The sequence below is a fragment of the Paracoccus sp. IB05 genome (assembly GCF_016405985.1).
Taxonomy (GTDB): domain Bacteria; phylum Pseudomonadota; class Alphaproteobacteria; order Rhodobacterales; family Rhodobacteraceae; genus Pseudogemmobacter.
Genome location: NZ_JAEFCF010000049.1, coordinates 1 through 40820, shown reverse-complemented (window position 1 = coordinate 40820; position 40820 = coordinate 1). Strand labels below are relative to the sequence as shown.

The window sequence follows — 40820 nt, the reverse complement described above, 5'->3', positions numbered from 1 at the left end:
CCGCCGATTCGGTCGCCATCCGCGTATGGCCGATCCCGTGCCGGCCCGACATTTTGGAGACGCCAAAGCGCGCCGCCACATCCTTCGGCAACCCGGTCTCTTTGTAGATCTCGATCGAATCGCCTGCGCTCATCACCCGCACATCCGGCCGCAGAGCCGCAAGTGCCGCCCGCGCAGGCGCGATCTTATCCGCCGCAAGCGTCAGGATCGCATGGCTGTCCTTGCGCGAAAGCGAAACCTTCGCCCCGATCGCCGCCCCGAGATCCGCCTCAAGCGTCGCAAAATCGCGATCCGCAAAGGCAGACTGAACCGTCAGCTTGCCCCCTGCATCATCGCCGTAAATCGCGATCCCCGCAGAATCAGGACCGCGATCCGTCATCGTGATCAGCATATCCGTCAGCAAACGGCCCAGATCGGGCTCCAGCGAACGGTCCTTCAGAAAAAGTCCAACAATCCCGCACATCGAAGCGGCTCCCTTTTAGCTCTGGCGCAAACCAATCCTAACAACCAGACAAACAAACACACAAGAAATAAAGTTGAATGAGGGGAATATTTTTACAGGCAGGCAGCGATTCCCGGTTCCCTGCTGCGGTTCAGCCGTCTGAGGCATCTGGTACAGCGCCAAACCTGACCCTTTGGCATGGTCCGCCTGGCCGGCGGGGTCGGCCACCCGGCAGCGAAGCCGGCTCTTGGGCCAGGAATCAGCCGAAAAACCTGATATCTTCGCCTCTCCTATCCAGATTTTTTATCGCCCCATCAGTCAGTTAAACGGGACCTCACAGGGGCAGTCTTCCCTATGGGAATAGTTTTTTCCTGGATGGTTGATTTTCATTTCGCTTGCTCGCAATGTAGCCCTGCACACCAGACCAGATCGGCAAGCGGTATGATCTGGCGCGGCAAGTGGTCTGCCCTCTGGTCCATTGGAACGGTACTTTTCTCGGTTGGCGCTTTTCTGCTGCGGGAAACTCAGCCCTCACAGCATGAAAGAAAGCCGGGAAGACCGGCTGCAAGGACCGGCTGGCGGGCGGAATGATCCGGCGCTTCCGGGACGCAGCCCTGCTGCACGCGGAACTCCAAAAGACCGGAACGGCCGGCACCATGCCGGAGAGACCAGAAACCGGCCCCATGAGAGGAGCCGGACCCACAACAGGGAGTGCGTATATGGAAGAAACTGCCACGTTCTTCGCGGAACAGGTAACCCTCAGCCAGCTAGTCCAGAACCTCGTCTATGCGTCTGGCACGGTGGGGGCCCTGATGGTTGTCGCCGGGCTGTTGATGATCGACGCCGGCACAACGCGAAGTGCCAATCTCTACAACTCCACCATCGAGAAAATGGTGGGGTTTTTTATTGGATTCGCGACCTATTTCGCGGTCGGCTTCGGCTTCTGGGCCGGGCAATATTACATCATGGGCGGCGCCACGATGATGGATTCGCTGAAGGACTGGTGGTTCTTCGGTGCGCTGTCGAATGCGCATGCGCAAAATGTCGATCCGGCGGTCTTCCCCGGGCTGAACACATTCCAGATCTTCATCTTCTTCCTCGCCACCTTTGCGGGGATCGTGAACGTGCTGCTGCATTTCGCGGTGTCTGAACGGATGAAGGCCTCGGCCTTTTACATCACCTGCGTGGTGGCAACGGTCGTATCCTCGATCCTGAGCTGGGCGGTCTGGGGCTCGGTCGGGCCGCTGACCAATGCCGGCTTCCATGACTTCTTCGGGATCGGCTTCGTCTATATCTTCCCGACGGGGATCGCGATGGTGCTGGTGCCGCAGCTCGGCAAACGCCCCGGCATGTTCGCGCCCCATCCCAAAGTGCCCTCCTATCAGGCACCGTCGATCGGCCTCGCGGCCACCGGCATCATCACCATCTTCTCGGGCCTGCCGATGGTGATTCTCTCCTGCCTGTTCTTTGTCGACCCTGAAGCCCGCGCGATTTCGGTCACCATGGCCGATACCTCGCTGGGGATTGCCCTCAACAACTATGCGCTGGCCTGGGCCGGCGGCGCCATCACCGGCGCGGCGATCTCGTATAAGACGAAGAACTATATCTACCTCCTGTTCGGACCGCTCGGCGGCTATGTCGCGGGGGCGCCCGGATTTGACGTCTGGCTGCCCTGGCAGATGTTCTTCGTGGCACTTGGCGCCCCGCTGACCTGCTGGCTGGTCTATGATTTCACCTCGAAACGTCAGATCGACGAGCACAAGCTGTTCCCCCTCTTCATCGGCTGCGGCTTCTACGGCCTTGTGATGATTGGCCTCTTCAAGGCCGGCACGCCGCGCGGCGGGTATTGGGGCGTGACCGAAGGGCCCTTTGCCTATCAGCATGGCCATATCAGCCTGTTGATGCAGCTTGCGGGCTTTGCGCTTTGCCTTGGCGCCGGCATCATCACCGGGCTCATCCTGTCGGTGGTGCTCAAGGCGACCACTGGGCTGCGTGTGCCCGAAGAGGACCAGGCCGAAGGGCTCGACAAGCTTCGCTGGGGGCTCGACAACGGCAAATAAGCCGGGCCTTCGCGTCCCTGACTGCAAGCCGGCGGGAGATCCTCCCGCCGGCTTTGCCATGTCGCATCCAGGGATCGCACAAGGATCGGGCAGTTCCGCGCGCCGCGCCCGGAGACAGAATGAGGGCCAGGAAAATGTTCTCTGTCAGGAAACCTTTTTTAACATGAATGTTGCTTTTCCGATCCCGACCTTCCAGAATGAGTCGCAGCATTCATTAAGAAAACGACGGGAGGAATCATGACCAATTCCTGGAGATTCTCTGCACTCGGTGATCGCCACCGCGCGCTCGGCTCGGATATGGAAGACTGGAGCGGGATGGGCACGGCCTGGTCCTACAAGGTCGGTGACGCAGATGCCGAATATATGGCCATCCGCACCAAAGCCGGCCTGATGGACGTCTCGGGCCTGAAAAAGGTCTATCTGAACGGACCGGCCGCCAGCCACGTGATCGAACGCGCCACCACGCGCAACGTCGAAAAGATCATGCCGGGCCGCTCGTCCTACGCGACCATGCTGTCCGATGGCGGCAAATTCGTCGATGACTGCGTGATCTACCGCACCGGGCCGAACAATTTCATGGTCGTCCATGGCACCGGCAACGGCCATGAGCAGCTGGCCATGTACACCACCGGCCGCGATGTCGATATCCGCTTCGACGACAACCTGCATGACCTGTCGCTGCAGGGCCCGCTGGCGGTTGATTACCTGCAAAAGCACGTGCCCGGCATCCGTGACCTGAACTATTTCAGCCATATGCAGACCTCGCTTTTCGGCAAGCCCGTCATGATCTCGCGCACCGGCTATACCGGCGAGCGCGGCTATGAGATCTTCGTGCGCGGTCAGGATGCCGGCATGGTCTGGGACCGCATCCTCGAAGAAGGCGCTGACATGGGCATCATGCCCTGCCGCTTCACCACGCTCGATATGCTGCGGGTCGAAAGCTACCTGCTGTTCTACCCGTTCGACACGTCGGAGAATAACCCCTTCGACAACGAGCCGGGCGGCGACACGCTGTGGGAGCTTGGCCTCGATTTCACCGTCTCGCCGGGCAAGATCGGCTTCCGCGGTGCGGAAGAGCATTACCGCCTGAAGGGCAAAGAGCGCTTCAAGATCTGGGGCCTGAAGCTTGAGGGCAACAATGTCCCGGGCAATGGCGCGCCGGTCATGAAAGACGGCAAGAAAGTGGGTGTCGTGACCCAGGCGATGCATTCGCCGCTGAACAACTGGACCATCGCAATTGCGCGACTGCCGGTTGAATATGCCAATAACGACACCAAACTTGTGGTGAACTGCGCGACCCATGGCGAGATCGCGGCGACCAGCCATTCGATGCCGTTCTACGATGTCGAGAAAAAGCGCCGCACCGTCAAAGGCTGATACCGTCAAAGGCTGATCAGGTTCAGCCCTGTCTGTTCCCCTCCCCGCCATACATCTTTGTGGCGGGGAGGTTCATCACTCTCCAGGGAGGAAGGCCCGCCAGAGGCTTTGGGGTGAGGAAGAGACATGAAGCCGATGCGCCAGCCCTCGCGGGTGCATCATGCCAGAGCGAAAGAAGAAGAATGTCGCAAACGCAAGCAGATGACATCATGAGATCCCGGCCGCTCTATGGCCGCCTTGTTCCACGGCAGGGGTCCTCGCATTTCATTGTGGCCGATGGCGAAGGGGGCGAGGCTGTGGCCGCGCTTCTGACTGCCGCGCCGGATCTGAAATCCACGACCCATATTGTCTATATTCCCGGCACCAATGGCACCGATCTGACCACGATGGTCGCGGGGCTTGGGGCACAGGTCTTCCACGCCGCGCCCAGCTATGCCTCGGCCTCGCAGCGCATCCGCAAGGTGCTGGGCGACGCGCATATGGGCCTGCAGCTTTACGCCGCCGGCACCGAGGGGCTGATCGGCCAGGTCCAGCGCGACGCGATCGCCGCCGGCCTGCCGCATGATGCGCTCCAGACCGAGCAGCGCGGCTCGCTCGCGCGGCGCGTGCAATGCGTCCATTGCAAGGGCATCACCGAAAACGTGACGCTTGACCCGTTTGTCTGTTCGCATTGCGGGCTTAACCTCTTCGTGCGCGACCATTATTCGCGCCGCCTCGCTGCCTTCCAGGGCGTCTGTATCGACGCCGAAGACCCCGGCGAAGTGCCCGCCTCCGAGGAGCGTTTCAAATGAGCGGCTCGACCAGATTGCCCGTGATCGTGACCGAAGTGGTCGAGGTCAACAGCCTGATCAAACGCTTCCGTTTCGTGCGCGAAGATGGCGGGCTGATGCCGGGCTTTTCCGGCGGCGCCCATACCGTCGTCGAGATGGATGACAATGGCACCCGCCGTCTGAACGCCTATTCGCTGATGTCGGACCCGTCGGATACCTCGGGCTATGAGATTTCCGTGCGCCGCGACGAGACCGGGCGCGGCGGATCTTTGTTCATGCATTCTGGCGTGAAGCCTGGCATGAAGATGGTGATCTCGCAGCCGGTGAACCTCTTCGGGCTGGATCTGCGCGCGAAGAAACATCTGCTGATCGCAGGCGGTATCGGCATCACCCCCTTCATCGCGCAGATGGCGCAGCTTGATGCGCTTGGCCATAAGTTCGAGCTGCATTACGCCATGCGTGACCGCGAGCTGGGCGCCTATATGAAAGAGCTCTCCGCCCGTCATGGCGATCGGGTTCATCCCTATTACGACCTGGAAAAACAGGCGATCGACCTCGCGACCCTGTTGAAAACGCAGCCCCTTGGCACGCATCTCTATGTCTGCGGCCCCAAGGGGATGATCGGCTGGGTGCTTTCGACCGCTGAAAAGATGGGCTGGCCGAATGGCGCGCTCCATTCCGAAGAATTCCTGGCACCCCCGGTGGGCGAGGCGTTTGAGGTCGAGCTGTCAAAGTCAAACATCACCATCAATGTCGGCCCGACCCAGTCACTGCTCGAGGCGCTGGAAGCCGCCGGCGTCGATGCCCCCTATCTCTGCCGTGGCGGCGCCTGTGGCCAATGCGAATGCAAGGTCAACGCCGTCGAGGGCGAGATCCTGAATTATGATCACTGGCTTTCTGACGAACAGAAAGCCGCGAAATCCCATATCATGCCCTGCGTCTCGCGTTTCAAAGGCGAGCGCCTGGTGATCGAACTCTGAGGAGGATGCGATGAGCCTTGATGATGCGTTCAAAGACCCGTTCTTCCGCGACGAGAGCTTTTTCGGCGATTACACCTATCGCAATACGCCCCATGCGGTGAACCGTTTCCCCTTCCCCTTCCCCGAAGACGACTACATGTATTCGGTGAATATGGAGCCCCATGTCTCAGGTCGCCCCGGCTCGATCTTTGAACATTGCTTCGACGTGGACGAGCATTACGTCTCGGAAATGCGTGACCGCGCCCGGGTGCTGGAACAGGATCCGCTGCGCTGCCAGTCGCTGCCACATATGACCCTGGCGGGCTGGGATCTCCTTGAACTGATCATGGAGAAATTCTCGGAAGACTATCCGCAATGGTTCTCGCTGACGAAAGACGGGAACAAATGGCACTGGATCAACCGTCCGCTGGGGATCGACCAGAAGTTCACCTTCCTGGACGAATCGACCCTGCCGATGGGGCCGTTTGAATATATCACCCGCCAGGCCCAGGGCGATTTCACGCTGCAGGATCAGCGCGACGACAATCTCTGGATCGAAGCCGGCATGGTGACCAGCCAGGCCGACTGGAGCCTCGATTTCGACATCGGGATGAATTTCCACGAATGGCATGCGCCGGTGCCGCTGGCACATGAGATGGGGATTTTTGACCGGGCGCTGAAATTCCTGCTTGCGCTTCAGCATGGCGCGCCGGTGCGGCGGTTCAACTGGACGATGACGGTCGATCCGCTGCTGGATACCAGCCCCGAAAATTACCACAAATGGGGCCCGTCAAAGACCACGATGACGCCCGAGACCATCGGCAAACGCCAGCATCTGCGGGTGGAATTGCAGACGCTGATCCGGCTGCCGCGCTCGAATGCAATTGTTTTCCCGATCCGCTGCTACCTGATCAGCCTGGATGATCTGGTCACCAAGCCGAAATGGGCGCGTCGCTTCCACCGGGTGATCAAGACCGTGCCTGATGAGCTGGCGACCTATAAGGGCTTCATCCGCAACAAGCCGATGATCCTCGACTATCTGGCGAAATATGATGATGGCGCGCCAACCTCGCCCGGCTGGTGGCCAGAAGACTGAGCCGAAGACTGACCCGGAGACTGACCCGGAGACTGAGATGACCCGGCGCCGCCCCTCCCCCGGGCGGCGCTGGCTTATCCGCACCGGGCTTGCCATATAGCAGGCATGGAACAACTGCCCGTCACCGAGATTCTGCCTGACCTGCGCGCGGCGCTGGCCCGCGCGGGGCGTGCCGTTCTGCAGGCTCCGCCAGGGGCCGGCAAGACCACGCTTGTGCCGCTCGACCTGCTGAAATCAGGGCTGTTTCAGCAAAAAATCCTGATGCTGGAACCGCGCCGCCTCGCCGCCCGCGCCAGTGCCGAGCGCATGGCGGAAACCCTTGGCGAAAAGATCGGCGAAACCGTCGGCTACCGCATCCGGGGCGAGGCGAAGGTCTCGGGCGCGACCCGGATCGAGGTGGTGACCGAGGGCATTCTGACCCGGATGATCCAGTCCGATCCCGAACTGCCGGGGATTTCCTGCATCATCTTTGATGAATTCCACGAACGCTCGCTCCATGCTGATTTCGGCCTTGCGCTGGCGCTGGAAGTCCGTGCGGCATTGCGCCCCGATCTGGCGCTGCTGGTCATGTCGGCGACACTTGATGCGGGCCCGGTTGCGGCCCTGATGAGTGATGCGCCGATGATCACGGCAGAGGGCCGCGCCTGGCCTGTCGAGACCCGCTGGCTGCCCCGTCCGGTTGATGCCTCGATGCGGTTTGATGCCGCCATGGCCGGGCTGATCGCCCAGGCGCTGGAGGAAACCACCGAAGGCGGCCTGCTGGCCTTCCTGCCCGGTGAAGGCGAGATCCGGCGGGTTGAGACCCGGTTGAAAGACATCCCCGGGATCGCGCTGCGCCCGCTGTTTGGCGCAATGGATTTCCAGGCGCAGCGCGCAGCACTTGCGCCGGTCGAAGGTCTCAGGCGTGTGGTGCTGGCGACCTCGATTGCGGAAACCTCGCTGACTTTGCCCGACATCCGTGTGGTGGTCGATGGTGGCCGCGCGCGCCGCGCGCGCTTCGACCCGGCCTCGGGCATGTCGCGTCTGGTGACCGAACGCGTCACCCGCGCCGAGGCCGAACAACGCCGGGGCCGCGCCGGCCGTGTCGCGGCGGGCCTCTGTTACCGGCTCTGGACCAAAGGCGAGGAAGGCGGGCTCCTGGCCTTTCCGCCCCCCGAGATCGCCTCGGCCGATCTGACCGCGCTTGCGCTCGAACTGGCGGAATGGGGATCGGACGATCTGCCTTTCCTCACGCCGCCGCATCCCGCGACCCTGCGCGAGGCGCGCGATCTTCTGACCACATTGGGGGCGCTGGACGGGGCAGGCTCGATCACCGCTCACGGGCGCCGGCTCTCACGTCTGCCGCTGCATCCCCGCCTCAGCCATATGCTGATGATCGCCGGGCCCGATGCCGCGCGTCTCGCGGCGCTGGCGGAAGAGCGCGACCCGATGCGCGGCGCCGGGCCGGATCTGATGCTGCGCCTCAAGGCCATTGAACGCCCGCCCGAAACCGCCAGTCGCGCCGTGATCGAACGGATCCGCCAGGAGGCCAAGCGCCTCGCGCGCGCGGTGCCTGAGGGCGCGCGCCCCGGGCTTTCGGTCGCGCAATGGGCGGCGCTGGCCTGGCCTGACCGCATCGGGCTCCGGCGCAAAGGCGACGCGCCGCGCTACCTTCTCGCCAATGGCAAGGGCGCGGTGGTCGGGACCGGCACTGCGCTGGCCAAAGAACGGCTGATCATCGCCACCGACCTCGACGGCGATCTGCGCGAGGCCACGCTGCGCCTTGGGCTGGCCATCAGCGAGGAAGAGCTGCGCGGGATCCATGGCGCGGCGATCACCTGGTCCGATGAGGTGATCTGGAACAGCCGTGAAAACCGCGTCCAGGCGCTGAAACGCGAACGCTTTGGCGCGCTGGTGCTGGCTGAGCGCCCCTGGCCTGACGCACCCGCCGCAGCGCACGCCCGCGCGGCGCTGGACGGTCTGCGCGAAAACGGGCTGTTCTGGTCGCCCGCCGCCGCGCGGCTGCGCGCCCGTATCCGCCTGACCCGTGACGAGACCTGGTCCGAGGTCAGCGACGAGGCGCTGCTGGCCAGCGCCGAAGACTGGCTCCTGCCGCATCTGACCCGCGCCCGCAGCCTGTCCGACCTGAAGGCCCTGGATCTGATCGAGCCCCTGAAAGCCCATATCGGCTGGGACCACATGGCAGAGGTGAACCGCCTTGCGCCCGCCCATTTCACCACGCCGCTGGGGCGCGAAGTGCCGATCGATTATGACGGCGACCACCCCGCAATCGAGGTCCGTTTGCAGGAAATGTTCGGCGTCACCCGCCATCCGGTGGTCGGCCAGAACCGGCTGCCCTTGCGCATCACGCTTCTGTCGCCCGCGCGCCGTCCGGTGCAGGTGACGCTGGATCTGCCGGGTTTCTGGGCCTCGTCTTACGCCGATGTCAGGAAGGATATGCGCGGGCACTATCCGAAACATCCCTGGCCCGAAGACCCGCGCGAGGCCGAGCCGACCCTGCGCGCCAAACCCCGCAGCTGAGGCCCCTTCCCGCCGCACGCAGCCCAGGATAGGGATGCTGGCGCTAACGGAGGAGCGACAGCCATGAGCCTCACCATGACCCGCCAGGAAGCGACACGCGCCCGCTGGGCGCTGGCTGCGATGTTTGCCGCCGGCGGTATGCTGGTGGGCGCCTGGGCGCCCCAGATCCCGCTTTTGTTGCCAAAGCACGGCATCGACAAGGCGGTGCTCGGCCTGCTGATCCTGGGGCTTGGGGTGGGGGCTATGCTTGCGATGCTGGTCGCGGGCAAGGCGATCCCGAAATATGGCACGCTGCCTTTGCTCCGCCTCGCGGCGCTGGCCCAGGCACCGGTGCTGCCTTTGGTGGTTTACGCGCCCTCGCTGCCGCTGCTCGCGCTGGCGATGGTGATTTTTGGCCTGATGATGGGCTTTCTCGATGTGCTTGCGAATTCCAATGCGGTCGAGATCGAACGGCGGCTCGGGCGGGCGGTGATGTCGTCGCTGCACGGGTTCTGGAGCCTTGGCGGCTTTATCGCCGGCACGCTCGGGGCATGGATCATCTCGAAAACCTCGGGTGAGACGCAGTCTCTGGTGGCTGCGGTGGCGATTGCCGCGCTGGTGCTGATTGCGATGCCCTTCCTGCGCGGTGTCCCCCCCGAGGCCTCGCCCCAGCCGGGGACTGCCACTGCGGTGAAGGACAGTTTCCTGCCGAAAGATCCCGGCATCTGGATCCTTGGCCTGATGGCGCTGATGGCTTTCGTGCCGGAAGGGTCCGTGCTGGACTGGGGCGCGCTTTATCTCGGCGAAGCCTTTGGCGCCGATGAGTTCACCGCGGGCCTTGGATTTGCGTTTTTCGCGGCGACCATGGCGATCACCCGCTTTCTGGGCGACCGGCTCAGGAATATCTTTGGCGGCGTGCGGATCTTCTTTGTCTCGGGTCTGATTGCCGGGGCCGGGATGGCGCTGGCCGCCGCAGCGCCCGGGTCCTGGATTGCCATCTTCGGCTTTGCCATTTCGGGGCTGGGCTGTGCCAATCTGGTGCCGGTGATCTTTTCTGCCGCAGGCAATTATCCCGGCCAGCGCGCCGGGGCGGCTTTGTCGGTGGTCACGATGGTGGGCTATGCGGGCATCCTGATGGCGCCGGCCTCGATCGGCTGGCTGGCCGAGCATTTCGGCCATCGCGTCACCTTTGGCGGCCTCGCTGTGATGATCCTGGGGCTTGCGGCGCTGGCCGGGCGAACCGCCAGCGCCGATGATCGCCAGGTGGTCTGAACCGCCCGCAGACCGGAGGTTTCAGACCCCGAGGCACCAGCGCATCACGGCCTTTTGTGCGTGAAGCCGGTTCTCGGCCTCATCAAAGATCACCGAATGCGGCCCGTCCATCACGGCGCTGGTCGCCTCGTCATTCCGGTGCGCCGGCAGGCAATGCATGAAGAGCGCGTCGGGTTTGGCGCGGCTCATCAGCTGTTCATTGACCTGATAGGGGCGCAGCTGGTTGTGCCGGCGTTCGCGCGCGGATTCCGGGTCATGCATCGAAACCCAGGTGTCGGTGACCACCAGATCGGCGCCCTCAATCGCGGTGAAGGGATCGCGCTGGATGGTGACTTTAGAACCTTTCGAGCGCGCGAAATCCAGCCATTTCCCTTCGGGATCAAGCGTTTCCGGCCCGGTGAAGGTGAAGTCAAAGCCAAACTGCCCGGCCGCATGCAGAAAGCTGGCACAGACATTGTTGCCGTCGCCGGCCCAGACCACCTTGCGGCCTTTGATCGGCCCGCGATGTTCTTCATAGGTCTGGATATCAGCGAGGATCTGGCAGGGATGGGTGCGGTTTGTCAGCCCGTTGATCACCGGCACCGTGGCATGTTCGGCCATCTCGAGAAGCGTATCTTCCTCGAAGGTGCGGATCATGATCAGGTCGACATAGCGCGAGAGCACCTTGGCGGTATCGGCAATGGTCTCGCCATGGCCGAGCTGCATTTCCTTGCCGGACAAAACCATGGTCTCGGCCCCGAGCTGGCGGGCGCCGACATCAAACGAGACGCGGGTCCGGGTCGAGGGTTTTTCAAAGATCAGCGCGACCATGCGGCCTTTCAGCGGCTGGTCATCATCAGGCGTGCCTTTCGGGCGGTCCTTGCGGGCGGCCTTCATCGCATGAGCCTGGTCCATCATCGCCCGGAGATCATCGGTCGAAGTGGTGTGGATATCGAGGAAATGTTTCATTTCGGTTCGCTTTGTGACTTTGGCAGGCCGGGAGGAAAGCCGGGGGCCAGCCCCCGGACCCCCGGGATATTTAAGGACAGAAAATGATCAGGCGGCTTTGAGGCGGGTCGCGATCATGTCGAGGCGGGTGAGCGCCTCGGCGATGTCTTCATCGGGGATGTTGAGCGCGGGCAGCAGGCGCAACACATTGTCGGCGGCGGCGACTGTCAGGAGGCCGGCCTGGTAGCCGGCATTGACCACATCGCCTGGCGCGGGGATGCATTTCAGGCCCAGCATCAGGCCCTCACCGCGGACTTCGGTGAAGATATCCGCATGGCGCGCGACAAGGGATTCGAGCCCCTGACGCAAAAGCGCCGATTTGCGCGCGACCTCGGCAAGGAAGGCGGGGTCAGAGATGATTTCGGTGAGTTTTGCACCCACCGCACAGGCCAGCGGGTTGCCGCCATAGGTCGAGCCATGGGTGCCCGCCACCATGCCTTTGGCGGCGCGCTCGGTGGCCAGCACCGCGCCCAGCGGGAAGCCGCCGCCGATGCCTTTGGCGACCATCATGATATCAGGCGTGACGCCCTTCCATTCATGCGCGAAAAGCCGTCCGGTGCGGCCCATACCGCATTGCACCTCGTCGAGGATCAGAAGCGTGCCGGTCTTGTCGCAAAGCGCCCGGATGTCCTGCAAAAGCGCATCGGGAACCGGGCGGATGCCACCCTCGCCCTGGATCGGCTCGATGATCACGGCGCAGGTCTGGCCGGTGATGGCGGCGCGGATCGCATCTGCGTCATTCCAGGCCAGCTGCCGGAAACCCTCCATCAGCGGGCCATAGCCTTTGACCATCTTTTCCGCCCCTGAAAGCGCAATGGCACCGGTGGAGCGGCCGTGAAAGGCCCCCTCAAAAGCGATGAAGCCGGTCCGCTCCGGCTGGCCGTTCTCGGAATGGAATTTCCGCGCCATCTTGATCGCAAGCTCGGCTGCTTCCGTCCCGGAATTGGTGAAGAAGACGGTGTCGGCAAAGGTCCGGTCGACCAGCAGTTCTGCCAGTTTTTCCTGTTCCGGGATCGTATAGACATTCGAGACATGCCAGAGCCGCCCCGCCTGTTCCGTCAGCGCGGCCACCAGCTCGGGCGCGGCATGGCCGAGCGCATTCACCGCGATCCCAGCCCCAAGATCCAGATATCGGCGGCCGTCGCTCGCCTCCAGCCAGCTGCCCTGACCTTTGACAAAGGCAAGGGGCGCACGGTTATAGGTGGGCAGCACAGGCGTGATCATGGAGTTTCCCTCAGGAATGGAAGCCAAAGGCGTAAAGCCGGGGCAATGGGGGTGTCAACATGCGGATTCTATTCCTGCGTGGTGACGGGTCCGTGGACAGACAGATATATCTCTGCCGGGATATGCGGGGGATCGCCCTGAATGACCGGCGGGCAAGCCGGGACCAACGCCTCAGCGGCGTCGCGAATGGATAAGCTGTTTCGCATTCATGGTCATGCGCATCTGATAAAACGACGATGACGCTTTGTAAACGGGAATGCGGGGGATCTGCGCGCAGGCTTTTGCGCGGCGGAGATTTTGCACGGGGGGTCACGCCATGCGAGGATCGGCGGATGCGTGATCCCCTGATTCTGCCCCTGACCCTGACCGGCTGGCGCCACAGCATCCACACTGCCATCGTGCGGCTGACCCTTGCGGAAAAAGGCGTTGCGGCACGTTTCACCGAAGTTGACCCGTTCCGGACGCCTGATGCGGCGGGGCTTTCCCCCTTTGGCATGGTGCCGGTGCTGCGCCAGGGGGATTTCACACTTTATGAGACCGGGGCGATCTGCCGCTGGATTGATGAGGGTTTCCCGGGCCCTGCCCTGCAACCCGGGGATCCGAAGGCGCGGGCGCGGATGGTCCAGACCATCGCCATCATGGATGCGCATGGCTTTCGCCCGATGCTGCGCGACCATTACGGGGCCGGGGTCTTTGCGCTGGCCGAGGGCGAGCCGCCGGATCCGGCGCGGGTTTCGGCCGGGCTGCGCGCCGCGATGCCGGTTCTGGCCGCGCTTGAGGTTATCGCGGCTGAGGGTCTGGTGATGTCCGGTCCGCTGACCCTTGCCGATCTGCATCTGGCGCCGATGTTTGCAGGCTTTACCCGCAGCCCCGACGGAGCCGCTGCGGTGGCTGGCTTTCCGGCGCTGCACAGCTGGTGGCAAAGGCAGGCAAAACGCCCTCATCTCGCCACCTGCCTCGCCCCTTTGCCGGACCATAAACCCGGACCCGCGATCAGTAACGGGATTTGATTCGCTATCCCCTTGCGGCCCCCTGCCCCCTCCCCTTATTATGCAGCGGTTATCAGACAGGCGGAGAGGCATATGTCCTGGACGGACGAGCGGGTTGAAACCCTCAAGCGCATGTGGGGCGAGGGTCAGTCGGCCAGCCAGATCGCCAAGGAACTTGGCGGCGTCACCCGCAATGCAGTCATCGGCAAGGTCCACCGGCTGGGCCTTTCGAACCGCGTCGGCGGCAAGGATGACGAAGAGGCCGCGCCGGCTCCGGCAGCAGCGGCCCCGCCGCCACGCCCGGAACCCGTCGCCGAGGCGGCCCCGGCTCAGCCGGCGCCGCCGCGTGAAGAGCCCGCACCGGCCGCACCGCGCGCAGCCCCTGCGCCGTCTGCGGCTCCGGTGTCGAATGTCACGCCCCTGCCGCTCCGCAAGGCGATCGTGCCCGCAGGTCAGCCGCTGCCGCCGCAGCCCTCGCTCAACGAGATCAGCCCCGAGGCGCTGGCTTCGGTGCGCGAGGTCGAAAAGCGTGCCCGCAAGCTGTCATTGATGGAACTGACCGAGCGCACCTGCAAATGGCCGATCGGCGACCCGGCAACCGATGATTTCTGGTTTTGCGGCCTGCCCTCGCTGCCCGGCAAACCCTATTGCGAGGCCCATGTCGGCGTCGCCTTCCAGCCGATGAGCGCCCGCCGCGACCGCCGTCGCTGATGCCTGCGGGCGTTTTCGCCCGGGCCCCGGAATGACAAAAGCCCGCAGGAGAAATCCTGCGGGCTTTTTGCGTCGACCCGCTGAAACTGTCCGGCCTGCTGAGACCAGGCAGGCCAGAAAACCAAAGGGCCGGAAAATCAGAAAGCCGGGTTGAGTTTCGTCTCGAACGCCCCGGTGACCTCGCGGCAAAGTGCAGGATCCGGCTCTTCCTGGTCCCAGTCCGTGACCGAACAGACCCTGCCACTGAAGCTGCCGCTGATCGCCCCGGCCTGCCCGTCAAAGGCGTAGCGGGTGACCGTGACCTCCGGCGGGCTGGCCAAAAGACTGGCAAAGAAGGGCGGCTGCTGCCCGGAAGGATACCAGGTGATTTCGGGCTTCAGCACCGGCTCGGCGCCTTCGCCCGGCCAGCCGAACGCGAGGTGGAAGAACGGCCCGCTGCCATCCGGTTCCTGCCCGCCCGAAACCGTCACAATCGTTTCATTGCCCGTCTGCGTCCCATCAGCAACCGAAGCCGTGCCGACCCTGACCGCGTCGAACAGGAAGCTGACCGTCGTGAAGTCATGGCTTTCGCCATCGCTTTCCAGCCTGATCCAGCCATCGACCCGCTGGCCGGTGACCTGCTCCATCTCCTCCCCCTCTTCCTGGGCCAAAGCCGGGGTCGCGGAAAAGACCGCAGGAATGGCCGCATAAAGGATCACGGAAAGAAGGGCGGCAGAACAGACAAAGCGCATGGCGCGGATCCCCGGAGAGAGGTGAAAACTGCGGGTAAACTGGCGGCGCGGGGTCAGGATGTAAAGCCATGATCCGGATATGGAAAACCCGCCCATGGCACAGCCTGGGCGGGTTCGGTTCTGTCCCGGGCATAGATCTGTCCCGGGGATAGATCAGCCGCGCCGGATCGCCGCGCCGAGCCCGTTCATCAGCGCCTCGAAGACCGGGAAAGAGGTCACGATGGGCGAGCCGTCATCAACCGTGATCTCGCGTTTCGCGGCCATGCCGGCGACGAGGAAGCTCATGGCAATGCGGTGATCAAGATGGGTCTTGCAGGTGGCGCCGCCCGGCATCCCGCCCGCGCCCATGCCATGGACGATCAGCACGTCTTCCTCTTCCTCGATCTTCACACCACAGGCCTCAAGGCCGCGCGCCATGGCGTCGATCCGGTCGGATTCCTTGACACGGAGCTCTTTGACGCCGCGCATGGTGGTGACGCCTTCGGCGAAAGAAGCCACGACAGAGAGGATCGGATATTCGTCGATCATCGACGGCGCGCGCTCTTCCGGCACTTCGATGCCTTTGAGGTCGGGCGAGAAACGGACGCGCAGATCGGCCACCGGCTCGCCGCCCTCTTCGCGCGGGTTCTCAAAATCGATCAGGGCGCCCATCTCGACCAGGGTCAGGTAAAGCCCGTTGCGGGTGAGGTTCTGGCTGACGCCCGGCACGCGGATATCCGAGCCCTCGGTGATCAGCGCGGCACAGACCGGGAAAGCGGCCGAAGACGGGTCACGCGGCACGGCCACACTCTGCGGCCGCAGTTCTGGGCGGCCCTTCAGCGTGATGACATGGCCTTCTGCGGTTTTTTCAACGGACAGATCGGCGCCGAATCCGAGCAGCATGCGCTCGGAATGATCGCGGGTCGGTTCGCGCTCGATCACAACGGTCTCGCCCGGTGCGTTCAGCCCCGCGAGCAGCACGGCAGATTTCACCTGGGCCGAGGCGACCGGCAGCGTATAGCGCACCGGCACCGGATCGGCGGCACCGACCACGGTCATCGGCAGACGGCCGCCCTTGCGCCCGTAGGCTTCGGTTCCAAACAGCGACAGCGGGTCGGTCACCCGCCCCATCGGCCGTTTCCTGAGGCTCGCATCCCCGGTGAAGGTGGCCGAGATCGGCGTCGTCGCCATGGTCCCCATGATCAGCCGCACGCCGGTGCCGGAATTGCCGCAGTCGATCACATCGGCAGGTTCCTGAAAGCCGCCGACGCCAACCCCGTTCACCGACCAGATCCCCTCACCATGGCGGGTCACGGTCGCGCCGAAAGCGCGCATCGCTTTCGCGGTGTCGATCACATCCTCGCCTTCGAGGAGACCGGAGATTTTCGTCTCTCCGACCGCCATGGCGCCGAAGATAAGCGAGCGATGCGAGATTGACTTGTCGCCAGGCACCGATGCCACGCCTTTCAGCGGCCCGCTTTTGGCGGAAATCATCACCTGTGCGTCACCATGGCCAGACATATTTCTCTCCCGTCCCCGCAAATGCCCCTGCCTGATAGCCCAAGCAGAAGGGGGGGTCCAGCATCGCGGCGGTATGAGAAGCGGAAAGCGCAGCTGCCTCCGGCGGGAGTATTTGGATCAAGAGGAAATGCCGGCTTCCTCTTGACTTAAATACTCCCCGCGGAGCGTTCCGCAGTCTCAATCCCGCCGGAAGGTCAGGTAATGCGGGAAACGCCCCTCACGGAAGGCCTTCTGCTCGTAGCGGGTCGAGATCCAGTCTACCCATGCGCCGCCATCGCCGGCTTCATGTTCCAGCCGGAATCCTGCTTCGGGCACCTCCTCATGCGCCTGACGGACGTAATCGGGGATATCGGTCGCGATGCGAAATTCGGTCGCGGGCGCCATCACGCGGTGCAGCGCGCGCAGATAGCCTTGCGTCACAAAGCGGCGGCGGTGGTGGCGGGCTTTCGGCCAGGGATCGGGGTAATTGAGGAAGGTCTTGCCGATCACCCCATCCGGGAGCACGTCAAAAAGGTCACGCACATCGCCCGGGTGGATCGAGAGATTGGTCACCCCGGCCGCGCGGATCTTGCCGATCAGCATTGCGACCCCATTCACAAAGGGCTCGCAGCCGATCAGGTGGATCTGCGGGTTCAGCGCCGCCATATGCACCAGATGTTCGCCGCCGCCAAAGCCGACCTCCAGCCAGAGCGGAAGGCCGCCGAACTGCGTCAGATCGAGCGGCGCGCGGCCCGGGTTCTCGTCGCGGGTGACGCCCCTCAGCCGCAGCGTCTCGAGATCATTGGCGAGATAGTCCTTCTGGCTCGCCCTGAGGGTCTTGCCTTTTGAGCGGCCGTAGAAATTGCGGCGGGGCTCGGCTGGGTGCTGTTCCGGGGCAACAGGATCGGACATCGGGCGGGCCTTTGGCGAGGTGCAGTCAGGGCGGGCGTCTAAGCGCCGCGTGGCACCGGGTCAAGCGTAGGTCAGCCGGGATGCATGAAAAAGGGCGCCGCTATGGGCGCCCTTCTGAGAGATCTTCAGGCTGACCGGCCTCAGACCGCGGCTTTGAGGGCGGCGACGAGATCGTCACGCTCCCAGGAGAAACCGCCATCCGCCTCCGGCGCGCGGCCGAAATGGCCATAGGCCGAGGTGCGGGCATAGATCGGGCGGTTCAGACCCAGATGGGTGCGGATACCGCGCGGCGTCAGATCCAGCACTTTCGGGATCGCAAGCTCGATCACGCTGTCAGGGACCGTGCCGGTGCCATGGGTATCGACATAGATCGACTGCGGCTCGGCCACGCCGATGGCATAGGAGACCTGCACCGTGCAGCGATCCGCAAGGCCGGCTGCGACGATGTTTTTCGCGAGGTAACGCGCGGCATAGGCGGCCGAACGGTCAACCTTTGTCGGGTCTTTCCCGGAAAACGCACCGCCACCATGCGGGGCGGCCCCGCCATAGGTGTCAACGATGATCTTGCGCCCCGTCAGACCCGCATCGCCATCCGGCCCGCCGATCACGAAAGACCCGGTCGGGTTCACGTGCCAGACGGTCTTGTCGGTGATCCAGCCCGAGGGCAGCACGTCGCGGATATAGGGTTCCACGATGGCGCGGATATCATCCGAGCTTTGCGCGATATCGGAATGCTGGGTCGAGAGCACGATCGAGGTCGCCTCGACGGGCATGCCATCCTCGTAGCGCAGCGAGAGCTGCGATTTCGCGTCCGGGCGCAGCGTCGGCTCGGCACCGGATTTGCGCACTTCCGCGAGGCGGCGCAGGATCGCATGAGAATACTGGATCGGCGCCGGCATCAGCTCGGGCGTTTCCTTACAGGCATAGCCGAACATGATGCCCTGGTCGCCCGCCCCGTCCTTATCAACGCCCTGCGCGATATGGGCCGATTGCGGATGCAGCAGATTGGTGACTTTGAGCGTGTTCCAGTGGAACTCGTCCTGCTCGTAGCCGATATCTTTCACACAGTCGCGCACGATGGTCTCGACGCGCTCCAGCATGGAGGTCAGCGCGGCCTTGTCGCTCAGACCGACCTCGCCGCCCACGACCACGCAATTCGTTGTTGCGAAGGTTTCACAGGCGACGCGGGCATTGGCTTCCTCGGTCAGGAATGCGTCCAGCACGGCGTCGGAGACGCGGTCGCAAACCTTATCGGGATGCCCCTCCGACACGGATTCGGAGGTGAAGACATAGTTCTTGCGGCTCATTGGGGAAGTGCTCCGTTGGAAAGGACCGCGTCACGCCAGGAAGCCGTTGTGACGGTGTGTCATTGCGCTTAGCGCCCATAGGGCCAACAATCAAGCGCCAGTTCGGCCAGCAGCCCTGCGGCGGGCGGAAAGTGCCCGAACCACAAGGCCAAGCAGCAGGAAAACCAGCAAGGGTCCCTCGCCGACACGGCGCAGGATCCTGGCATAGGGCGGCGGCGCCATCGCGCCGGGCAGCTGCGCGTCAATCACCCCCTGCAGCCCGAGGCCAAGATGCGCCGGCCGGCCTTCGCGGTCTGTCGCGATATAGCCCCGCGCATCGACCACCGCCGAGATCCCGGTATTGGCGGCACGGATCAGCGGCAGCCCCTGTTCAATCGCGCGAAGCCGGGTCTGGGCGAAATGCTGATACGGCCCGGTCAGCGTGCCGAACCAGGCGTCATTGGTGGCCTGCAGGATCCAGTCGGGGCGCTCATCCGTGACCAGATTGCCGGGGAAGATCGCCTCATAGCAGATCAGCGGCAGCGCCCGCCCCCCCATGGCGCCAAAATCCAGCAGATTGCGCGCGAGCCCCGCCGAATAGCCCGCCCCGGCCTGGCTTGCAAAAGCGCGGATGCCGAAACGGTCAAAAAGCAGATCCCCCATCGGCATATATTCCCCGAACGGCACCAGATGGATCTTGTCAAAGGTCTGGGTGATGTGCCCGCCCGGGCCAAAGACGCCCAGCGTGTTCCAGGCCGCAGCCCCTTCGTCACGCTGATACCCGGCGACGACCAGCGCCTCGCCTCCGGCCTGCGCGATCGACAGAGCAGCGCCATCGCCCTCAGTCACCAGATAGGGCACCGAAGTCTCGGGCCAGATCACCAGATCCGCCCGGGCACCGGCGGTCATCGACAAGAGCCGCGTGAAATTGCTGCGCGCCTCTTCGGGGTCCCATTTCAGGTTCTGCGCGATATTGGGCTGCACGATGCGTATCACCATGTCGCGCGGCGCAGGTTCGGACAGGGAAAGCCGGTAGCCCGACCAGCCGACCCCGAGCGCGAGAATGGCAGTGGAAACCGCGCCTCCCCGCCGCCAGCCATAAGAATATGGTGCGGCCAGCGCGATCAGCGTCAGCGCCGTCATGCCATAGCCACCGACAAGCGCGCCCATCTGCACCAGCGCGGTATCGAGCCAGATATGACCGGGCAAGGACCAGGGAAAGCCGGTGAAGACGAAACCGCGCGCCAGTTCCGTCAGCGAAAGCGCCAGCGCGAAGGCCATTGCCCCCCCGCCCGCACGGCGCGCGATCAGCCCGGCGAGGCCCCAGAACAGCCCCAGACCGAAGGCGATCAGCAAAAGCGCGAAAGGCGCCATCCAGCCATGCCGCCAGGGATCAACGAAAAACGGCTGCACGATCCAGTTGAGCGAAAGCCCGAACCAGCCGGCCCCGGCAAAGAGCCCGCGCCAGAAGGCCTCGCGCCCGGTCTTTGCCGCGCCCACCCGCCTGAGGATCAGCGCCAGTGCCACCAGCGCCAGCGGCCAGAGGCCAAAAGGCGAAAGGCCCAGCGCCGCCACAGCACCGATGACAAAATCACGCAGCCTCTGATGCCAGAGGCGATTGCGCTGAGGCTGCATGAATTCTGTCCCTGTTCAGTTTCCCGCCGCGATCCCCGCCGGAACGCCCGCCGCCTGTGGCAGCCGCAGCCTGAGCCGTTTGATCCGGCGCACATCGGCATCAACCACCTCGATCGTGGCGCCGTTTTCCAGCACCACCATCTCGCCCCTCACCGGCACATGACCGGTGCGCAGGAACACCAGCCCGCCCAGAGTGTCGATATCATCATCTTCCGCGAGACCCCGCAGGCGGATGCCATAAGCAGCCTCCAGATCCTCAAGCTCTGCCGTGGATTGCGCAAGGATGACGCCCGGGCTTTCCTCTTTCCACAGGAGCCCGGCGACCTCGTCATGCTCATCCTCGACCTCGCCGATCACCGCTTCGATCAGATCCTCAAAGGTCGCCAGCCCATCGACGCCGCCATATTCGTCGATCACCAGCGCCATATGTGCGCGTTCCTTTTGCATCTTCTGCAAAAGAACCGCCGCCGGCATCGAGGGCGGAGCAAAGAGGATCGGCCGCAGCAGGTCTTTCAGGGTGAAAGCCTCGGTCGCGCCGAAGCCAAAACGCAGTGCTACATCCTTCAGAAGCACAAGCCCCAGCGGGTGATCCAGGCTTTCCTCATAGACTGGCAGGCGTGAAAATCCGTGGCTTCGGAACACATGGACCAGATCCTCCAGCCCGGTATCAAGCGCAACCGCCACGATCTCAGCCTTGGGAATGGCCACGTCATCGACGCTGACCTCGGCCAGCAGCGCAAAGGCCTGCTCGCCCTGGGTCAGCGCAGCCCCCTCGGCATCAGTGCCGGAGAAAGCCGAGATCAGGCGACCGAAAAAGCCCCTGGGGCCGCTCTGCCCGCCACCGGGCAGTGCTGCCGGTGTATTCCCCTGTCCCGCATTGTCCTGCGGGACCGTTGTTCCCGCTAATGCCGCCGCATCCTGCGCCGTAACCGGCCCGTCGCTGCTACTGCCCATTGTCCCTTTGTCCAGAGCCACCCGCTATGTGGGTGCGTTTCAATATGGGTCGGGAATGCCCAGACCCGCAAGTATCCGCGTCTCGAGATTTTCCATCAGAGCCGCATCTGCGTCATCAATATGATCATAGCCGAGAAGATGCAAAATCCCGTGAACCATCAGATGGGTCACATGTTCGCGCGGATCCTTGCCCTGATCTGTGGCCTCGCGCATGCAGGTCTCGTAAGCGATGGCAATATCACCAAGCTCTTCGGGATCCTCGGCATCGCCCGGCTCCGGCAGGTCGGGCATACCGCCGGCCTCCTCCGCCGCGCGCTCTTCCGAGGGCCAGGACAGCACATTGGTCGGCACCGGCTTGCCGCGAAATTCGGTATTGAGCGCGGCGATCCTTTGGTCATCGCAGGCGAGCAGCGAGATCAGGAAGCCGGTCGGGGACAGGCCCAGCTGCGTAAAAACTGCGGCCGCAGCCGTTTCAGCAATGCCCTCCAGCCCAAAAGCGAGCCAGCGCGCATCTTCGAAGACAGTATCAATGATTGAGTCCATGAAAGCCGCGCTATCCCGGTGTTTCACGCAAATCAAGGCAAGAAAGCAAGGGGGCCAGCCCCCTCGCGGCTTTGCCGCTCACCCCCGGGATATTTAAGGACAGAAAATGTCAGCAAGAACAGAGCCCATTTTCTGTCCTTAAATATCCCCGCCGGAGGCATTCCCGGAGCCATAGCTCCGGGAAGTTCTTCTGGACGGCGCTCAGACTGTGGCTTCGTCTTTTTCCCAGGCTTCGATGATCCGGGCGACCAGCGGATGGCGTACGACATCGGCCGAGTTGAAATAGTTGAAGCTGACGCCCCTGACCCCTTTCAGGATCCGCTCCGCCTCGGCAAGACCCGAGGTCACGCCGCGAGGCAGGTCGACCTGGGTGCGGTCGCCGGTGACGACCATACGCGAGCCTTCCCCGAGCCGGGTCAGGAACATCTTCATCTGCATGGCGGTGGCGTTCTGCGCCTCGTCCAGCACCACGAAAGCATTGGAAAGCGTGCGCCCGCGCATGAAGGCCAGTGGCGCGATCTCAATGCGTTTCTCGGCGAAGAGCTTCTCGACCTGGCGCGCCGGCAGGAAATCGTTCAGCGCGTCATAGAGCGGCTGCATATAGGGATCGACCTTCTCCTTCATATCGCCGGGGAGGAAGCCAAGCCGCTCGCCGGCCTCGACTGCAGGGCGCGAGAGCACGATCTTTTCCACCGCGCCGGAGATGAACATTGTCACCCCGACCGCGACTGCGAGATAGGTTTTTCCCGTGCCTGCCGGCCCGATGCCAAAGCCCAGCTCATGTTTGAACAGGTTCGCCACATAGGCTTTTTGCGCCTCGGTGCGGGGCTCGATCGGCTTTTTACGGGTGCGCAGCTCCATCCCGGGCGAGAAGAGTTCGATCTGTTCGCCGTCGCGCGGCTGCGCCGGGATCGACAGGCGCAGCGCGCCATCGACATCACCCGCCTCAACACTGCGGCCGGCCTCTAGCCGGGCATAGAGCGCGCGCAGCACGGCTGCTGCCTGCTCCCGTGCGGCCGGAGCGCCGACCACCGTCAGGCGATTGCCACGCCTGAGCACATGGACCCCCAGCTGATGCTCGACCTGGGCCAGGTTGCGGTCATATTCACCGCAAAGCCCGATCAGGAGCCGGTTGTCGGGAAATTCCAGGACGGTTTCCACCATATCCTCGGGGCTGGTCGGGGGGGTCAGCGCGCTGATGCCCAAATGGGCCTCCTTCCTGCAAGAGCCTTAATCACGATGCTGCGCCTCAACGCGGCATCTGGCAAGACCTTTCATTGCCACCACCAGATCTTGCGGATGAAGATCAGAATTTGATGACAACCTGTACAATATGGGACGCCCTGCGCCGGAGGGAAGGCCCCGGATGTGAAAACGGGCCGCAGGTTCTCCCGCAGCCCGTCAAACTCAGCGCTCTGACTGTGCATTTCAGTTTGTGCGGCGCACCACGGTCTTGCGGCCCGGGCCCGGGACACGGTCCTGGATACCCGGATTGGCCGACTGGTAATCGCCCAGCACCGTACCCGGAGGATATTTGTCATTGCAGATCGGCAGGCCCGAGACCGGGTCAAATCGCGGCGTCGAATAGCCTTCGAGCCCATCATCGATGATCCAGTTCTGGCAGCCATCCGGATCATAGGCGATGGCGGCGCGGCCATTTTGCAAAACGCCGCGGTCGCGGCCCTTGTCAACACCTGTCGCGATGACCGAATCCGGGCCATAATAGCGCCGGGTGCCTTCAAAACTCTCGGCGCAGCCGGCCACGAGGCCAGCCCCGAGCAGCACAGTCACAAGTTTCACGCTCATGCTCATGCCCCCTTACCAGCGATAGCAGACGATTTCGACGCGGCGATTCTTCGCCATGCCGGCAGCGGTCGAGTTGGCGGCGATCGGATTGCGCTCGCCGAAACCGATCTCGCGTTCAACCGAGGCGCCGACCGAACGGGCGACATCCGCCACCGCTTTGGCGCGACGCTGCGAGAGGCTCATATTATATTCATCCGAGGCGCGGCTGTCGGTATGGCCGTAGATCGCGTAGCCAAACGCATCGGTCGAAGTGAAGAAATTCGCCAGCCTTTGCCGCCCGGCTTTGGTGAGCTTCGCGCTGTCGGTCGCGAAAAGCTGATCGGTGTTCTCGTTCAGGCAAAGGTTCTTTTTCAGGCAGACCGGCTTGCCGGTTTTCGGATCGCGGCGCGGCACCATATAGCCCTCGAGACCGCCATCGGCCCACCAGTGCATACAGCCATCGTCATCGACCCAGACGCCCCATTCGATCTGGCCGGTGACCACGGTGCGATCAATCGTGCTTTGCGACAGGGCAGCACTGCCCCCGGAAATCGCAATTGCCAGCGCGGTCGCCCCCAGGCTCATTCGAGCGCCCATCATCCGCGCGGCGCGTGAAAGCATATTCACAGCCAGCCCCCCTGTTCTCTTGTGCAGCAGCCGCAGATTTGCCCCCCGCTCACGCGCAAGTAAAGGAGAATTTACCGTAAGCAATTCATTTATGTAGACTTCAACTTTCAGTTGCACACAAGATGATGTGGCTCTCGCACTTGGCTTCTCAGACCCGAAAGCGATGTCTTCAGGCCAGGGTCAGTGGTGGATCCCCGGCACAGGGGGGGTCAGAAAAGCCGTTCCGCCGCAAGGGAGTTAGAGGACGCAGCCGTCACGCGCGCCCGGACGAGATCTCCGATTCGCCCCTCCGGATCGGTGACATGCACCGCCATCAGATGATCGGATTTGCCAACCATCTGCCCCGCGAGCCGGCCGGGTTTCTCATAGAGCACAGAAATCTCGCGCCCGACCATCGCCGCCTGAGCCGCGTGCTGCTGATCGAGGATCAGCCTTTGCAGCGCCTGAAGCCTGGCATCCGCCACCGCCGCCTCGACGCCGGGCTTTTCCGCCGCAGGCGTGCCGGGACGCGCGGAATATTTGAACGAAAACGCCGCGCCATAGCCAACCCGCGCCACCAGATCCATCGTATCGGCGAAATCCTGGTCGGTCTCGCCCGGGAAGCCCACGATGAAATCCGAGGTCATCAGAATATCGGGCCGCGCCGCGCGGATGCGGTCGATCAGCCGGAAATACTCGTCGCGCGTATGTTTGCGGTTCATCGCTTTCAGGATGCGGTCCGACCCGGACTGCACCGGCAGATGCAGATAAGGCATCAGCTGCGGCACATCACCATGCGAGGCGATCAGGTCGTCATCCATGTCATTGGGGTGGCTCGTGGTATAGCGGATGCGGTCCAGCCCGTCGATTTCGGCCAGCTCGCGGATCAGCCGGGCGAGGGTCCAGTCTTTCCCCTCCCCTTCGCCATGATAGCCATTGACGTTCTGACCCAGCAGCGTGATCTCGCGCACCCCACGGGCGACCAGCTCGCGCGCCTCGTGCATCAGCCGCGCCGCCGGGCGCGACACTTCGGCGCCCCTGGTATAGGGCACCACGCAAAAGGCGCAGAACTTGTCGCAGCCTTCCTGCACCGTCAGAAATGCCGTCGGGCCGCGATAGCCCTTCCGTTGCGGCAGGTGTTCGAACTTATCCTCGACCGGGAAATCGGTATCAACCTGGGCACCGCCCGCCTCAACCATCGCCGGCAGGCGGTGATAGGCCTGCGGGCCGACCACGATATCCACCAGTGGCATGCGGCGGCGGATCTCTGCGCCTTCGGCCTGGGCCACACAGCCCGCCACCCCGATCTTGAGGTCCGGCTTGTCGCGTTTCAGCGGCTTCAGCCGGCCAAGATCGGAATAAAGCTTCTCCGAGGCCTTTTCGCGGATGTGACAGGTGTTGAGCAGCACCATATCGGCGTCATCCGCCTTATCCGTCAGCACATAGCCCTTCGCGCCCATGGCTTCGGCCATGCGCTCGCTGTCATAGACATTCATCTGACAGCCGTAAGTCTTGATGAAGAGCTTCTTCACCGCATCTGCATCGCGGCCCTTTGCAGGGCCGGCATTGCTTTCTGCGGGATCTGTCAGGCTTTCGGGGTTCGACATGGCGTGCCTCCTGGAGCGCGCTTTTACACGCGCGGGCCGCCCGGGGCAACGCCATGCCCGGCAGGGCTGCGACCAGGCCCGCTTTGCGGATTTGTGCGGCCATACACCGCCATGCCTGTCCGGGTAACGTCTTGTCATCGGCGGCGTGATAGCAGAGTCTTATGCGCGGCCGGATGCGGGCCGATACACCACCCGGGCGAGACATGCAGTATAGTTCAATTGGCCAGTTTCTGGAAATGGCACGACCCGCACCGGGCAAGGGCCCTGTGGCGCTGATCCTTGCCGAGGACAATTGCGAGACCGCCGCCACGCTGCGCCATCACCTCAGGCTGGGCTTCGGGCGTGTCGTGTTGCTGGCCGGCGAAGAGATCATCCTGCCCCCCGAGCTGGAAGCGCAGATCGACCGGATCGAAACCGATGCCTTTGCCGAAGACGCGCTTGTCACGGCCGTGAACCTCATCGCCCAGGGAATCCAGGGCGAATGGATCTACTACTGCTACAACGCCGAATTCCTGTTCTTCCCCTTTTGCGAGACCCGCTCGATCCGTGATCTGACCACCTTCCACAGCGAAGAGCGCCGCAGTGCGATGCTCAGCTATGTGGTCGATCTGTATTCCTGCGATCTGGCCGCCCATCCCAATGCGGTCTCGCTGGACCACGCCCATCTCGACCGCGCCGGCTATTACGCGCTGGCCCGCAAGGATCCCGAGCGCGACTGGGCCGAGAAAGAGCGCCAGATGGATTTCTTCGGCGGGCTGCGCTGGCGGTTCGAGGAACACGTGCCCTGGACCCGGCGCAAGATCGACCGTATCTCGCTGTTTCGCGCAACGAAGGGCGTAAAACTCAGGCCGGATTTCACCTTCTCGGATGAGGAGATGAACACCTTTGCCTGCCCCTGGCATCACAATCTCACCGCAGCGGTCTGTTCGTTCCGCACCGCCAAAGCGCTGCGCACCAATCCCGGCAGCCGCAACGAGATCCGCAGCTTCCGCTGGCACAGCTCTGAGGCGTTCCGCTGGGACAGCCACCAGCTGATGGATCTGGGTCTGATGGAACCCGGGCAGTGGTTCTGACCTCTGCCTGAGCGTTTTGTCACCTGCGGGCAAACTTGCCGCAATTGACAGGTTTCGGTCCGCATTTGCCATTCACGGCGTCCGCAGTCGATCTTTTCCGAGAGCCGCACCCCAACAGGAGAATAATTCTGGTCCTGGCTCAGACAAGCGGAGCCTTCACCGGTCCCAACGGTGTCTGTCCCTAATCGAAGCCCTTGAACCGGGCCCGTTCACCCGCTTCAGGGCCATGGACAGTTGGTGCCTTCCAGCGGGACTCTGCTTGATCTCTCGCAACCTCGCCAGAAAAGGCAATGCGCTTATACGCCCCGGCTGTGATCTACATGGCCGAGGCCAGCCCCGAAGGGGTGGTGGTCTATGATGACGCGGGACAGGTGGTTTTTCGTGAGGTGCAGCGTACCCATGGATTCCGGGACTTGCCGTCCGAAGACAAGCTGGGCCTCTGGCTGAGCGATTACAGCGACGATAAGGACGCCGGGGCCGTGACCCTGACAGTCGTCACCGATAGCCTGCTGGACCATGGGTTCCTGATCCAGCACGGTGGCACCCTGTATAACGTCATGGCTGTGAAAGCCGGGGATTCTATCGGTGCAGCGGTCAAAGTGCTGGCGAGGGCTATGCTGCCGCCTGTGCCGGTGCTGCTGCCCCCTGATGAAACTTGGCCCGTGATCCCGCTGCCGCCGATCACCGATCCGGAGGAACCGTGATGGCAGAGGAAGCACAGGATCCTTACACCATGGCCGAACTGGTGGCCTGCGCAGTAATCTCTGCACGACCCGTTTTCCCCTTGCACAACGACACCAACGCACACTTGGCACTTTTCCCATGACGGTGGTCTAACTCCGGGGCATCAATGCCAAACAAACGTATCTGAGTTTTCTGGATAATCAGCGTGTGCCCATCAACGATATAGGCCATTCCACGGACCTCTGTTCTGCTGGGAACCGCGCGCGCACTCTGCTGCTCAAAGGGCGGAAATCTACCGTAACGGGGGTTTTCGTCAGAACGGGGCTTTTCTTGAGGCGGGCGCTTGCCCCGCAAAAAACCAAACAACTGCGGCTATGAGCGCAAGAATGAGTAAAGCAAATTCCATGTGTTAGTCCAGTTCGCGGCGGTGGCCGTCTAGCTTGGCCTAACCGACTCCCAGCCTCTTAGCTTCAACATAGGCCAGACGGTCCCGGAACCGCTATCCAGTCTGGAAGCGACCCGTGCGAATCCACCCGCGCTTTCGACAAGCTGCTTACACAGTGCTTACACGGAGAAAAGAAAAAGGGGCTAGCCTCTCGGCTAACCCCTTGAATTCTATGGCGGACCCAGAGCGATTCGAACGCCCGACCCCCAGATTCGTAGTCTGGTGCTCTATCCAGCTGAGCTATGGGTCCGCTGTGAGGCCGGTATCTAGAGGGCGTGGCGGAGGGATGCAAGAGACAAAATGCAGCCTCACTCCATTTGCTGCGGATCGACCACCAGCGCGACCTTCGGAAGGTGGATCATGAACTCGGTTCCCTCGGAATCGCTGTGCAAAAGCTCGATCCGGCCACCATGGCCCCGCACCAGCTCAGACGAGATCGCGAGCCCAAGCCCGGTGCCGCCCTTGCGCACGCCGCCCTGGAAAGCCGCGAAAAGATGCTCGCGCGCCTTTGGCGGCAGGCCCGGGCCGGTGTCGCCCACCCTGATCCACCATTCAGAATCACTCTCTCCGGCGGAAATCTCGACCGTGCCGGCCTGGCCGGTCGCCTCGATCGCCTGACGCGCATTCCGGATCAGGTTCGATATGACACGGTAAAGCTGCTCACGATCGGCGCGGAGCGACAGATTCGGTGCGATATCTGTAAGTGAGGTCACCAGGGCCGTGGGCTGCAGGTCTTCGCCACTGGACAGCCCCTCGCCTTCGATCACCTCATTCACCAGCACGGCCAGCGGAAAACGCGTCAGCTGCGGCGGCGCCTCTTCGGCCTTGCCGAAGGTCAGCGTCGCCTCGCAAAGGCTGACCGCGCGGCTGATCGAATTGACCAGTTTCGGCGCCGAGCGTGCCACGACCGGATCGGCGCTGCCTTCGATTCTGTCGGCAAACAGCTGCGCCGTGGTCAGGATGTTCCGCAGATCATGGCTGATCTTCGCCACCGCGCCGCCAAGCTGCGCCAGCCGCTCCCGCTGTTTCAGCGCGCCGGTCAGCTGACGCTGCATGCTGGCCAGCATCTCTTCGGCCTCGCGCAGCTCCTCGACCCGGGCCGAGGGTTCGATCACAGTACGCGCATCCTCGGGCGCCTCGGCATAGGCCTTCATATGCAAGACCACGCGCCGAATCGGATGCACAATCAGCCGCTGCGCCGCGAGGAACAAAAGCACCGCCATCACCGCCGAGATCAGCGCCGAAAACAGCAGGAGCCGCCAGGCGTAAAGCAGCATCGCCTTGCGCAAGGGCTCTTGCGGCATGGTGATCTCGATCAGCTGGCCGCCCTCCTGCACCGGGCTGCCGATCACCCGCACCACCCGGTGCTCGGGATCGAAAAGCGTCGAAAGCGCATCGCGGATCAGCTCCCAGGGGCCGGAGAGCCGCAGGTCGTAATCGGCATGGACCGGTTCCGGCACCGGCGAGGACAGCACCAGCTGGCGGATATCGTCGCGCCGCAGCACCACGTTATAGACCCCGGCATTGGCAAGCAGTTCCGCCTCGAGTTCGGGCGAGACCCCGCTGTCCGAGGCCAGCTGGGTCAGCACCGCGATCTGCGCCTGACGCAAGCGTTCCAGCAGAAAATCAGCGCGGTAGCGGGCAAGCGAGGGGACAAAAATCAGCACATCGGCCAGAAGGACGAAAATGACCGTCAGCATGAGGAAACGGCCGGACAAGGTCCGCAAAAACCGCCGCCCGCTTTGCCTCTGCGTCACCCCGTCCCTCCTTCGGCCCGGGCTTCCGCACTGGCCGTCTGCTCTGCTGTCCCGCTTTGCCACCCGCCGCAGTCCCGCCAGAGGCTTTGCACCGCATTGCGGCGGGCTGCGCGCGGCAGGGATCCGTCTGACCCGCCGGTTCCTGCAAATAACTAGCAAATCCCGGGCAGGTTGGACAGTATGGGAAGACCGATGCAAAAGCTGCAAAACCGGGCCAAATCTGCCGGGTTTCCTGTCAGGATACGTTGACTTGGGCGTCGGCTGCCCCTATAGGCCGGGCTTCAGGATCAACGTCCGCGAATCCCGCGCCGTCCAGGCGCCCGTGGGAAAGCAGCGACAGGCATCCGACTGAGATATGGCCGCGAGGCCGCGAGATATGGCCGAAAGGCCTGGAAACAGGCCCCTGGCCACAACAAACGCAGAAGGAATGCCGCAATGAAGCGCACCTATCAACCCTCCAAGCTGGTTCGCGCCCGTCGCCACGGCTTCCGGGCCCGCATGGCCACCAAAGGCGGCCGCCTCGTGCTGGCTGCCCGCCGCGCCAAAGGCCGCAAGGTTCTTTCGGCCTGATCTGCCACCGCCCTGCACCTGCAGGGCCGGAGGAACGGATAATGGCACCGCCGGAGGCAAAGGGTATGAGGCAATTTGCCGGACAGCCCGAAAAGCCTCCGGCGGTTTCCGTTTTGGAACATCCAACTGCCCGCAGATGGGAAGAGTCCGTGACGGAATTGAACAGATCAAACAATTCGGCGCTTGTGGTCATCCCGCAGCGCAAGGATTTCCTGAAAGCCGCTTCGGCGCGGCGTCAGGGGACATCCTCTTTCCTGCTCCAGGCCCGCGACCGGCGCGATGGTGATCAGGTTACGCGGATCGGCTTCACCGCCTCGAAGAAGATCGGCAATGCCGTGGCGCGCAACCGGGCCAAGCGGCGGATGCGCGAAGTGGCGCGGGCCGTTTTGCCCGAGCTCGGGCGCGAAGGCTGGGACTATGTGCTGGTGGCACGGCCGGAGGCAACCCTCACCCGTGGTTTCAGTGATCTGGTGAGCGATCTGCGCGAGGCTTTCGCCTCGGTTCATCGCGAACGGGCGCCAAAGCCGCCGCGCGACCCGGCGACCGGGCCGGCACCGCCACCCATGGGAGCAGGGCAATGAGCCCCCTCGCCTTCCTCCTCTCGCTGCCTGTGCGCGGCTACCGGCTGCTGCTGAGCCCCTGGGTCGGGCATGGCTGCCGGTTTCAGCCGACCTGCTCGGCCTATGCGATGGAGGCCCTGTCGCGGCATGGCGGCATTCAGGGCGGCTGGCTGACCGCGCATCGTCTCTGCCGCTGCCATCCCTGGGGTGGCGCGGGGTATGATCCGGTGCCTGGCGCCGACCCGGAATTTGATAAAATGTTGCAAAAGGGAAAATCCGGCGGGAAAAACCCGCCGGTTGAGGGGGTAAAATGATGCATTTTTCTGGCCTCCTCGCCCTTGCCCTCGGCGGAGCCGCCGGCACGGTGCTGCGCCATCTGATCATTTCCCTTTTCGGCGCGCCCTGGGCCGTGGCCGCCATCAATATCGCCGGCAGCTTTCTGATCGGACTGGCCTGGATCCTGCTGAGCCAGCGCCTGCAGCTGGGTCCGATCATAATGACCGGCCTTCTGGGCGGTTTCACCACCTTTTCGGCCTTCTCACTCGACACATTGAAACTGGTCGAAGCGGGCCGCATGACCGAAGCCCTGGCCTATGTCGCGGCTTCGGTCTTCCTTTCACTCTTCGCCGTCTTCCTCGGCGTCACTTTAGCGAGGCAGCTTTCATGAGCGGCGTTCAACTGATCCAGGTCACCGAAGATGATGGCGAACAGCGGCTGGACCGCTGGCTGAAAAAGCGCTTTCCGCAACTGACCCAGGGCAATATCGAAAAGATGTGCCGCACCGGCCAGATCCGCATCGAAGGCGGGCGGGCAAAGGCGGCCGACCGGGTGCAGCCGGGCGAGACGATCCGTGTCCCGCCCCTGCCCGCCGCCGAGGCCCCGGTGCGCGAACAGACCAAAGGCGTCTCGGATGCCGATGCAAAGATGATCCAGGCCTGCGTGCTGTGGAAGGACGAGCATATCATCGTGCTGAACAAGCCGCCGGGCCTGCCCTCGCAAGGGGGGTCGGGCCAGGGTGACCGCCATGTCGACGGGCTGACCGAGGCACTGAAATTCGGCTATAAAGACCGCCCGAAGCTGGTGCACCGACTGGATAAAGACACTTCGGGGATCCTCTTGCTGGCGCGGACCGACCGCATCGCGCGCGCGCTGTCCGAGGCGCTGCGCCACCGGCTGACCCGCAAGATATACTGGGCCGTGGTCGCCGGCGTGCCGCATCCGAAACAGGGCTCGATCAAGTTCCACCTGATGAAGGCGCCGGGCCGTGGTCGTGGCGGCGAGGGCGAGAAGATGATCGCCATTCACCCCGCTCAGGCCAAAGACTACCCGGATGCAAAACGCAGCCAGACCGATTATTTCACCCTCTGGTTCCTTGGCACCCGGCTGAGCTGGATGGCGCTGGAGCCGGTGACGGGCCGCACCCATCAGCTGCGCGCCCATATGGCGGAAATCGGCCATCCCATTCTGGGGGATGGAAAATATGGCGGCGGTGATATGGAAAACCAGGGCGATGGCTGGGGGGCGGGCATCGGCGGTGATCTGTCGAAAAAGCTGCATCTCCATGCGCGGTCCATCGGGTTTGAACATCCGATCACCAAAAAAGAGATGCTGTTCCAGGCGCCGCTCCCGGACCATATGAAACGCACCTGGAAGGCGCTGGACTGGAAGGAAGACGACGTCCCCTCTGATCCGTTCAAGACTTTCGGAGGGCGCTGAAATGTCGGCCTGGGCCCCGAAACGGTTCTGGAAAGAGACACGCCTTGCCGAGGCCGATGGTGGCTTTACCGTCCATCTGGACGGGCGCGCGATCCGCACGCCGCAAAAGGCACCGCTGATCGTGCCGACGCGACCTCTGGCGGAACTGATCGCCACGGAGTGGGAGGCGCAACAGGGCAAGATCGACCCTGAATCGATGCCGGCGACCCGCTCGGCCAATTCGGCGATCGACAAGCTCAGTGAACAGCGCGAGGCCGTGGTGACCATGCTCGCAGCTTACGGCGAGACCGACCTGCTGTGCTACCGCGCCGAGCGCCCGCTTGCCCTTGTTACCCGCCAGGCCGAGGTCTGGAACCCGATCCTCGACTGGGCGGCCAACAGCCTGCAGGCGCCGCTTGCCGTGACCGCCGGCGTCGTGCCGGTGGCGCAGCCTGCGGCAAGCCTCGCCCGGCTGACCGCCGAGGTCGCCGCGCTGGACAATTTCCGCCTCACCGCATTCCACGACCTGGTGGCGATATCCGGCTCGCTGGTGCTTGCGCTGGCGCTGATCTCTGGCCAGATTGACGCCGGGCAAGCCTGGGAGGCTTCGCGTCTCGATGAAAGCTGGCAAAGCGAGCAATGGGGCGTCGATGAAGACGCCGCCGCAACTGAGGTTGTGAAGCAGTCGGCCTTTGAGCTTGCCTGGCGATTCTACGGATTGTGCGGGTAACAATTCAGGCCGATTTCCCGGCAAAGCTGATCTGAGCGGCATTTTTCCGGCGCAATGCCCGGAAAAACGGCGATTTTCCCGTATTCGAAGCTCGCCTATTGACCGATAAGCGACCTTGCTCTGAAAATATGCTCATCGGGCGATCAAAGACCCGAGAGACAGCCTGCGAACAGTCAGGCGACACCCCCGCCGCGGCCCGGCCGATGGCGGCAGCTCAGGAAGAGGTAATTATGAAGAAATCAGCAATCATCGGCGCGCTGGCGGCCAGCACCATGCTCGCGGGCGCTGCCAGTGCGGCCACGCTCGATGATGTTAAGGCCCGCGGCGAGTTGAATTGCGGCGTCAATGTCGGCCTCACCGGCTTTGGCATGGCGGATGCGAATGGCACCTGGGTCGGCTTTGACGTCGATCTGTGCCGCGCGGTTGCCGCTGCCGTGCTTGGCGACCCGACCAAGGTGAAATTTGTCCCCACCACCGGCGAGACGCGCTTTACCGCCCTCGCCTCGGGTGAGGTCGACCTGCTCGTCCGCAACTCGACCGCAACCTTCACCCGTGACGTTGACCTGAAATTCGATTTTGTCGGCATCAATTACTATGACGGCCAGGGCTTCATGGTCAAAAAAGACCTGGGCGTTTCCTCGGCCAAAGAACTCGAAGGCGCCACCGTCTGCATCCAGACCGGGACCACCACCGAGCTGAACCTCGCCGACTTTTTCAAGGCGAATAACATGACCTATACCCCGGTCACGGTTCAGGACGATTCTGAGGCGCAACGCCAGTATCTCGCAGGCGCCTGCGATGCCTATACGACCGACGCCTCGGGTCTGGCGGCGGGCCGTGCAACCATGGCGGATGCGGAAAACCACATCATCCTTCCCGAGATCATCTCGAAAGAGCCGCTCGGGCCGGCCGTGCGTCATGGTGACAATGTCTGGGGCGATATTGTGCGCTGGACCTATAACGCGCTGCTGATCGCCGAAGAGAAAGGCATCACCAAAGCCAATATCGAAGAGGTCGCCGGCTCCTCCACCGACCCCGAAATCCGCCGCCTGCTGGGTCTTGAAGGCGAAATGGGCAAGATGTTCGGCCTCGACAATGACTGGGCGAAACGTGCGATTGCCGCAAACGGCAATTATGGCGAGATTTTTGAAGCCAATCTCGGAACCGGCACCCCGATCGGTCTGGCGCGCGGTCTGAACGCGCTCTGGACGCAAGGCGGGCTGCAATACGCCTGGCCGATGCGCTGATCTGCCCCGGGGGCGCGTCCGAAAGGCGCGCCCCCACTTCGTTAAGATCAAACAATCAGAACAACCACGACCACGGACTGCCCGATTGCGGCAGTACCATAACCGGCAGAAGCCGGAGGCGGTCGGGCTCAGGGGGAATTCATGGCCTTTGCCACCAGTCGGGCGGAGGCGTCGAAGGGCGGATTCCGCCTTTCGATGCTGATTTATGACACCCGTTTCCGTGCCATCACGCTCCAGGTGATCGCACTTGTACTCTTCCTGCTTTTCATCGGCTGGCTGACGGATAATGTGATCCGCAACCTCGACGCCAAGGGCAAGGACATCAATTTCGGCTTTCTCTGGGTCCGGGCCGGATATGATATCGAGCAGACCCTGATCCCCTATACCAATGATTCCACCCATGGCCGCGCGGTTATCATCGGGCTTTTGAACACGCTGGTGGTGGCCTTTTTCGGCTGTATCCTCGCCACCGCGGTCGGGGTGGCCGTCGGCGTGCTGCGGCTGTCGAACAACTGGCTGATTTCGCGGCTGATGACGGTCTATGTCGAGGTCTTCCGCAATGTGCCGCTGCTTCTGTGGATCCTTCTGACTTTCGTGGTGATCTCCGAGACCATGCCGGCGCCGGCGGCCTTCAAGATCACGCCGGCGATCCTTGAAAGCCGGGCCGCGCTGGACGGGCTGACGGCCCAGGCCGGTGGCCATGGGCTTGCGGCGCGACTTGCGGGGCTGCAGGTCTCGTCTTTTGCCTTCTTCCTCTGGCTGCTCGCCTTTATCGGCATTACCGGCGCGACCTGGCAATATGCCCGCAGCCGGTTTGACGCAGGTAAGGCGGCGCTGATCACAGCCGTTCCGGCGGCTCTGTGGATCATCGCGGCCCTGACCATATTCAGCCCCTCGCTCTCGCCGGTTCTGGCCGAAAACGAGGTCAGCGCCATCGGGCCGACCGAGCCTGCGGCCTCGAAATTCTTCTTCGATTCCATTGCATTGACAAATCGCGGCACCAATATCCCTGCGCCGCTGCTGGACCGCCCGCTCGGCGGGACCGAAATCGCCTCTGTGCCGGTGAATTTCTCGGTGCTGGCGGTGCTTGCTGTGATCATCGTCTCGGGGATCGCAAATCGCTCGGTCACCCGGCGCGCCAACAAGCTTCAGGAAGAGACCGGCCTGCGCCCCACGACCTGGTGGATCTCGCTCCTGATCCTTTTCCTGCCGCTGGTCCTTTTGCTGACAGCGCTTGGCCTGCATTGGGAGCTGCCGGGCTTTCCGGTGAATGCCCAGGGCGTGAGCCAGGGCTTCAACTTCCAGGGGGGCATCCAGGTGATGCATTCCTTCACCGCCCTCCTGATCGCCCTGACGCTCTATACCTCGGCCTTTATCGCCGAGATCGTGCGTGCCGGGATTCAGGCCATCCCGGGCGGACAGTCCGAGGCTGCCGCCGCCCTCGGCCTGCGTCCGGGCCGCACGATGAAGCTGGTGATCCTGCCCCAGGCTTTGCGGGTGATCATTCCGCCGCTGATCAGCCAGTATCTGAACCTGACAAAGAACACCTCGCTGGGAATCGCAGTCTCTTACCTTGATCTGCGGGGCACGCTGGGCGGCATCACGCTGAACCAGACCGGGCGCGAGCTGGAATGCATGCTCCTGATGATGCTGATTTATCTGACGATCAGCCTGATCATTTCCTCCGGCATGAATGCCTTCAACTCTGCCGTTAAGCTGAAGGAGCGCTGAGATGACCGGGACTTCGCATCTCTGGGTCCGCGAGGAAATGCTGCGCCCCGCACCGCCCCCACTGCGTGAGGCGGGGGCGGTTAAGTGGCTGCGCGAGAACCTGATCTCGTCTCCGGTCAATACGCTTTTGACCTTTGCCGGGCTTCTGGTGGCAATCTGGATGGTCTGGACCGCCTTTCCCTGGTGGTGGCATTCGGTCTGGAACGCCAGTTCACTGGCGGAATGCCGCGAAATCGTCGCGGCGGCGGGCGGCGAAAGCGGCGCCTGCTGGGCGGTGATCAAAGCGCGCTGGCACCAGTTCCTGTTCGGCTTCTTCCCGCCCGATCAATACTGGCGCCCGGTGCTCACCGGCGGGCTGCTCTTTGCCGCGCTGGCGCCGATCCTGTTCTGGAAGAACCGCAAAAGCGCCCATATGGTCGGCCTTGCGGGCATCCTGACCCTTGCCGCCCTCTACGCCATTTCCGCAAACAGCCTCGCCTTTGCCGCGACTGCCGTCATTTTCGCGGTGCTCTGGGTAACAGCGAGCCTGCGCCCGGCGGCACTGATCTGGGTGACCGGGCTTTTTCCCTTCATCGCGATCTGGCTGATCTGGGGTGGGTCGTTCTGGACACCGGTCACCCAGCTCCTGGCCATTGCGCTTGGCGCCCTGGTGGCGCGGGTCTATTACAACAACCCCAATAAATGGCTGAATGACGCCTTTGCGCTGGTGGTTGCCCTGGCGGCGGCCTGGGTGGCCTCGGTGGTGATCAATTACAGCGATGCCATCTCGACCGATTTCTTTGCGCGGCTGCGCATGGCGACCTTCTGGCAGGGCTTTGGCCAGGGCGGCAATATCCTGGCCATGGCCTTCGGCGCCGTCGTCTCTTTCGTCGTGATGCTGCTGACCGCGGCGATCTGGCTCCTGCTCGCCGTGATGTATGTGATCAGCGCGGTGCTGAACTACAATCTCACCGATGTCGCCCGGCCCTTTGGCTATGAAACTCTGCCCGCCTCGGCGGCGATGATCAGTCTCGGCACGCTCTTTGCCTTCGCGCTTGTCTTTGTCGCGGCGCGCAACCGGTCGGTCGTGATCGGCATTCTCGCCGGGCTGCTGGCGGGTGGTGGCTGGCTTTTGTATCAGGCGCCGAAGATGGTTTCCTATATGGCAACCGACCTGCCGCTGACGATTGCGCCGGTCGGCTCGAATATGATCGGGGGCTTTCTGCTGGCGCTGATCATCGGGGTCACGGCCATCGCGGCCTCGCTGCCTCTCGGCATCATGCTGGCGCTCGGGCGCAGGTCGGACATGTGGCTGATGAAGATGCTCTCGATCGGCTTTATCGAGTTCATCCGGGGGGTGCCGCTGATCACGCTCCTCTTCACCGCATCCCTGCTTCTGCAGTATTTCCTGCCACCGCAGACCAATTTCGACCTGATCCTGCGGGTGATCATCCTCGCCTCGCTCTTCTCGGCCGCCTATCTGGCCGAGGTGATCCGGGGCGGTCTCGCGGCCCTGCCCCGTGGCCAGTATGAGGCCGGCGACAGCCTTGGCATGACCTATTGGCAGGCGCAGCGCCTGATCATCATGCCCCAGGCGCTGAAAATCTCGATCCCGGGGATCGTCTCGACCTTTATCGGGCTCTTCAAGGATACGACGCTGGTCTCCTTCGTCGGCCTTCTCGACCCGCTGAGGGGCGTGACCACCACCGTACGCGCCGACATCAACTGGAAGGGCATCTATTGGGAGCCCTATATCTTCGTCGGCGCCATCTTCTTCATTATCTGCTTTGGCATGTCACGATACTCTATGTATCTTGAACGCAAGCTGAAGACAGACCATCGCTAAGGACGCATCATGAGCCAGGTACAAAAGATCCCGGACGTCGCGGGCGAAGTCGCGATCGAAATCCGCAAGATGAACAAATGGTACGGCCAGTTCCACGTCTTGCGCGATATCGACCTGACGGTGGCGCGCGGCGAGAGAATCGTGATCTGTGGCCCTTCCGGGTCGGGGAAATCAACGATGATCCGCTGCATCAACCGGCTGGAGGAACACCAGTCCGGTCATATCTTCGTCGACGGCACCGAGTTGACCAATGACCTCAAGAATATCGACAAGGTGCGCTCCGAAGTCGGAATGGTGTTCCAGCATTTCAACCTCTTCCCGCATCTGACGGTGCTGGAAAACCTCACCCTCGCGCCGATCTGGGTTCGCAAGATCCCGAAAAAGCAGGCCGAAGAAACCGCGATGCATTTCCTGACCAAGGTGAAGATCCCCGATCAGGCACTGAAATATCCGGGCCAGTTGTCAGGGGGGCAGCAGCAGCGGGTCGCCATCGCGCGGTCTTTGTGCATGCGCCCCAGGATCATGCTCTTTGACGAGCCGACCTCGGCGCTTGACCCCGAGATGATCAAAGAGGTGCTCGACACCATGATCGAGCTCGCCGAAGAGGGCATGACCATGCTTTGCGTCACCCATGAGATGGGCTTTGCCCAGGCTGTGGCAAATCGCGTCGTCTTCATGGATCAGGGTCAGATCGTCGAACAGAATGCGCCGAAAGAGTTCTTCTCGAACCCGCAATCTGAGCGTACCAAGCTTTTCCTGAGCCAGATCCTCGGCCACTGACCTGCCTGCAGCTCCCCCTGAAAACCCGCCGCACCCGCTGGCGGGTTTTCGCTTTTCACGAGAATATACATTACAGTCACGGACCTGGACGTTAAGACTTGGGACGCTAAGACTTTGGAAGAAATCGATATAGGAGCTCAGATGTCCCGCCCCGTCTGTCTTTATTCCGCCGCAGCCCTTATTGGCGCCATGACCGCCCTGCCGGCTTTCGCAGCTCTGCCGCCCTATTATGACCGGATCGAACAGATCCAGACCATCCTTTCCAGCGATGCCCTGGCAGACAGGCTTGGCGGGCGCCCCATCGACTCGCTCGATTATGAACGGCATGGTCAGGATGGCAGTGTGAAATGGGAGATCGACACCGATGGCTGTGACATCGACATCTGGCTGGACCCGCAGCCATTGCCTGAGGGCATGACCGGCAAAGTCACCTATGCCGTCCGCACCCCGATCGCAAACTGCGACTGAGCCAGCGCCCATCCATGCATTGGCCGCAGCCTGTGCGGCCTTTGCGTTCCCTGTTTCAGCATGAGAACCGGCGCCAGATCCGCTTTGGATCACTTTCAATCGGCAAATTCCGAAACCGGTCCCGGTCTTTTACCGCCGAACTGACCGGTGATGACAGGCGCGCGCAGGCGCCGGGCATGGGCGTTGTGACTCGCAGCGCCGGAACCGCGCTGCCCCCCCAGGGCTTTGGGGCCGGCGCTGCCTTTGCCACAGGTCCTGGTCGCGACGCCCCCTGCCACTGCCGCACCCGCGCCTGCCCAGGCCCGGAACCGCCGCACCGACATCCCAGCCGAAAATACCAGCCCCGGCCCGCCCTCCACACACAAGGCCGTAGGGACGGGGCCGGCGGTCGTCGGGCAGAGGTGCTGAAGGTCAGCTTTGCGGGATGGGGTGGATGGCTCCTGCTCCACCTGCGTCGAAATGCGCCCTGGTGCAGCTGTCACAAGCTGCGATGAAAGGAGCCACCCCATGCAGATTACGACACTGGGCCTCGATCTGGCCAGGAATGTGTTTCACGCGCCCTCGGCGGCGGATGTCATGTTGGACAATGCGGTTCTGAAGGATCTCCTAGGAAAGCCCTGACGCCGCCGATACAACGGCGGGATGCGGTGCTGCAGGCGACGAAGGATCATCCGATCTCTCAACGTCGCGCCTGCGTCCTGATCAGTGTCAATCCGAAGACGGTGCGGCGCGAGAGGCCGCCCGACAACCTGGAGATCCGTGAGGAGATGCACAAGATCGCCGAGAAGCGCCGTCGCTTCGGCTTCCCAACGCTGGAACATGCCCAAGCCGAAGGGTGACATTTTAACTTTGCCAGATGGCCACGTTTCTACCTTGGCTCTACACCGGGCGCCTCCATATTGGCTCTTATGTTACGGTGGCTCATCAGCTTCGGGTCAAGGAAACCGGAAATTCTGACCATGCGTCATCGCAGGCCGACCCCTTCAGACCGGATTTCAGTAAGGCGGGTTGGTTGTCGGGAACCACCAGGACCATATTTGGCCCGGCCCCTGATCCTGGCCAAGTGTCACCACCAGTGCCAGGAGCAAAATCGCGAACAGCCTCCAGGGCAGCAGATCGAAAATCCAGCGCGAGAACATCGGCTCCCCTGCCTGCCGGGCAAGTATTCCGGCCATGATCCGCACAAAAAACAAGGCCGCCCCGAAGGGCGGCCTTTGGATCACAGAGCCCGAAGGCTTCAGATCACTTGATGATTTTGGCAACGACGCCTGCACCGACGGTGCGGCCGCCTTCGCGGATTGCGAAGCGCAGCTTCTCTTCCATGGCGATCG

The 40820-nt window shown here is 63.0% G+C and carries 37 protein-coding genes, 1 tRNA gene, 3 pseudogenes and 1 riboswitch; of the genes and pseudogenes, 23 read left to right on the top strand and 18 right to left on the bottom strand.

Features of this window, described 5'->3' with window-relative positions:
• Positions 1–463, bottom strand: a pseudogene (locus JC607_RS22495) (glutamine amidotransferase); the annotation flags it as partial.
• A 698-nt stretch (positions 464–1161) separates the two neighbouring features.
• On the opposite strand from JC607_RS22495, the gene JC607_RS22490 reads away from it, so the two are divergent.
• From JC607_RS22490 to JC607_RS22460, 7 genes are all read left to right on the top strand, one after another.
• Positions 1162–2502 carry an ammonium transporter gene (locus tag JC607_RS22490; protein ID WP_198838971.1) on the top strand — a complete coding sequence of 447 codons (1341 nt, stop codon included), beginning with the start codon at positions 1162–1164 and terminating at the stop codon, positions 2500–2502.
• A 237-nt stretch (positions 2503–2739) separates the two neighbouring features.
• Entirely contained in the window at positions 2740–3879 is a 1140-nt protein-coding gene (locus tag JC607_RS22485) for an aminomethyltransferase family protein (RefSeq protein ID WP_198838970.1), read from the top strand.
• A 182-nt stretch (positions 3880–4061) separates the two neighbouring features.
• Positions 4062–4670 (top strand): dimethylamine monooxygenase subunit DmmA family protein, encoded by a 609-nt coding sequence (locus tag JC607_RS22480; RefSeq protein ID WP_198838969.1) that lies wholly within the window; start codon positions 4062–4064, stop codon positions 4668–4670.
• Positions 4667–5629 (top strand): PDR/VanB family oxidoreductase, encoded by a 963-nt coding sequence (locus JC607_RS22475; RefSeq protein ID WP_198838968.1) that lies wholly within the window; start codon positions 4667–4669, stop codon positions 5627–5629. The genes JC607_RS22480 and JC607_RS22475 overlap by 4 nt, the downstream gene beginning before the upstream one ends.
• A gap of 10 nt (positions 5630–5639) precedes the next feature.
• A complete protein-coding gene (locus tag JC607_RS22470; RefSeq protein WP_198838967.1) occupies positions 5640–6704 on the top strand; it encodes a DUF3445 domain-containing protein in 1065 nt (354 codons plus the stop codon).
• A 105-nt stretch (positions 6705–6809) separates the two neighbouring features.
• On the top strand, positions 6810–9224 hold the full coding sequence (hrpB, locus tag JC607_RS22465) for an ATP-dependent helicase HrpB (RefSeq protein ID WP_198838966.1): 2415 nt from the start codon (positions 6810–6812) through the stop codon (positions 9222–9224).
• Between the two features lie 63 nt (positions 9225–9287).
• Complete coding sequence (locus JC607_RS22460; protein ID WP_198838965.1) at positions 9288–10475, top strand: MFS transporter; 1188 nt, start codon at positions 9288–9290, stop codon at positions 10473–10475.
• Positions 10476–10496: 21 nt separating this feature from the next.
• Here the strand turns inward: JC607_RS22460 and argF are convergent, their stop codons facing one another.
• Positions 10497–11423 carry an ornithine carbamoyltransferase gene (gene argF / locus JC607_RS22455; RefSeq protein WP_198838964.1) on the bottom strand — a complete coding sequence of 309 codons (927 nt, stop codon included), beginning with the start codon at positions 11421–11423 and terminating at the stop codon, positions 10497–10499.
• An 87-nt stretch (positions 11424–11510) separates the two neighbouring features.
• Positions 11511–12686 carry an aspartate aminotransferase family protein gene (locus JC607_RS22450; RefSeq protein WP_198838963.1) on the bottom strand — a complete coding sequence of 392 codons (1176 nt, stop codon included), beginning with the start codon at positions 12684–12686 and terminating at the stop codon, positions 11511–11513.
• Positions 12687–13018: 332 nt separating this feature from the next.
• Here JC607_RS22450 and JC607_RS22445 point away from each other — a divergent pair, with 332 nt between their 5' ends.
• Positions 13019–13696 (top strand): glutathione S-transferase family protein, encoded by a 678-nt coding sequence (locus tag JC607_RS22445; RefSeq protein ID WP_198838962.1) that lies wholly within the window; start codon positions 13019–13021, stop codon positions 13694–13696.
• 72 nt (positions 13697–13768) lie between these two features.
• The gene (locus JC607_RS22440; RefSeq protein ID WP_092895961.1) at positions 13769–14386 is read left to right on the top strand and encodes a GcrA family cell cycle regulator; all 618 of its coding nucleotides are present in this window, start codon (positions 13769–13771) and stop codon (positions 14384–14386) included.
• A 137-nt stretch (positions 14387–14523) separates the two neighbouring features.
• On the opposite strand, the gene JC607_RS22435 is transcribed toward JC607_RS22440, so the two are convergent.
• The 11 genes from JC607_RS22435 to miaB all read right to left on the bottom strand — a co-directional run bounded on the left by JC607_RS22435 (position 14524) and on the right by miaB (position 25924).
• Complete coding sequence (locus JC607_RS22435) at positions 14524–15213, bottom strand: hypothetical protein (protein ID WP_198838961.1); 690 nt, start codon at positions 15211–15213, stop codon at positions 14524–14526.
• A gap of 57 nt (positions 15214–15270) precedes the next feature.
• Positions 15271–16617 carry a 3-phosphoshikimate 1-carboxyvinyltransferase gene (gene aroA / locus JC607_RS22430; RefSeq protein WP_198838960.1) on the bottom strand — a complete coding sequence of 449 codons (1347 nt, stop codon included), beginning with the start codon at positions 16615–16617 and terminating at the stop codon, positions 15271–15273.
• 177 nt (positions 16618–16794) lie between these two features.
• Entirely contained in the window at positions 16795–17508 is a 714-nt protein-coding gene (locus JC607_RS22425) for a tRNA (guanosine(46)-N(7))-methyltransferase TrmB (RefSeq protein ID WP_198838959.1), read from the bottom strand.
• 140 nt (positions 17509–17648) lie between these two features.
• Entirely contained in the window at positions 17649–18815 is a 1167-nt protein-coding gene (gene metK / locus JC607_RS22420) for a methionine adenosyltransferase (RefSeq protein ID WP_198838958.1), read from the bottom strand.
• An 8-nt stretch (positions 18816–18823) separates the two neighbouring features.
• Positions 18824–18873: riboswitch (SAM-SAH riboswitch) on the bottom strand.
• Positions 18874–18905: 32 nt separating this feature from the next.
• Positions 18906–20429 (bottom strand): apolipoprotein N-acyltransferase, encoded by a 1524-nt coding sequence (gene lnt / locus JC607_RS22415; protein WP_198838957.1) that lies wholly within the window; start codon positions 20427–20429, stop codon positions 18906–18908.
• 15 nt (positions 20430–20444) lie between these two features.
• Positions 20445–21383: a transporter associated domain-containing protein gene (locus JC607_RS22410; RefSeq protein WP_198838956.1), complete on the bottom strand. Its 939-nt coding sequence runs from the start codon at positions 21381–21383 to the stop codon at positions 20445–20447.
• A 39-nt stretch (positions 21384–21422) separates the two neighbouring features.
• Positions 21423–21926: an rRNA maturation RNase YbeY gene (gene ybeY, locus JC607_RS22405; RefSeq protein ID WP_198838955.1), complete on the bottom strand. Its 504-nt coding sequence runs from the start codon at positions 21924–21926 to the stop codon at positions 21423–21425.
• 201 nt (positions 21927–22127) lie between these two features.
• A complete protein-coding gene (locus JC607_RS22400; protein ID WP_370584920.1) occupies positions 22128–23132 on the bottom strand; it encodes a PhoH family protein in 1005 nt (334 codons plus the stop codon).
• Positions 23133–23354: 222 nt separating this feature from the next.
• Positions 23355–23732 (bottom strand): hypothetical protein, encoded by a 378-nt coding sequence (locus JC607_RS22395; protein WP_198838954.1) that lies wholly within the window; start codon positions 23730–23732, stop codon positions 23355–23357.
• A 12-nt stretch (positions 23733–23744) separates the two neighbouring features.
• Positions 23745–24332 (bottom strand): OmpA family protein, encoded by a 588-nt coding sequence (locus JC607_RS22390; RefSeq protein WP_233093091.1) that lies wholly within the window; start codon positions 24330–24332, stop codon positions 23745–23747.
• A 215-nt stretch (positions 24333–24547) separates the two neighbouring features.
• Complete coding sequence (gene miaB, locus JC607_RS22385; RefSeq protein ID WP_198838953.1) at positions 24548–25924, bottom strand: tRNA (N6-isopentenyl adenosine(37)-C2)-methylthiotransferase MiaB; 1377 nt, start codon at positions 25922–25924, stop codon at positions 24548–24550.
• Positions 25925–26127: 203 nt separating this feature from the next.
• Between miaB and JC607_RS22380 the strand changes: the two genes are divergently transcribed.
• Positions 26128–26997: a glycosyltransferase family 2 protein gene (locus JC607_RS22380; RefSeq protein ID WP_198838952.1), complete on the top strand. Its 870-nt coding sequence runs from the start codon at positions 26128–26130 to the stop codon at positions 26995–26997.
• A gap of 290 nt (positions 26998–27287) precedes the next feature.
• Complete coding sequence (locus JC607_RS22375) at positions 27288–27701, top strand: hypothetical protein (protein ID WP_198838951.1); 414 nt, start codon at positions 27288–27290, stop codon at positions 27699–27701.
• 22 nt (positions 27702–27723) lie between these two features.
• On the opposite strand, the gene JC607_RS22370 is transcribed toward JC607_RS22375, so the two are convergent.
• The 3 genes from JC607_RS22370 to JC607_RS22360 form a co-directional block, all read right to left on the bottom strand.
• The gene (locus tag JC607_RS22370) at positions 27724–27912 is read right to left on the bottom strand and encodes a thermonuclease family protein (protein ID WP_198838950.1); all 189 of its coding nucleotides are present in this window, start codon (positions 27910–27912) and stop codon (positions 27724–27726) included.
• 387 nt (positions 27913–28299) lie between these two features.
• Positions 28300–28376, bottom strand: a tRNA-Arg gene (locus JC607_RS22365).
• A 58-nt stretch (positions 28377–28434) separates the two neighbouring features.
• On the bottom strand, positions 28435–29826 hold the full coding sequence (locus JC607_RS22360; RefSeq protein WP_198838974.1) for a HAMP domain-containing sensor histidine kinase: 1392 nt from the start codon (positions 29824–29826) through the stop codon (positions 28435–28437).
• Between the two features lie 492 nt (positions 29827–30318).
• Between JC607_RS22360 and rpmH the strand changes: the two genes are divergently transcribed.
• The 12 genes and pseudogenes from rpmH to JC607_RS22300 all read left to right on the top strand — a co-directional run.
• Positions 30319–30453, top strand: a complete 135-nt coding sequence (rpmH, locus tag JC607_RS22355) for a 50S ribosomal protein L34 (protein WP_092895917.1) — start codon at positions 30319–30321, stop codon at positions 30451–30453.
• 41 nt (positions 30454–30494) lie between these two features.
• Positions 30495–31034: a ribonuclease P protein component gene (rnpA, locus tag JC607_RS22350; RefSeq protein WP_198838949.1), complete on the top strand. Its 540-nt coding sequence runs from the start codon at positions 30495–30497 to the stop codon at positions 31032–31034.
• Positions 31031–31327 (top strand): membrane protein insertion efficiency factor YidD, encoded by a 297-nt coding sequence (yidD, locus tag JC607_RS22345; RefSeq protein WP_198838948.1) that lies wholly within the window; start codon positions 31031–31033, stop codon positions 31325–31327. The genes rnpA and yidD overlap by 4 nt, the downstream gene beginning before the upstream one ends.
• Complete coding sequence (locus tag JC607_RS22340) at positions 31324–31680, top strand: CrcB family protein (RefSeq protein WP_233093088.1); 357 nt, start codon at positions 31324–31326, stop codon at positions 31678–31680. The genes yidD and JC607_RS22340 overlap by 4 nt, the downstream gene beginning before the upstream one ends.
• The gene (locus JC607_RS22335) at positions 31677–32729 is read left to right on the top strand and encodes an RluA family pseudouridine synthase (protein WP_198838947.1); all 1053 of its coding nucleotides are present in this window, start codon (positions 31677–31679) and stop codon (positions 32727–32729) included. The genes JC607_RS22340 and JC607_RS22335 overlap by 4 nt, the downstream gene beginning before the upstream one ends.
• Before the next feature lies 1 nt (position 32730).
• Positions 32731–33438 (top strand): ATP12 family chaperone protein, encoded by a 708-nt coding sequence (locus JC607_RS22330; RefSeq protein WP_198838946.1) that lies wholly within the window; start codon positions 32731–32733, stop codon positions 33436–33438.
• Between the two features lie 230 nt (positions 33439–33668).
• Positions 33669–34685 carry an amino acid ABC transporter substrate-binding protein gene (locus JC607_RS22325; protein WP_198838945.1) on the top strand — a complete coding sequence of 339 codons (1017 nt, stop codon included), beginning with the start codon at positions 33669–33671 and terminating at the stop codon, positions 34683–34685.
• A gap of 141 nt (positions 34686–34826) precedes the next feature.
• Complete coding sequence (locus tag JC607_RS22320) at positions 34827–36416, top strand: amino acid ABC transporter permease (protein ID WP_198838944.1); 1590 nt, start codon at positions 34827–34829, stop codon at positions 36414–36416.
• A 1180-nt stretch (positions 36417–37596) separates the two neighbouring features.
• Positions 37597–38241 (top strand): annotated as a pseudogene (locus JC607_RS25605) (amino acid ABC transporter permease); the annotation flags it as partial.
• Positions 38242–38250: 9 nt separating this feature from the next.
• Positions 38251–39021, top strand: a complete 771-nt coding sequence (locus JC607_RS22310; RefSeq protein WP_198838943.1) for an amino acid ABC transporter ATP-binding protein — start codon at positions 38251–38253, stop codon at positions 39019–39021.
• Between the two features lie 141 nt (positions 39022–39162).
• Complete coding sequence (locus tag JC607_RS22305; RefSeq protein WP_198838942.1) at positions 39163–39489, top strand: hypothetical protein; 327 nt, start codon at positions 39163–39165, stop codon at positions 39487–39489.
• A 567-nt stretch (positions 39490–40056) separates the two neighbouring features.
• A pseudogene (locus tag JC607_RS22300) lies at positions 40057–40295 on the top strand (IS3 family transposase); the annotation flags it as partial.
• Between the two features lie 436 nt (positions 40296–40731).
• Here JC607_RS22300 and JC607_RS22290 read toward each other — a convergent pair.
• Positions 40732–40820 (bottom strand): hypothetical protein (locus JC607_RS22290; RefSeq protein ID WP_143540434.1); only part of this gene is annotated, 89 nt, incomplete at its 5' end.

Coding starts and splice junctions, on each gene's coding strand:
- JC607_RS22490 (WP_198838971.1), top strand. CDS start 1,162: ATGGAAGAAACTGCCACGTTCTTCGCGGAACAGGTAACCCTCAGCCAG.
- JC607_RS22485 (WP_198838970.1), top strand. CDS start 2,740: ATGACCAATTCCTGGAGATTCTCTGCACTCGGTGATCGCCACCGCGCG.
- JC607_RS22480 (WP_198838969.1), top strand. CDS start 4,062: ATGTCGCAAACGCAAGCAGATGACATCATGAGATCCCGGCCGCTCTAT.
- JC607_RS22475 (WP_198838968.1), top strand. CDS start 4,667: ATGAGCGGCTCGACCAGATTGCCCGTGATCGTGACCGAAGTGGTCGAG.
- JC607_RS22470 (WP_198838967.1), top strand. CDS start 5,640: ATGAGCCTTGATGATGCGTTCAAAGACCCGTTCTTCCGCGACGAGAGC.
- hrpB (WP_198838966.1), top strand. CDS start 6,810: ATGGAACAACTGCCCGTCACCGAGATTCTGCCTGACCTGCGCGCGGCG.
- JC607_RS22460 (WP_198838965.1), top strand. CDS start 9,288: ATGAGCCTCACCATGACCCGCCAGGAAGCGACACGCGCCCGCTGGGCG.
- argF (WP_198838964.1), bottom strand. CDS start 11,423: ATGAAACATTTCCTCGATATCCACACCACTTCGACCGATGATCTCCGG.
- JC607_RS22450 (WP_198838963.1), bottom strand. CDS start 12,686: ATGATCACGCCTGTGCTGCCCACCTATAACCGTGCGCCCCTTGCCTTT.
- JC607_RS22445 (WP_198838962.1), top strand. CDS start 13,019: ATGCGTGATCCCCTGATTCTGCCCCTGACCCTGACCGGCTGGCGCCAC.
- JC607_RS22440 (WP_092895961.1), top strand. CDS start 13,769: ATGTCCTGGACGGACGAGCGGGTTGAAACCCTCAAGCGCATGTGGGGC.
- JC607_RS22435 (WP_198838961.1), bottom strand. CDS start 15,213: ATGGGCGGGTTTTCCATATCCGGATCATGGCTTTACATCCTGACCCCG.
- aroA (WP_198838960.1), bottom strand. CDS start 16,617: ATGTCTGGCCATGGTGACGCACAGGTGATGATTTCCGCCAAAAGCGGG.
- JC607_RS22425 (WP_198838959.1), bottom strand. CDS start 17,508: ATGTCCGATCCTGTTGCCCCGGAACAGCACCCAGCCGAGCCCCGCCGC.
- metK (WP_198838958.1), bottom strand. CDS start 18,815: ATGAGCCGCAAGAACTATGTCTTCACCTCCGAATCCGTGTCGGAGGGG.
- lnt (WP_198838957.1), bottom strand. CDS start 20,429: ATGCAGCCTCAGCGCAATCGCCTCTGGCATCAGAGGCTGCGTGATTTT.
- JC607_RS22410 (WP_198838956.1), bottom strand. CDS start 21,383: ATGGGCAGTAGCAGCGACGGGCCGGTTACGGCGCAGGATGCGGCGGCA.
- ybeY (WP_198838955.1), bottom strand. CDS start 21,926: ATGGACTCAATCATTGATACTGTCTTCGAAGATGCGCGCTGGCTCGCT.
- JC607_RS22395 (WP_198838954.1), bottom strand. CDS start 23,732: ATGAGCGTGAAACTTGTGACTGTGCTGCTCGGGGCTGGCCTCGTGGCC.
- JC607_RS22390 (WP_233093091.1), bottom strand. CDS start 24,332: ATGCTTTCACGCGCCGCGCGGATGATGGGCGCTCGAATGAGCCTGGGG.
- miaB (WP_198838953.1), bottom strand. CDS start 25,924: ATGTCGAACCCCGAAAGCCTGACAGATCCCGCAGAAAGCAATGCCGGC.
- JC607_RS22380 (WP_198838952.1), top strand. CDS start 26,128: ATGCAGTATAGTTCAATTGGCCAGTTTCTGGAAATGGCACGACCCGCA.
- JC607_RS22375 (WP_198838951.1), top strand. CDS start 27,288: ATGCGCTTATACGCCCCGGCTGTGATCTACATGGCCGAGGCCAGCCCC.
- JC607_RS22370 (WP_198838950.1), bottom strand. CDS start 27,912: ATGGCCTATATCGTTGATGGGCACACGCTGATTATCCAGAAAACTCAG.
- JC607_RS22360 (WP_198838974.1), bottom strand. CDS start 29,826: ATGCTGACGGTCATTTTCGTCCTTCTGGCCGATGTGCTGATTTTTGTC.
- rpmH (WP_092895917.1), top strand. CDS start 30,319: ATGAAGCGCACCTATCAACCCTCCAAGCTGGTTCGCGCCCGTCGCCAC.
- rnpA (WP_198838949.1), top strand. CDS start 30,495: ATGGCACCGCCGGAGGCAAAGGGTATGAGGCAATTTGCCGGACAGCCC.
- yidD (WP_198838948.1), top strand. CDS start 31,031: ATGAGCCCCCTCGCCTTCCTCCTCTCGCTGCCTGTGCGCGGCTACCGG.
- JC607_RS22340 (WP_233093088.1), top strand. CDS start 31,324: ATGATGCATTTTTCTGGCCTCCTCGCCCTTGCCCTCGGCGGAGCCGCC.
- JC607_RS22335 (WP_198838947.1), top strand. CDS start 31,677: ATGAGCGGCGTTCAACTGATCCAGGTCACCGAAGATGATGGCGAACAG.
- JC607_RS22330 (WP_198838946.1), top strand. CDS start 32,731: ATGTCGGCCTGGGCCCCGAAACGGTTCTGGAAAGAGACACGCCTTGCC.
- JC607_RS22325 (WP_198838945.1), top strand. CDS start 33,669: ATGAAGAAATCAGCAATCATCGGCGCGCTGGCGGCCAGCACCATGCTC.
- JC607_RS22320 (WP_198838944.1), top strand. CDS start 34,827: ATGGCCTTTGCCACCAGTCGGGCGGAGGCGTCGAAGGGCGGATTCCGC.
- JC607_RS22310 (WP_198838943.1), top strand. CDS start 38,251: ATGAGCCAGGTACAAAAGATCCCGGACGTCGCGGGCGAAGTCGCGATC.
- JC607_RS22305 (WP_198838942.1), top strand. CDS start 39,163: ATGTCCCGCCCCGTCTGTCTTTATTCCGCCGCAGCCCTTATTGGCGCC.